The sequence below is a fragment of the Nocardioides gansuensis genome (assembly GCF_003076135.1).
Classification (GTDB): Bacteria; Actinomycetota; Actinomycetes; order Propionibacteriales; family Nocardioidaceae; genus Nocardioides; species Nocardioides gansuensis.
Map to the genome: position 1 here is coordinate 675,328 of NZ_QDGZ01000001.1, position 56,039 is coordinate 731,366.

The 56,039-nt window shown below is 71.3% G+C and carries 59 protein-coding genes and 1 pseudogene (2 of these 60 only partly in view); 49 read left to right on the forward strand and 11 right to left on the reverse strand.

Annotated features, from left to right (window positions below; translation table 11 throughout):
• A protein-coding gene (locus DDE18_RS03205; RefSeq protein WP_245916411.1) for a GntR family transcriptional regulator crosses the window boundary here: on the forward strand, nt 1–430 show its 3' portion. 290 nt of this gene lie to the left of the window's left edge; only the last 430 of its 720 coding nucleotides appear in the window; the start codon falls outside the window, past its left edge; its stop codon occupies nt 428–430.
• A gap of 12 nt (nt 431–442) precedes the next feature.
• Here the strand turns inward: DDE18_RS03205 and DDE18_RS03210 are convergent, their stop codons facing one another.
• The 4 genes from DDE18_RS03210 to DDE18_RS03225 all read right to left on the reverse strand — a co-directional run bounded on the left by DDE18_RS03210 (nt 443) and on the right by DDE18_RS03225 (nt 5,556).
• Nucleotides 443–1,039: an HD domain-containing protein gene (locus DDE18_RS03210; RefSeq protein ID WP_116570756.1), complete on the reverse strand. Its 597-nt coding sequence runs from the start codon at nt 1,037–1,039 to the stop codon at nt 443–445.
• Nucleotides 1,023–2,663: a DNA repair helicase XPB gene (locus DDE18_RS03215; RefSeq protein ID WP_116570757.1), complete on the reverse strand. Its 1,641-nt coding sequence runs from the start codon at nt 2,661–2,663 to the stop codon at nt 1,023–1,025. Before DDE18_RS03215 ends, DDE18_RS03210 begins: the two co-directional genes overlap by 17 nt.
• A 69-nt stretch (nt 2,664–2,732) precedes the next feature.
• The gene (locus DDE18_RS23545; RefSeq protein WP_116570758.1) at nt 2,733–3,254 is read right to left on the reverse strand and encodes a CGNR zinc finger domain-containing protein; all 522 of its coding nucleotides are present in this window, start codon (nt 3,252–3,254) and stop codon (nt 2,733–2,735) included.
• A 25-nt stretch (nt 3,255–3,279) separates the two neighbouring features.
• Nucleotides 3,280–5,556, reverse strand: coding sequence for a helicase-associated domain-containing protein (locus DDE18_RS03225; protein ID WP_116570759.1), 2,277 nt, complete (start codon nt 5,554–5,556; stop codon nt 3,280–3,282).
• A gap of 60 nt (nt 5,557–5,616) precedes the next feature.
• On the opposite strand from DDE18_RS03225, the gene DDE18_RS03230 reads away from it, so the two are divergent.
• The 3 genes from DDE18_RS03230 to DDE18_RS03240 are packed head-to-tail and all read left to right on the forward strand — an operon-like array spanning nt 5,617 to nt 8,800.
• On the forward strand, nt 5,617–6,435 hold the full coding sequence (locus tag DDE18_RS03230; protein WP_116570760.1) for a PP2C family protein-serine/threonine phosphatase: 819 nt from the start codon (nt 5,617–5,619) through the stop codon (nt 6,433–6,435).
• Nucleotides 6,432–7,616 carry an FHA domain-containing protein gene (locus tag DDE18_RS03235; RefSeq protein ID WP_116570761.1) on the forward strand — a complete coding sequence of 395 codons (1,185 nt, stop codon included), beginning with the start codon at nt 6,432–6,434 and terminating at the stop codon, nt 7,614–7,616. The genes DDE18_RS03230 and DDE18_RS03235 overlap by 4 nt, the downstream gene beginning before the upstream one ends.
• Before the next feature lie 8 nt (nt 7,617–7,624).
• Entirely contained in the window at nt 7,625–8,800 is a 1,176-nt protein-coding gene (locus DDE18_RS03240) for an RDD family protein (RefSeq protein WP_116570762.1), read from the forward strand.
• Nucleotides 8,801–8,815: 15 nt separating this feature from the next.
• Here the strand turns inward: DDE18_RS03240 and DDE18_RS03245 are convergent, their stop codons facing one another.
• Entirely contained in the window at nt 8,816–10,951 is a 2,136-nt protein-coding gene (locus DDE18_RS03245; RefSeq protein ID WP_165821000.1) for a S8 family serine peptidase, read from the reverse strand.
• A gap of 119 nt (nt 10,952–11,070) precedes the next feature.
• Between DDE18_RS03245 and larE the strand changes: the two genes are divergently transcribed.
• Nucleotides 11,071–12,525: an ATP-dependent sacrificial sulfur transferase LarE gene (gene larE / locus DDE18_RS03250; RefSeq protein WP_116570764.1), complete on the forward strand. Its 1,455-nt coding sequence runs from the start codon at nt 11,071–11,073 to the stop codon at nt 12,523–12,525.
• Between the two features lie 102 nt (nt 12,526–12,627).
• Nucleotides 12,628–13,023 (forward strand): cold-shock protein, encoded by a 396-nt coding sequence (locus tag DDE18_RS03255; RefSeq protein ID WP_116570765.1) that lies wholly within the window; start codon nt 12,628–12,630, stop codon nt 13,021–13,023.
• A 12-nt stretch (nt 13,024–13,035) separates the two neighbouring features.
• Here DDE18_RS03255 and DDE18_RS03260 read toward each other — a convergent pair whose 3' ends face one another.
• A complete protein-coding gene (locus tag DDE18_RS03260) occupies nt 13,036–14,409 on the reverse strand; it encodes an MFS transporter (protein ID WP_116570766.1) in 1,374 nt (457 codons plus the stop codon).
• A gap of 99 nt (nt 14,410–14,508) precedes the next feature.
• On the opposite strand from DDE18_RS03260, the gene DDE18_RS03265 reads away from it, so the two are divergent.
• On the forward strand, nt 14,509–15,282 hold the full coding sequence (locus tag DDE18_RS03265; RefSeq protein WP_245916412.1) for a DUF3027 domain-containing protein: 774 nt from the start codon (nt 14,509–14,511) through the stop codon (nt 15,280–15,282).
• 12 nt (nt 15,283–15,294) lie between these two features.
• Here DDE18_RS03265 and DDE18_RS23290 read toward each other — a convergent pair whose 3' ends face one another.
• Both DDE18_RS23290 and DDE18_RS23295 read right to left on the reverse strand, forming a co-directional pair.
• Entirely contained in the window at nt 15,295–15,897 is a 603-nt protein-coding gene (locus tag DDE18_RS23290; protein ID WP_116570767.1) for a class I SAM-dependent methyltransferase, read from the reverse strand.
• Nucleotides 15,894–16,181 (reverse strand): DUF2530 domain-containing protein, encoded by a 288-nt coding sequence (locus DDE18_RS23295; protein ID WP_245916413.1) that lies wholly within the window; start codon nt 16,179–16,181, stop codon nt 15,894–15,896. The genes DDE18_RS23290 and DDE18_RS23295 overlap by 4 nt, the downstream gene beginning before the upstream one ends.
• Before the next feature lie 197 nt (nt 16,182–16,378).
• Here DDE18_RS23295 and DDE18_RS03280 point away from each other — a divergent pair, with 197 nt between their 5' ends.
• The 34 genes and pseudogenes from DDE18_RS03280 (at nt 16,379) to DDE18_RS03445 (ending at nt 40,286) form a co-directional block, all read left to right on the forward strand.
• Nucleotides 16,379–17,860 (forward strand): NCS2 family permease, encoded by a 1,482-nt coding sequence (locus tag DDE18_RS03280; RefSeq protein ID WP_116570768.1) that lies wholly within the window; start codon nt 16,379–16,381, stop codon nt 17,858–17,860.
• A gap of 152 nt (nt 17,861–18,012) precedes the next feature.
• Complete coding sequence (locus tag DDE18_RS03285; RefSeq protein WP_245916415.1) at nt 18,013–18,462, forward strand: MarR family winged helix-turn-helix transcriptional regulator; 450 nt, start codon at nt 18,013–18,015, stop codon at nt 18,460–18,462.
• A gap of 40 nt (nt 18,463–18,502) precedes the next feature.
• A pseudogene (locus DDE18_RS03290) lies at nt 18,503–19,741 on the forward strand (MFS transporter); the annotation flags it as partial.
• Between the two features lie 195 nt (nt 19,742–19,936).
• The gene (gene rpsL / locus DDE18_RS03295; protein WP_107771884.1) at nt 19,937–20,308 is read left to right on the forward strand and encodes a 30S ribosomal protein S12; all 372 of its coding nucleotides are present in this window, start codon (nt 19,937–19,939) and stop codon (nt 20,306–20,308) included.
• A complete protein-coding gene (rpsG, locus tag DDE18_RS03300; RefSeq protein WP_116570770.1) occupies nt 20,308–20,778 on the forward strand; it encodes a 30S ribosomal protein S7 in 471 nt (156 codons plus the stop codon). Before rpsL ends, rpsG begins: the two co-directional genes overlap by 1 nt.
• A 77-nt stretch (nt 20,779–20,855) precedes the next feature.
• Nucleotides 20,856–22,967: an elongation factor G gene (gene fusA / locus DDE18_RS03305; protein WP_116570771.1), complete on the forward strand. Its 2,112-nt coding sequence runs from the start codon at nt 20,856–20,858 to the stop codon at nt 22,965–22,967.
• A gap of 83 nt (nt 22,968–23,050) precedes the next feature.
• Nucleotides 23,051–24,244 (forward strand): elongation factor Tu, encoded by a 1,194-nt coding sequence (gene tuf, locus DDE18_RS03310; RefSeq protein WP_116570772.1) that lies wholly within the window; start codon nt 23,051–23,053, stop codon nt 24,242–24,244.
• A 230-nt stretch (nt 24,245–24,474) separates the two neighbouring features.
• Nucleotides 24,475–25,209, forward strand: coding sequence for a tRNA (guanine(46)-N(7))-methyltransferase TrmB (gene trmB, locus DDE18_RS03315; RefSeq protein WP_245916416.1), 735 nt, complete (start codon nt 24,475–24,477; stop codon nt 25,207–25,209).
• A gap of 10 nt (nt 25,210–25,219) precedes the next feature.
• Nucleotides 25,220–26,002 (forward strand): alpha/beta fold hydrolase, encoded by a 783-nt coding sequence (locus DDE18_RS03320; protein WP_133241136.1) that lies wholly within the window; start codon nt 25,220–25,222, stop codon nt 26,000–26,002.
• Nucleotides 26,003–26,384: 382 nt separating this feature from the next.
• Entirely contained in the window at nt 26,385–26,693 is a 309-nt protein-coding gene (gene rpsJ, locus DDE18_RS03325; RefSeq protein ID WP_008360994.1) for a 30S ribosomal protein S10, read from the forward strand.
• A gap of 11 nt (nt 26,694–26,704) precedes the next feature.
• Nucleotides 26,705–27,370, forward strand: a complete 666-nt coding sequence (gene rplC, locus DDE18_RS03330) for a 50S ribosomal protein L3 (protein WP_116570774.1) — start codon at nt 26,705–26,707, stop codon at nt 27,368–27,370.
• Nucleotides 27,371–27,372: 2 nt separating this feature from the next.
• Nucleotides 27,373–28,077, forward strand: a complete 705-nt coding sequence (rplD, locus tag DDE18_RS03335; protein ID WP_116570775.1) for a 50S ribosomal protein L4, sunset domain variant — start codon at nt 27,373–27,375, stop codon at nt 28,075–28,077.
• Nucleotides 28,074–28,376, forward strand: a complete 303-nt coding sequence (gene rplW / locus DDE18_RS03340; RefSeq protein WP_116570776.1) for a 50S ribosomal protein L23 — start codon at nt 28,074–28,076, stop codon at nt 28,374–28,376. Before rplD ends, rplW begins: the two co-directional genes overlap by 4 nt.
• 27 nt (nt 28,377–28,403) lie before the next feature.
• Complete coding sequence (gene rplB, locus DDE18_RS03345; protein ID WP_116570777.1) at nt 28,404–29,240, forward strand: 50S ribosomal protein L2; 837 nt, start codon at nt 28,404–28,406, stop codon at nt 29,238–29,240.
• Between the two features lie 5 nt (nt 29,241–29,245).
• Nucleotides 29,246–29,527, forward strand: coding sequence for a 30S ribosomal protein S19 (rpsS, locus tag DDE18_RS03350; RefSeq protein WP_116570778.1), 282 nt, complete (start codon nt 29,246–29,248; stop codon nt 29,525–29,527).
• 37 nt (nt 29,528–29,564) lie between these two features.
• Nucleotides 29,565–30,005 (forward strand): 50S ribosomal protein L22, encoded by a 441-nt coding sequence (gene rplV / locus DDE18_RS03355; protein ID WP_116570779.1) that lies wholly within the window; start codon nt 29,565–29,567, stop codon nt 30,003–30,005.
• A complete protein-coding gene (gene rpsC, locus DDE18_RS03360; RefSeq protein WP_116570780.1) occupies nt 30,005–30,847 on the forward strand; it encodes a 30S ribosomal protein S3 in 843 nt (280 codons plus the stop codon). Before rplV ends, rpsC begins: the two co-directional genes overlap by 1 nt.
• A 5-nt stretch (nt 30,848–30,852) precedes the next feature.
• Nucleotides 30,853–31,272 carry a 50S ribosomal protein L16 gene (gene rplP / locus DDE18_RS03365; RefSeq protein WP_116570781.1) on the forward strand — a complete coding sequence of 140 codons (420 nt, stop codon included), beginning with the start codon at nt 30,853–30,855 and terminating at the stop codon, nt 31,270–31,272.
• Complete coding sequence (gene rpmC, locus DDE18_RS03370) at nt 31,272–31,526, forward strand: 50S ribosomal protein L29 (protein ID WP_116570782.1); 255 nt, start codon at nt 31,272–31,274, stop codon at nt 31,524–31,526. The genes rplP and rpmC overlap by 1 nt, the downstream gene beginning before the upstream one ends.
• Nucleotides 31,523–31,795: a 30S ribosomal protein S17 gene (rpsQ, locus tag DDE18_RS03375; protein WP_116570783.1), complete on the forward strand. Its 273-nt coding sequence runs from the start codon at nt 31,523–31,525 to the stop codon at nt 31,793–31,795. Before rpmC ends, rpsQ begins: the two co-directional genes overlap by 4 nt.
• 108 nt (nt 31,796–31,903) lie before the next feature.
• On the forward strand, nt 31,904–32,272 hold the full coding sequence (rplN, locus tag DDE18_RS03380) for a 50S ribosomal protein L14 (RefSeq protein ID WP_116570784.1): 369 nt from the start codon (nt 31,904–31,906) through the stop codon (nt 32,270–32,272).
• Nucleotides 32,273–32,275: 3 nt separating this feature from the next.
• Nucleotides 32,276–32,629, forward strand: coding sequence for a 50S ribosomal protein L24 (rplX, locus tag DDE18_RS03385; RefSeq protein WP_116570785.1), 354 nt, complete (start codon nt 32,276–32,278; stop codon nt 32,627–32,629).
• Nucleotide 32,630: 1 nt separating this feature from the next.
• Complete coding sequence (gene rplE / locus DDE18_RS03390; protein WP_116570786.1) at nt 32,631–33,188, forward strand: 50S ribosomal protein L5; 558 nt, start codon at nt 32,631–32,633, stop codon at nt 33,186–33,188.
• Between the two features lies 1 nt (nt 33,189).
• Nucleotides 33,190–33,375 carry a type Z 30S ribosomal protein S14 gene (locus tag DDE18_RS03395; RefSeq protein WP_011757321.1) on the forward strand — a complete coding sequence of 62 codons (186 nt, stop codon included), beginning with the start codon at nt 33,190–33,192 and terminating at the stop codon, nt 33,373–33,375.
• 103 nt (nt 33,376–33,478) lie between these two features.
• Nucleotides 33,479–33,886, forward strand: coding sequence for a 30S ribosomal protein S8 (gene rpsH / locus DDE18_RS03400; RefSeq protein ID WP_116570787.1), 408 nt, complete (start codon nt 33,479–33,481; stop codon nt 33,884–33,886).
• Between the two features lie 36 nt (nt 33,887–33,922).
• Nucleotides 33,923–34,465, forward strand: coding sequence for a 50S ribosomal protein L6 (gene rplF / locus DDE18_RS03405; RefSeq protein ID WP_116570788.1), 543 nt, complete (start codon nt 33,923–33,925; stop codon nt 34,463–34,465).
• A 2-nt stretch (nt 34,466–34,467) separates the two neighbouring features.
• Nucleotides 34,468–34,851, forward strand: a complete 384-nt coding sequence (gene rplR, locus DDE18_RS03410; RefSeq protein ID WP_116570789.1) for a 50S ribosomal protein L18 — start codon at nt 34,468–34,470, stop codon at nt 34,849–34,851.
• 33 nt (nt 34,852–34,884) lie between these two features.
• Nucleotides 34,885–35,490: a 30S ribosomal protein S5 gene (rpsE, locus tag DDE18_RS03415; RefSeq protein ID WP_116570790.1), complete on the forward strand. Its 606-nt coding sequence runs from the start codon at nt 34,885–34,887 to the stop codon at nt 35,488–35,490.
• Nucleotides 35,490–35,672 (forward strand): 50S ribosomal protein L30, encoded by a 183-nt coding sequence (rpmD, locus tag DDE18_RS03420; protein ID WP_116570791.1) that lies wholly within the window; start codon nt 35,490–35,492, stop codon nt 35,670–35,672. The genes rpsE and rpmD overlap by 1 nt, the downstream gene beginning before the upstream one ends.
• 1 nt (nt 35,673) lies before the next feature.
• Complete coding sequence (rplO, locus tag DDE18_RS03425; protein WP_116570792.1) at nt 35,674–36,114, forward strand: 50S ribosomal protein L15; 441 nt, start codon at nt 35,674–35,676, stop codon at nt 36,112–36,114.
• A gap of 189 nt (nt 36,115–36,303) precedes the next feature.
• Entirely contained in the window at nt 36,304–37,599 is a 1,296-nt protein-coding gene (secY, locus tag DDE18_RS03430) for a preprotein translocase subunit SecY (RefSeq protein WP_116570793.1), read from the forward strand.
• On the forward strand, nt 37,600–38,175 hold the full coding sequence (locus tag DDE18_RS03435) for an adenylate kinase (RefSeq protein ID WP_116570794.1): 576 nt from the start codon (nt 37,600–37,602) through the stop codon (nt 38,173–38,175).
• Between the two features lie 17 nt (nt 38,176–38,192).
• Nucleotides 38,193–39,017 carry a type I methionyl aminopeptidase gene (gene map, locus DDE18_RS03440; RefSeq protein ID WP_116570795.1) on the forward strand — a complete coding sequence of 275 codons (825 nt, stop codon included), beginning with the start codon at nt 38,193–38,195 and terminating at the stop codon, nt 39,015–39,017.
• Nucleotides 39,018–39,227: 210 nt separating this feature from the next.
• Nucleotides 39,228–40,286 carry a TerC family protein gene (locus DDE18_RS03445; RefSeq protein ID WP_170313256.1) on the forward strand — a complete coding sequence of 353 codons (1,059 nt, stop codon included), beginning with the start codon at nt 39,228–39,230 and terminating at the stop codon, nt 40,284–40,286.
• 6 nt (nt 40,287–40,292) lie between these two features.
• Here DDE18_RS03445 and DDE18_RS03450 read toward each other — a convergent pair whose 3' ends face one another.
• The 3 genes from DDE18_RS03450 to DDE18_RS03460 form a co-directional block, all read right to left on the reverse strand.
• The gene (locus tag DDE18_RS03450; RefSeq protein WP_211754375.1) at nt 40,293–40,883 is read right to left on the reverse strand and encodes an HNH endonuclease family protein; all 591 of its coding nucleotides are present in this window, start codon (nt 40,881–40,883) and stop codon (nt 40,293–40,295) included.
• Between the two features lie 92 nt (nt 40,884–40,975).
• Nucleotides 40,976–42,379, reverse strand: coding sequence for a serine/threonine-protein kinase (locus DDE18_RS03455; protein ID WP_165821002.1), 1,404 nt, complete (start codon nt 42,377–42,379; stop codon nt 40,976–40,978).
• Nucleotides 42,376–43,737, reverse strand: a complete 1,362-nt coding sequence (locus DDE18_RS03460) for an FHA domain-containing protein (RefSeq protein WP_133241138.1) — start codon at nt 43,735–43,737, stop codon at nt 42,376–42,378. Before DDE18_RS03460 ends, DDE18_RS03455 begins: the two co-directional genes overlap by 4 nt.
• Before the next feature lie 118 nt (nt 43,738–43,855).
• Between DDE18_RS03460 and DDE18_RS03465 the strand changes: the two genes are divergently transcribed.
• From DDE18_RS03465 to rpsK, 8 genes are all read left to right on the forward strand, one after another.
• Nucleotides 43,856–50,071: a fibronectin type III domain-containing protein gene (locus DDE18_RS03465; RefSeq protein ID WP_116570799.1), complete on the forward strand. Its 6,216-nt coding sequence runs from the start codon at nt 43,856–43,858 to the stop codon at nt 50,069–50,071.
• Between the two features lie 40 nt (nt 50,072–50,111).
• Nucleotides 50,112–51,080 carry an AAA family ATPase gene (locus tag DDE18_RS03470; protein WP_116570800.1) on the forward strand — a complete coding sequence of 323 codons (969 nt, stop codon included), beginning with the start codon at nt 50,112–50,114 and terminating at the stop codon, nt 51,078–51,080.
• A gap of 6 nt (nt 51,081–51,086) precedes the next feature.
• The gene (locus DDE18_RS03475) at nt 51,087–52,262 is read left to right on the forward strand and encodes a DUF58 domain-containing protein (RefSeq protein ID WP_116570801.1); all 1,176 of its coding nucleotides are present in this window, start codon (nt 51,087–51,089) and stop codon (nt 52,260–52,262) included.
• A complete protein-coding gene (locus DDE18_RS03480; protein WP_133241139.1) occupies nt 52,259–54,592 on the forward strand; it encodes a transglutaminase-like domain-containing protein in 2,334 nt (777 codons plus the stop codon). The genes DDE18_RS03475 and DDE18_RS03480 overlap by 4 nt, the downstream gene beginning before the upstream one ends.
• Nucleotides 54,593–54,847: 255 nt before the next feature.
• Nucleotides 54,848–55,069, forward strand: a complete 222-nt coding sequence (infA, locus tag DDE18_RS03485) for a translation initiation factor IF-1 (protein WP_011757309.1) — start codon at nt 54,848–54,850, stop codon at nt 55,067–55,069.
• A 30-nt stretch (nt 55,070–55,099) separates the two neighbouring features.
• Nucleotides 55,100–55,213: a 50S ribosomal protein L36 gene (gene rpmJ, locus DDE18_RS03490; protein WP_116570803.1), complete on the forward strand. Its 114-nt coding sequence runs from the start codon at nt 55,100–55,102 to the stop codon at nt 55,211–55,213.
• Between the two features lie 177 nt (nt 55,214–55,390).
• Nucleotides 55,391–55,765 carry a 30S ribosomal protein S13 gene (rpsM, locus tag DDE18_RS03495; protein WP_116570804.1) on the forward strand — a complete coding sequence of 125 codons (375 nt, stop codon included), beginning with the start codon at nt 55,391–55,393 and terminating at the stop codon, nt 55,763–55,765.
• A 71-nt stretch (nt 55,766–55,836) separates the two neighbouring features.
• Nucleotides 55,837–56,039 carry the 5' portion of a 30S ribosomal protein S11 gene (gene rpsK / locus DDE18_RS03500; RefSeq protein ID WP_116570805.1) on the forward strand. Its footprint extends 193 nt past the window's final position, so 203 of the gene's 396 nt are visible here — the first part of the coding sequence; it begins with the start codon at nt 55,837–55,839; the stop codon falls past the right edge of the window.

A 56,039-nucleotide genomic window follows, 5' to 3' on the forward strand; every position in this document is an offset into this window, starting at 1 on the left:
TCTGCCCGAGTCGCAGACGCTGACCGCCCGCCGCGAGCAGGCGGGGACGGGTGTCGCACGCGCCCTCGACATCTCCCCGGGAGACTGCGTCATCCACTGGCGGCGCCTGCGCCGGGCCGACCTGCAGGTGATGTGCCTCGAGGACGCCTACCTCAACGAAGTGCTGCTCCCCGGCTTCCTGGAGAGCGGCATGCCCACCAGCCTGTACGACGCGCTGGCGGCGCGCGGCCTCCGGCCCACCTGGGCCGAGGACGCCGTGAGCGCCGACCATGCGACGCAGGAGGAGGCCGACCATCTCGAGCTGCGCCCGGGAGACGCCGTCATGCGGGTCGCTCGCCGAGCCGTGTGCCGGGACAAGGTCGTCGAGGTCTCCCGCTCGGTGTTCCGCGCGGACCGGTTCACCATGCACGTGCAGCTCGGGGCTGGCTGAGCCCGCTCCCGATCAGGTCGCGCGCAGCCGCCTGATCTCGGCGGCCACGTTCTGCCTGGCCCTGGCCTCCCACAGGTCGGCGGCCTCGGGCGTCTGGAAGAGCCTCGGCTTCGCCGCGAGGTCCTCGAGCACGGCCGCCCGGCCGGCCCGGAAGTCGAGGTCGGGGACATGGGCGTACTCGCGGCGCACGTCCGCGGCGTACTCCTCGTAGCGCGACTCCGCGGCGCCGAGGATCGCCAGGTCGGCGTCGCTGAGCACGCAGCCGTTCGGGTCGTGGTCGTCGGGGCGGTGGTGCTCCGTCATCCGCACCAGCCGCGCGACCTCGGCGGCCGGCGGGTCCGGCAGGACGGTCGCCGCCCACGCGGCCGAGCGCTCCTCGGCACCCGGCTCCCCGTCGTACACCGCGTCGTGGAACCACGCGGCCAGCACCACGGGCACCCGGTCGAAGCGCACGCCCGCCGCGTCGAGCTCGTCGATCCGGTCGAGCACCTCGGCCAGGTGGCGGAGGTCGTGGTAGCCCGGCCGGTCCCAGGCGGCGAGGAGCTCGTCGCGTACGTCGTGGAGCTGGGCGAGGGGCCAGCGAGCGGCGAGGTCAGACGGGGAGGTCATCGCTGTCGATGATCCGGTAGGCGTAGCCCTGCTCCGCCAGGAACCGCTGGCGGTTCTGGGCGAAGTCGGCGTCGACGGTGTCGCGGGCGACCACGGTGTAGAAGTGCGCCGTACGGCCCTCGGTCTTGGGACGGAGCAGCCGGCCGAGCCGCTGGGCCTCCTCCTGGCGCGAGCCGAAGGACCCGCTGACCTGGATCGCGACCTCGGCCGACGGCAGGTCGATCGAGAAGTTGGCGACCTTGGAGACGACCAGCAGGGAGACCTCGCCGGAGCGGAAGGCGTCGAAGAGCCGCTGCCGCTCCTTGACGGGCGTCTCGCCCTTGATCACCGGGGCGTCGAGCAGCTCGGCGAGCTCGTCGAGCTGGTCGATGTACTGGCCGATCACCAGGGTGGGCTGGCTGGAGTGCTGGGCCACGAGCCGGCGGACGACGTCGATCTTGTGGTGCGTGCAGGCGGCGAGCCGGTAGCGCTCCTCGGGCTCCGCCGTGGCGTAGGCGATCCGCTCGCCCTCGGGCAGCGAGACCCGCACCTCGACGCAGTCGGCGGGCGCGATCCAGCCCTGCGCCTCGATGTCCTTCCACGGGGCGTCGTAGCGCTTGGGCCCGATCAATGAGAAGACCTCGCCCTCGCGGCCGTCCTCGCGCACCAGCGTCGCCGTGAGCCCGAGCCGGCGACGGGCCTGCAGGTCGGCCGTCATCCGGAAGATCGGCGCGGGCAGCAGGTGCACCTCGTCGTAGACGATCAGGCCCCAGTCGCGGGCGTCGAGCAGCTCGAGGTGGGAGTAGACGCCCTTCCGCCGCGTGGTCATCACCTGGTAGGTCGCGATGGTCACCGGCCGGATCTCCTTGACCGAGCCGCTGTACTCCCCGATCTCCTCGGGCGTCAGCGACGTGCGCCTCACCAGCTCGTCCTTCCACTGGCGCGCGCTCACGGTGTTGGTCACCAGGATCAGCGTGGTGGCCGCGGCGTGGGCCATCGCCGCGGCCCCGACGATGGTCTTGCCTGCCCCGCAGGGGAGTACGACGACGCCGGAGCCGCCGTGCCAGAACGACTCGGCCGCCTCCGACTGGTAGGGACGCAGCGACCAGCCGTCCTCGGCCAGCGCGATCGGGTGGGCCTCGCCGTCGACGTAGCCGGCGAAGTCCTCGGCCGGCCAGCCCAGCTTGAGCAGCGCCTGCTTGAGGTTGCCCCGCTCGCTGGCGTGCACCACGACGGTGTCGTCGTCGAGGCGGTCGCCGATCATGCCCTGCACGCGCTTGGCGCGCAGCACCTCCTCGAGCACGGGGCGGTCGCTTGAGACGAGCACCAGCCCGTGCACCGGGTGCTTCTCCAGGCGGAGCCGGCCGTAGCGGCCCATCGTCTCGGCGACGTCGACGAGCAGCGCGTGCGGCACGGCGTAGCGTGACCAGGTCAGGAGCGCGTCGACGACCTGCTCGGCGTCGTGGCCCGCGGCCCGGGCATTCCACAGGCCGAGCGGGGTGAGGCGGTAGGTGTGCACGTGCTCGGGCGAGCGCTCGAGCTCGGCGAAGGGTGCGATCGCCTTCCGGCAGTCGGCCGCGGCGGGGTGGTCCACCTCGAGCAGCAGGGTCTTGTCTGACTGCACGATCAGCGGCCCGTCGTTCACAACGGTCAAGACTACGGAGTGGCTGGCTGCACGGACGACGGCATGGGTCCCTCGCCCGCCCTCGCGGCCCTAGACGGCCGCGGCGCGCTGGCGGGCCCTGAAGGCGGCCACGTTGGCGCGGGAGGAGCAGCGCTCCGAGCAGTAGCGCCGGGACCGGTTGGGAGAGGTGTCGACGAAGGCGTTGTCGCACCGGGGCTCGCTGCACACGCCGAGCCGGGTGGGGCCGAGGTCGCACACGAGCGTGGCCAGCCCCAGCAGGGACTCCCCGATGAGCAGCTCCGCGGCCGAGGCGTCCTCGGTGGCGACGTGCAGGTGCAGCCGGGCGTCGTGGTCGCTGATCATCGGCGTCACGGGGTGCGTGGCCAGCAGGTCGTTGAGCCGGGCGACGACGCCCTTCGCGTCGCCGGCGCTGGACGCCTCGAAGACGGGCCGCAGCCGGGTCGTGAAGTCCCGGAGCCGCTCGACGTCCTCGTCCGTCACGCGCTCCTGCAGCCACGGGCGGTCGGCCAGGTGCTCGCGCAGCGCGGCAGCGTCGGCCGGCCGCGCGTTGACGAGCGCCGCCGACCGCTCGGCGTACGCCAGGAAGTCCACGTCCCCAGCCTACGGCCGAGGCGGCTCAGCCGACGGTGCGCACGCTCGTGATCCGGTGGACGGCGAAGGTGCGGGTGTCGTCGCTGCGGTGGTCGTGTGCCGTGAGCTGTCCGCCCTCCACCCGGATCGGGTCGACGACGCGGTCGCCGGAGGAGCCCTGGTTGTCGACGTAGCCGATCACGACGGTGTCGCCCGCCTCGACCGCCTCGCGCAGGGCGGCCAGGGCGCCGGACGGGGTGGTCGTCGTGGCGGGGGCCTGGGGCCGGGAGTCCGCGACCCGGTCGCCGGCGCGGACGGCGCTCACGACGCTCGTGACGGTGGCCTCCTCACGGGCCGCCGCCGCGGCGGGAGTACGGCGCTCGCGCGGCCGCCGCGCCCGCAGCAGGTCGCGCCGGGCCACCCGGACGGTGCCGTCGGCGGCCTCGACGACCGGGGCCGCCCCGAGCTCGCGGAGGCGGGGCAGGAGCAGGTCGACGGGCGTGGTGCTGACCAGCACGGTGGGGGCGATGCGGCGGAGCCCGAGGGAGGCGGCCTTGGGGTGGTGCAGCAGCTCGGTCAGCGCGGCCTCGTCGTCGGCACGCAGGAAGGCCTCGGCGTGCCCGACCCGGACGGTGCCGAAGGTGCGGGAGACGTCGTCGACGAGATAGCTCAGCGGCTGCGGCACGGGGGTGCGGGAGACCGACGTGACGAACTCGTGCACCTCCGCCGCCGACCAGCCCGCGTCGAAGGCGCGCCGGACCGACCCGGGCGTGAACCGGTAGACTGTCGCCCCGCCGCGGGACTCCACGTCGGCGACGAGGTGCAGGCTGCGCGCCACCTCGGTCTCGAGAGGTCCCGGCGCGACGGCGGTGAGGTCGGCCTGCAGCAGCACATGGTCGACGGGGGAGGGCAGGTGCGGCCCGATCGCGGCGGCGGCGGCCCCGACGTCGCCTGCGAGCAGGGCGCGTCCCGCCTCGGACAGGGCACCCGCGCCGGTCAGGCCCAGGGCGGCGGCCTCGTCGACCGCGGCGGCCACCAGGTCGGCGCGGAAGCCCGGCCGCCTCGGCCGCTGCCACACCACGCGCGCGACCAGGGACGGCGTCCCCGTGCCGGTGGCGAGCGCCTCGCCCGGGGAGAGCGTCGCCAGGGCCTCGAGCGCCATCCGTCTGGCCTCGGGTGCCAGCACCCCGGAGAGGTCGGGGGCCAGTGCGTTCCACGCCCGACCCTGGGCGTCGCGGGTGCCGATCAGCGAGGTCAGCCGGGTGCTGTCCAGCCACGCCCGGGCGACCGACGCCCAGCGCTCGGCGGTCGCCTGCCCGGCCCACACGTCGAAGGTGTCGGTGGGCAGCCAGCACGCGTCCCCTTCGGCGTCGACGCCCTCGGCGAGCAGTCCGGCGGCTGAGGCGACCTCCACGATCAGCCCGGCGGCGGGCTCGTCGACGTGCAGCTCGCGGGCGAGGAGGCGGAGGTCACGCACGCCCAGGCCGCCACCCCTCAGGACGGCGGGCGGCGCCAGGCCCCAGTGGTCCAGCACCAGCTCCACGCGCCGTACGAACTCGAAGGCGGCGCCTGCGGCCGTGCGCTCGACCAGCTCCACCGGCCGCGACGTCGTGGCCAGCTCGGGGACGACGTCCTGCGGCTCCCGGGTCGTCCGGCCGCCGCGGAGGGCCAGGCCGACCTCGCCGGGCAGCAAAAGCGTGCCGCTCTCGCGAGGCAGCAGGAGCCGGTGGGCGATCAGCTCCTCGACGGGCGTGGTCGCCTCCGCCGGAGTGACCGTACGCCGGGCGGAGCCGGTGGTGCCCTCGCCCCCGTGGGCGTCCAGGTGCTCGAGCAGGGCGCGGGCGGCCGGGCTCACCGACTCCAGCCGCGCCCGGACAGTCTCGTCGTCGGGCCGGTCGGTGGAGGCCGGGCGCAGGCCGCTCACGCCGGACGCGACGCCGCCGCGCAGGCACTCGGCGACCCCGCTCAGCGCTCGCAGCCCGCCGGGCGCCTCCCAGGCCAGGGCGAGGTCGAGCAGGCGGTCGAGCGCCCTGCGGGTGCGGCCGGCGTCGGCGTGCACGAGCGAGACGATTTCGTCCCGGGAGGTTTGGCCCGCCACCACGAGGGCATCAAGGACGGAAAGCTCCAGACGGTCGAGTCCGTCGAGCGCGCGCTGGATCGAGGAACGCGTGGCGGCCCGCGAGGCCAGCTGGGCCGAGTCATGAGGGGCTGGGGTGGCGAGATCGGGACGTGACCGGAGCAGGCCGAGCAGCCGCTCGTCCGGCCAGCGGCGCAGCTGGTCCGCGAGCGTGCGTGGGGGCGTCGCCTGCTGGGTCCTCGACATCCCTTCTACGCTACCGCCGAGCCCACCTCCGGGCTCCCTGTCTCTCGGAGGGCCTTGTCGATGACGGCCGTAGACCTGCACCACGGTGCCGCCACCGACATCGGCCGGGTGAGGAAGATCAACGAGGACTCCTTCCTCGTCGCGCCCCCGGTCTTCGTCGTCGCCGACGGGATGGGCGGCCACTCAGGCGGCGACGTCGCGAGCCGCATCGTGGTCCAGGAGTTCGCCCGCCTCGCCGAGACCGGCTACGACCCGCGGCGGGGGGAGCACCACGTCTCCGACACCCTCGCCCGCTCCCAGGCCCGGCTGCTCGCCTACGGCGAGGCGCAGCGGGACGTCGACCCCAGGTGGCACGCCGGCACGACGGCCGTCATCGCCATCATCGTCGAGGACGACGAGGGCCCTGGGTGGCTGCTGACCAATCTCGGCGACTCCCGCATCTACGGCCACACCGCGGGTGTGCTGAGGCAGGTCAGCGTCGACCACTCGGTCGTGCAGGAGCTGGTCGACGCCGGGCACATCACCCCCGAGGAGGCGACCACCCACCCCGAGCGCCACGTGATCACGCGCGCCCTCGGCAGCGCCGGGCCGGTCCGTCCGGACTTCTTCCGCCTCCCGATCTCGGCGGTCGACCGGCTGCTGCTGTGCAGCGACGGCGTCTCGGGGATGCTCGAGGACGGGGAGATCAGCAAGATCCTCGGCTCACACGACGACCCCCGCGACGCGGCCGACGCCTTGGTGCGCGCGGCGGTGGAGGCAGGCGGCCGTGACAACGCGACAGCCGTCGTCGTCGATGTGGTGGGATTGGTGCGCGACGATTCCTACGACTCCGAGCAGCAGTTCGCGAGTCTCGAGACGAAGTTGGGGGCACGTCCGTGAGTGCAAGGGACAGCCGGCGCTTCGCCGTCGGCCAGTGGTACGCGATTCTCGGGGAGCAGGCCACGATCCTGTTGCCACCACAGGCGCGGTCCCGGGTCGCCGCGCTCTGGGAGCTGGCCGACGCCGGCGCCGGCTTTGACGAGCTGCTCGACGGCCTGCTGGCGGCCGGCCTGCGAGAGCTCAGCGACTTCGCCCTCGCAGGCCCCTCAGACGGCGACACCAGGGTGCTGGTGCGCGGCTCCGCCCGCGCGGTCGCGACGACGGCTGACGGCGACAGGGTCGTCGAGGCCACGCCCGGCACGACCTGGGCCGAGCAGCTCCTCCCCGGGGTCACCGGCCTCGTGCTCGAGGGCGAGCACGGTGGCGGCGACGCCGACCTGCCGGCCGCGCCGGGGGTCTTCCGGGCCTCGCGGGTCACGTACGCCGCCGCGCAGGCACCGTCCCCGCCCGCCCCCGTCGAGGGGGCCTTGGCCGAGGTCGCCGCCGAGCGTCCCGAGGCACCCGTCGCCGAGCCGGCGCCCGAGCCGGTGCCCGCTGCCCAGGCCGCCCCGGTGGACCAGCCGGAGCCCGTGGCCGTCGCGGATCCGGCCGCGCCCGCGCGCTCGACGCCCTCCGCACCGCCGGTGACGGCGGCGGCCGCCGCCCCGTCCGCCGCTCTCATGGAGTTGGGCGACGGCCAGCAGGACGACGAGGCGCCGACGGGTGAGCAGGAGCCGCTGCCCGCGGCGCCCTCCGGCGACGACACCCGCGTCGGCGGGCCGCACGAGGAGCACGTGCGCCCCCAGGCCGGCATCCCCGGCCAGCAGCAGGCGCCCGCGATCACCTCCAGGCCGGTCGCCCGGCTCGTCCTCTCGACCGGCGACGTGCTCGAGGTGGACCGCGCGATCGTGGTCGGCCGGGCCCCTGAGGCACGCCAGTTCGGCGCCCAGGACCAGCCCCTGCTGCTCACGGTGCCCAGCCCCCACCACGAGATCTCCTCCACCCACCTGGAGATCCGGCCGGGCTCCGGGGCCGACCACGGCATGGCGGTCGTGACCGACCTCGGCTCCACCAACGGCACCGTGCTCGTCCAGCCCGGCCTGCCTCCGGAGGACCTCCAGCCCGGGATCGCGGTGGCGCTGATCCCCGGCGCCATCCTCGACCTCGGTGACGGTGTCACGGTCCAGGTCACCAACCCCTGAGCACGCGCATGACGACCTCATCGAGCACCGCCCGCACCTCGTTCCCGGTCGCCGAGCTGGAGCGCCGCTTCTACGCCTTCGCGATCGACCGGCTGCTGTCCTGGGCGCTCTACGTCGTCGTCGGCGTGGGGGCCCGTGGCGCTCTCGGGCCAGACCGGCTGTGGACGGTGCTCGGCGTCGTGGCGGGCACGGCGGGCCTCGTCTGGCTGGTGCTGGCGGTGCTCCTCGGGGCGACCGGCACGTCTCCCGGCAAGTCGGCGGTGGGACTGCGGGTGGTGCGGGAGGGCACCGGCGAGCCACCCGGCGTGGGCCCGGCCCTGCTGCGCTCGCTCGTGCTCGCCGTCGCCGGACTGCCGACCTTCGGGATGGGCCTCGCCTCGCTCGCCTGGACAGCCGTGGAGGACGCGGGTGGCCGGCGCCGCGGCTGGCACGACCACCTCGCCCACTCCGTGGTCGTCGACGTCCGGCCGGTGGAGGTGGTCCAGGAGCAGGTCCAGGAGGCACCCCGCCAGATCGTCAACCTGACCGCCCTGCGCCTGGTGCCGGCGCCGCCCGTCGAGGTGCCCTCGACTCCGGCGCGTGCGCCGAGCTCCGAGCTCTCGCAGCGCCGCCAGCCCGACGACGTCGCGCGCGCTGCCGCGAGCGTGCCGGTCCCGCCACCGGCGCAGCGGGCGCCCGTCACCCCGCCGGCGCCCCATCACCAACCGGCGTTCCAGCCGCCTGCGCCTCCGCAGCAGCCGCCCGCGTTCCGGCCGCCCGCCGCACCCTCGGCGGCCCGGCCGCCCTTCCTCGCCGACTCGCCGGCCGGTCGCACGGTCGTGCGCGGCGCCGTGCCCGAGGCGCAGGGCCCGGCCCGCTGGCGGGTCACGTTCGACACGGGTGAGTCGTTCGTCGTCGAGGGGCTGACTCTGGTCGGCCGCCGGCCGGAGCCCCGTCCGGGGGAGGCCGTGCGCCACGTCGTACCCCTCCAGTCGGCGGACATGTCGGTGTCCAAGACCCACGCCCAGTTCGGGCCGGCGCCGGACGGCGTGATCGTGGTGATGGACCGTGGCTCCACCAACGGGTCGGTGCTGGTCCGGCAGGGAGTGGCACGGCAGCTCGCCGCCGGCAAGCCGGCCACCCTGCTGCCCGGCGACAAGGTCGTGTTCGGCGACCGCCACATGGTGCTGAGCAGGGACTACTGAGCGCCGTCGGCCGGCTCAGCGCCGGGTGAGCGCGACCGGGATCCGCAGCACGGAGCCGCGGGCACCGCGCCAGACCACCCAGCCGCTGTCGGTGGCGAGCGGGCCGGCGCCCGCGGCGTGCACGCGGAACGTGCCGGTCTGACCCGGCCGCAGCCGCAGCGCCAGCGGGGTCACGCGGACACTCGTGCGGGGGAACCCCTGGGCGGAGACCGAGAAGTATTCGGCGCGGGAGCCCAGGTTGGTCACGCGGCGGGTCAGCGTGCGTCCGGTGCCCCGGAAGACCAGGGACGGGGTGTTGAGGTCGCGCCACGAGCCGGCCTCGAGGGCCCGGCGCCACGAGGAGGGTCGGACGTCCAGGGCCAGGCGAGGACGCGGGACCGAGCGCAGCTCGCCCCCGCCCTGGCGCAGCGTCGACTCGCCCCGCAGCGGGACCGCGCCAGTGACCAGGGCCGAGCGCACGACGGACGCCGGCCAACGGTGCTGCCCCCGGAGCACGGCTGCCAGACCAGCGACGCGCGCCGTGGCGGCTGAGGTGCCGGAGAACAGGGACCAGCCGACGCCGGCGGGCCCGGTGGTCGCGGCAAGGACGCCCTGGCCACGCGCCACCACGTCGGGCTTGAGCACGCCCGCGCGCGGGTCGCCGGCAGCCGAGGTGGCCACGGTGCGCCGCGCTGCGTGGTCGGGCCGGGCGGCGGCCAGCCGCACCCGCCCCCTCGGGTGGGTGCGCATCCAGCGCAGCAACTGCCGGGCCGCCGTCGCGGACACGTGCACGGTGGGAATGCTGTGGAAGTCGTCGTGCACGGCGCCGCGGCGCACGTTGGCCAGCACCATGCCGACGCCGTCGGCCTGCTCCACCGCGGTGGACTTGTCGACGCGGCCGATGCCGCCGCGCCGGCAGACGACCACGGCGCCGGCCGCCCGCTGGGCGTCGAGGCTGCCGGGGCGGCACTGCGCGGCATCCGCGAGGCGGGCGCCCCGGGCCGCGACATCCGTCGCCCTCAGGACGCGGACGGGGCCGACGTCGTGGCGGATCCGGCTGGCGCCCAGGAGCCGGGGGCCCCCGGCCGCGCTGACCACGCCCCGCCGGGTGGGTCCCTGCGCCGAGCCGACGGTGGTCACCCACGGCGAGCCGTGGGCGGCGTACGCCGTGTCGGCGGCGTTGCCGGCCGCAGCGACCACCACGACATCGGACTCGGCGGCGCCGAGCAGGGCGAGCTCGACGGTGTCCAGACGGTCCGGCCCGGCGATCGCGAGGCTGAGCACGTCCACGCCGTCGGCGGTGGCCCTGTCGATGGCGGAGACGACGTCGGCGGTGGCACAGCCGTCGTCGGCCGGGTCGGGCGCGGCCCAGCAGGACTTGTAGGTCGCGATGCGGGCCTGCGGGGCGAGTCCGCTGTAGACCCCGGCGTCCCGACCTGCGACGCGCACCGAGACGCCCGAGTTGCCGGCAGCGATGGACGCGACGGCCGTGCCGTGGCCGACCTGGTCACGCGGTGACAGGGACTCGGTGGCGCGCACGCGGTCGGCGCCGAATCCGTGCACCCACCAGCCGGAGCCGACCAGCTTGCGGTCGCACGTCTCCGGTCCCCAGTCGTCACCGCCGACGCACTCGCCGGCGAAGTCGCGGGGCGCGCGGCCGAGTCGGGGCACCTCCGCGAAGAGGGGGGAGTCGGGGTCGAGGCCGGAGTCGACGAAGCCGATCACGGTGCCCGCGCCGCCGCGGTGCGGTCCGGTGCCCACGGCTCCCAGAGGGGCCCGGCTGGTCGACCCGGCCATCGTCACGACGCTGTTGGGCTCGACGAGGGCGACCGACGGGTCGGCCTCGAGCCGGTCGACCTGCTCGGGCGTCAGGTGTGCGGCGAACCCGTTCAGGGCGGTGGTCCAGCGGTAGGTCACCTCGCCGATCCCGGCCGCGGCCAACACCGCGTCCTGCCGCGCCAGCAGCGCGGCCTCGTCGGCTGCGCCGGCCCGGTCATCGTCTGCGGAGGTGCCGGGACCGGTGAGGGTGACCAGGTGCAGGTCCGGGAGCGGGCGCGGATCCGCGGCGGCGGCCGGGGTCCCGGCGACGCCGGGCGAGGCGGTCAGGGCGAGCAGCAGCGCGATGCCGGGCACGCCGGTGTGACGTCCGCCCGCCCGCCTGCGACCTCGCACGGCTTCCCCTTCTGCTGCGACTGCTGTCCGCCGTCCCATTCTGGCGCCGAGTGACCCATGGTGACAGGGGGACCGGAGTGAGGCCAAAGCCGAGTGCACAGGGGCCGTACGCTGGCGGCATGCCGACGCCGTCCTCCCCCCAGCTGGTGGTGGCCTTCGACCTCGACATGACCCTCATCGCCACGGTGCCCGGCTTCATCGCGACTCTCGAGGTGCTGGCGCTCGAGCTCGGGGTCGAGCTGCCTGCGGCGGCCCTCTCCTCGCGCCTCGGGCCACCCCTCCACCAGCTGCTCGCCGACCACCTCGAGGAGGCTGCGGTCGCCCCAGCGGTCGACCGGTTCCGTGCGCTCTACCCCGACCTCGCGGTCGCGCCCGTCCCGGTGCTGCCGGGTGCCGTGGAGGCGCTCGCCGCCGTACGCCGCCACGGCGGGCGCGTCCTGGTCGTGACCGGGAAGTTCACCCCCAACGCCCGGCTGCACCTCGACCACCTCGGCCTGGAGGTCGACCACCTCGAGGGCAAGGTCTGGGGCGTCGGCAAGGCCGAGCCGCTGCAGGCCCACGGAGCCGCCGTGCTCGTCGGCGACCACGTCCACGACGTGGAGGGGGCGCTGGCCGCCGGGGTCACCAGCGTCTCGGTGCTCACGGGCGGCTCGACGCGGGAGGAGCTCGTCGCGGCCGGCACCCATGTCGTGCTGGACGACCTGCGCGACTTCCCGGCGTGGCTCGACGAGCACGTCCTCGACGTGCGCCTCGCCGCCCTGGAGGAGCGCCTGCGCGAGCTGGGGTCGGTCGTCGTGGCCTTCAGCGGTGGCGCCGACAGCGCCCTGCTGCTGGCGGCCGCCGTCCGGGTGCTGGGCCCCGAGCACGTGGTCGCCGCCACGGGCTACTCCGACTCGCTGCCCTCGGTCGAGCGCGACCCGGCGCGTGCCTTCGCCGAGTCACTCGGGGTGCGGCTGCGGACGCCGCGCACACACGAGATGGAGCGCGAGGGCTACCGCGCCAACGACGGCCAGCGCTGCTACTTCTGCAAGGCCGAGCTCATCGAGACCCTGCTGCCGCTGGCGGCGGAGCACGGCATCGCGCACGTCGCGACGGGGACGAACGCCGACGACGCGGTGGCGGGCTTCCGGCCCGGCATACGGGCCGCGGCCGAGCGCGGGGCGGTGACCCCGCTCCTGGATGCCGGGCTCACCAAGGAGCAGGTGCGCGCAGCGTCCCGGCGCTGGGGCCTGCCGACCTGGGACAAGCCCGCGGCGGCCTGCCTGTCCTCCCGGGTCGCCTACGGCCTCGAGGTGACGCCACGCCGGCTCGCCCGCGTGGAGCGGGCCGAGGCGGCGCTGCGAGCCGTGCTCGCCGACAAGGGGCTGGAGTCACGCGACCTGCGAGTGCGCGACCTGGGGGAGCGGGCGTCCGTGGAGGTCGATCGCGACCTGCTCGCCGGTCCGCTCGCGCCCGGGGCGGCTGCGGAGGCGGCGGTGCTGCGCGCCGTACGGGAAGCCGGCTTCGGCGACGCCGTGCTCGACCCGCGGGGCTTCCGGTCGGGTTCGCTCAACGAGGCGCTCGTCCGGGAATGACCAGACAGCAGAACTGGTTGGCAGGCTGTCGGCGCACCGGCCTACAGTGTGCGCCGCATGGCCGCGGGACGTCCCGCGGTGAGACAGAGGAAGGCGAGTGCCGTGCCCACAGGCAAGGTCAAGTGGTTCGACGCTGACAAGGGGTTCGGGTTCCTGTCGCAGAGCGACGGCCCCGACGTCTACGTGCACGCCGACGCGCTGCCCGAGGGCGTGACGACACTCAAGGCCGGCACTCGTGTCGAGTTCGGCATCGCCCAGGGCCGCCGGGGCGACCAGGCGCTGCAGGTGCGAGTCCTCGACGCGCCCCCGTCCGTCACGCGCAGCCAGCGCAACGCCCAGCGCAAGAAGCCCGAGGACATGGTCACCATCGTCGAGGACCTCATGCAGCTCCTCGACGGCGTCGGCGAGACCTACCGTCGCGGCCGTCACCCCGAGCCCCGCACGGCCCGGCCGGTGGCCAAGCTGCTCCGCGCGCTGGCCGACGAGCTCGAGCTCTGAGGCGACCGCAGGTCAGGCGCCGCCCGGCGCCGTGCCGACGTGGCGCGGCCGGGTGGTGAAGACGAAGACGGCCCACGCGGCGAGCACGCCGCACGCGACGCCGAGTCCGAGACGTGGCATCAACGGCATCGCGATGCCGACGAAGCCGCCGATCACCCAGGCCAGCTGGAGCGTCGTGTCCGAGCGGGCGAACGCGCTCGCCTGGATCCGCTCCGGCACGTCGCGCTGGATCGTGGAGTCGAGCGAGAGCTTGGCGAGAGACTGCGCCAGCCCCGCGGTGAGGCCGAGCAGCACCAGCGGCACGAGGCTGTAGAACAGCGCCCCGAGCAGGGCCACCGCGGCGTCGGCCAGCAGCGCGAGGACGACCGTGAGGGCCGGGTCGATGCGCCGCAGCAGCGAGCCGAGGGCGATCCCCAGGGTGTTGCCGAGCCCGGCCGCGCCGATGACGAGGCCCAGCAGCACCTCGGGCCTCCACTCCCCGATCGGGTTGTCGCGCAGGAGGAAGGCCATGAACATCGTCAGGAAACCCGACAGCCAGCGCGGGCCGCAGTTGGCCCGCAGCGCGAAGGCGACGGCGGGGGGCACGCGGGTGCGCGGTCGGCGGCCCACGACCGCTCCGATCGAGGAGCCCCGCATCAGCACCAGGGTGCCCTCGCCGAGGCTGGAGTCGACCCGCTCGGGCAGCCGGATCGCCCAGACCGTCGCGATCACGAACAGCGCGAACCCGTAGCGCAGCGACCACTCCGACCCGGCGGTGGCGGCGAGCACCGCGATCGGGGCCGAGAGCCCCGCGCCGACCACGCCGGCGAGGGAGACCCGCGCATTGGCCTTGACCAGGGTGAGCCGGTGGGGGAGCAGGCGCGGGACCGCGGCCGCCCGGGTCACGGCGTAGGCCTTGGACGCGACGAGGCAGCCCAGCGCCGCGGGGAACAGCCACCGGGAGTCGGTGGCGACCGCCGTGGCCAGCACCCAGCAGAGGAAGCCCCGGATCGCCATCGTGGAGCCGATGGCCCAGCGCCGGCCGTGGGTGAACCGGTCGAGGAACGGGCCGATGAGCGGGGCGACGATGGCGAAGGGCAGCATCGTGAGGCCGAGGAACAGCGCCACCTGGCCGCGCGCCTCGCCGGTCGGCACCTGGAAGAACAGGGTGCCCGCGAGCGAGATCGCGACCGCGGCGTCGCCTGCCGCCGAGAGCGCGTGCAGGCCGATCAGCCGGGACAGGCCGGTGTCGCCCGCGCCCTCGGCGCGGGCCGCGCGGCGGGCCTGCTGGACCGTGAACCGCCCGGCGCGCCCGGTGGCGCGCGTGGCGCCGCTGACCCCGCGTCGTACGGCCCCGGCTGCCCGGCCAGCGCCCACACTCGTGCGTCGCGTCCGGTCCGTGGTCATGGCCCAATCCTGCCGTGGGGGTGGCCGTCCGGTGCCGTCGGGGGCGGACGTGGCGGCCCCGGACGCGACAGCGGCCCGCGGATTTGTCATGATGCGCCGGTGATCGCCCTTCAGACTGCGCCCGACGCCACCCTGGCCAAGGCCGTCGACCTCGCACGCTCCGTCGTGCTCGAGCTAGCGGATCCCGGCGACGTCGGCGAGCACCTCGGCGCCGTCGCCGAAGACGACCTGGTCGTCACCCACCAGTTCGCGTGCACGCGGTCCGGCTACGTCGGCTGGGTGTGGTCGGTGACGCTTTCGCGCGCCAAGCGCCACAAGCAGCCCACCGTCAACGAGGTCGTGCTGCTCCCCGGTGCCGACGCGATCGTCGCGCCGCCGTGGGTGCCCTACAGGGAGCGCATCCAGCCGGGTGACCTCTCCCCCGGCGACCTGCTGCCGGTGGAGGACGAGGACCCGCGCCTGGTCCCGACCTACTCCTACGGCGACGACCCGCTCGACCCGGACGCCAAGGCGCAGGTGCGCCAGGTCGCCACGGAGCTCTACCTCGGGCGCGTGCGCACGCTGTCCCCCGAGGGCCGCGACCTGGCGGCGGAGCGGTGGTACTCCGGTCCCGGAGGCCCCGAGTCCGCGCTCGCGAAGAACGCACCCGAGACGTGCGCGACCTGCGGCTTCCTGGCCCGGCTCGCCGGCCCGCTGTCGGAGCTGTTCGGCGTCTGCGCCAACGGCAACGCCAACGACGACGGCCGCGTGGTCTCCTTCGACCACGGCTGCGGTGCCCACTCCGAGGTCAAGCTGGCGCGCAAGCAGCAGCCGATCCCGATCCCGGACCACGTCTACGACAGCCTCACCGACGACGAGTTCGAGACCCTCTGAGCTGGTGGCGGCTCAGTCCGCCGCTGACAGCACCCACACGGCGTACTCGTCGTTCGGCTGGTGCAGCTCGTAGCTGCCGAACCGGTGCTCGACACGCAGGCCCGCTGCCGCGCAGTCGGCCACGAACTCCTCGGCGGGGTAGGACCGGCTGCCGTTCTTCACCGCGGTGAGGTGGAAACCCGCCAGGATCCGTCCACCCGGGGCGAGCAGCTCCCGCAGCCGGGCCAGCACGGTCCGCTCGGTGCCCTCACCGAGGTAGATCATCACGTTGCCCACCACGACCACCAGGTCGAAGCGGCCGACCTCGCCGGGGTCGAGGGCCAGCGCCTCGTGCGGCAGCACCTCCAGGTCGGGATAGGTACGGCCCGACTGCGCCCTCAGCTCCAGGTCGGGCTCGGTCGCCACCACCTCGTGCCCGCGGCGGCGCAACGAGGCCGCGATGCGCCCCATGCCGGAGCCCACGTCGAGGATCCGTGCGCCACGCGGAACCAGGGCGTCGGCCAGCCGGGCCTCGCCGTCGACGTCCGCGCCCTGGGCCACGAGCGCGGCGAAGTGCTCCCCGTAGCCGCGGTTGCCCTCGCCCGCCAGCTCCCAGCGGGTCGGGGGAGTGGTCACTGCTGGGCCGCCATCTCGGCGCGCACCTTGCGGCGCCGGCGGCAGTACTCGAGACCGAAGAGACCGAGCCCGAAGCCGGCGAGGCAGGTCCACAGCCACCACAGGCGGCCCGACTCCTCGAGCGTGCCGTAGAAGGGGAGCAGGGCGATGAACGCGACCAGCCACACCGCCGTACCGACCTCGACCGTGCGCACGCCGTCGACGTCCAGCGGCTCGACGTCGGCCACGATGTAGGTGCGGTTGCCGATCTCGTGCGCGGTGGTGTTGTCGTCGCGGAGCTCCACGCCACCAACCTACGCCGAGTCGGCGCGTCTGCACACGGCGCGGGCGTCGAGTCGGCGCGTCTGCACACGGCGCGGGCGTCGAGTCGGCGCGTCTGCACACGGCGCGGGCGCCGAGTCGGCGCGTCTGCACACGGCGCGGGCGCCGAGTCGGCGCGTCTGCACGCAGTGGAGCGCGAGCGCCTCGCAGATCTGCCACGATGCATTTCGTGAGCAAGCAGACTCCAGCCCCCGGGCGGTCCACGCAGCGCAGCGGCATCGACGGCTACTTCAAGATCACCGAGCGCGGGTCGACCGTCGCCCGCGAGATCCGCGGCGGCGTGGTCACGTTCTTCACGATGGCCTACATCATCGTGCTCAACCCCCTGATCCTGGGCTTCGCCCAGGACGCGAACGGCGAGTTCCTCGGCGGCGGCAGCGAGCCGAACCTGCCTGCGATCGCGGCCGGCACTGCGCTGGTGGCCGGTGTGCTCACCATCCTCATGGGCATCGTCGCCAACTATCCCCTCGCCCTGGCCACCGGGCTCGGACTGAACGCGTTCGTCGCGTTCGCGGTCGCGTCCCAGATGAGCTGGGCCGAGGCGATGGGCCTCGTCGTCCTCGAGGGCGTGGTCATCCTGGTCCTGGTCCTCACCGGCTTCCGCACGGCCGTGTTCCACGCCGTGCCCGCCCAGCTCAAGGTGGCGATCTCGGTCGGCATCGGCCTCTTCATCGCCCTGATCGGCTTCGTCGACGCCGGCTGGGTGCGCCGCATCCCCGACGCCGCCAACACCACCGTGCCCGTGCAGCTCGGCCCGACCGGTCAGCTGGCCGGGTGGCCGGCACTCGTCTTCGCGCTCGGCCTGCTCCTCGTCGTCGCGCTCTGGGTGAGGAAGGTCAAGGGCGCGATCCTCATCTCGATCGTGGTCACCACGATCGTCGCGATCATCGTCGAGGCGGTCGGCGACCTGGGCTCCGCCGCGGACAACGTCACCGGCTGGATGCTGACGATCCCGGCTGTGCCGGAGGACTTCCTCCAGAGGCCGGACTTCGCGACCCTGGGCGAGGTCGACCCGTTCGGCTCGTTCGCCACCGTGGGCGTCGTGACCGCGGTGCTGCTGCTCTTCACGCTGCTGCTCGCCGACTTCTTCGACACCATGGGCACGATGACGGCGATCGGGGCCGAGGCCGGCCTGCTCGACGAGAAGGGCACGCCGCCGAACACCACGAGGATCCTCGTCGTGGACTCGATCGGGGCGGCCGCGGGCGGCGCTGCCGGCGTCTCCAGCAACACGTCGTACATCGAGAGCGCCTCGGGGGTCGGCGAGGGTGCGCGCACCGGCCTCGCCAGCGTCGTGACGGGCGTCCTCTTCCTGTTCTCGATCCTCTTCGCCCCGATCGTGTCCGTGATCCCGTCGGAGGCCGCGGTCCCCGCGCTCGTCCTCGTCGGCTTCCTGATGATGCAGCAGGTCAGAGGCATCGAGTGGGACGACCTCGAGATCGCGATCCCGGCGTTCCTCACCATCGTGCTGATGCCGTTCACCTACTCGATCTCGGTGGGCATCGGCGCCGGCTTCGTGTCCTACGTGTTCATCAAGCTGGTCCGCGGCAAGGTCGGCTCGGTCCACCCGCTCATGTGGGTGGTCGCCACGCTGTTCGTCGTCTACTTCGCGATCAACCCGATCAGCGCCTGGCTCTCCTGAGCCGAGTCGGCTGGTTTGCACAGTCCCACCCCGCCGAGTCGGCGCGTCTGCACACCTCCCATGCGCAGATGCGCCGACTCGGTGCCGTTCGCGTGCGCAGACCAGCCGACTGGCGGAATGGTTAGCACAGGTAATGAGTTATGCTAAGCATCATGCCGACAGTCGAAGCAGTCGCCGCCACCGATGCCGGGCTCGCCTCCGAGCTCCGCGTGGGAGTGATGCGACTGCGCCGCCGCCTCGCGCTCGAGCGACACCCCGACAACGAGCTGAGCATCGGCGCGATGGCCGTCCTCGGCCTCCTCATGCGCTACGGCGACCAGTCGATCGGCGAGCTGGCCCGCGCCGAGCGCGTGCAGCCGCCGTCGATGACCCGCACCGTCACCTGCCTGGAGGAGGGCGGCTACGTCGTACGGCGCCCGCACGAGACCGACGGCCGGCAGGTCGTGGTCTCGCTCAGCGACAAGGGCCGCAAGGTCGTGCTCGCCGACCGGCGGCGCCGCGACGCCTGGCTGACGCGCCGGCTGGCGGCACTCACCCCCGACGAGCGGGAGGTCCTCCGGGCCGCCGCCCCCATCCTCGACCGCCTCGCGCAGGCCGACTGACCCAGAAGGAGCCACCACGAGTCCCACGTTCCGCTCACTCGCCAACACCAACTACCGCCGCTACGCCGTCGGGGGAGTCGTCTCCAACACGGGCACCTGGATGCAGCGGGTCGCCCAGGACTGGCTGGTCCTCACCCTCACCGGGTCGGGCACCGCCCTGGGTGTGACCACCGGGCTGCAGTTCCTCCCGTTCCTGCTGGTGTCGCCCATCGCCGGCCTGGTCGCCGACCGCATCCCCAAGCAGCGCCTGCTCCAGCTCACCAACCTCGGCATGGCCGGCCCCGCGCTGCTCCTCGGCCTCCTGGCCGTCACCGGCACCGTCGAGACCTGGCACGTCTACGTCCTCGCGCTCACCCTCGGCGTGGCCAACGCCTTCGACGCGCCCGCGCGCCAGAGCTTCGTGTCCGAGATCGTGCAGCCCGACGACCTCACCAACGCCGTCAGCCTCAACTCCGCGAGCTTCAACGCCGCCCGCCTCGTCGGTCCCGCACTGGCCGGCCTCCTGATCGCCGGCCTCGGCGGAGGCGTCGTCGCGACGGGCTGGGTCATCCTGCTCAACGGCCTCAGCTACGCCGCCCCGGTGCTCGCGCTGCGGAGCATGGACGCCCGGCTGCTCGACTCGCCGGCTCCGACGACGCGCGGCCGGGGACAGCTCCGCGAGGGCGTCCGCTACGTCCGCAGCCGTCCGGACCTGATGCTGGTGCTCGCCGTCGTCTTCTTCCTGGGCACCTTCGGGCTCAACTTCCAGCTCACCTCCGCCCTGATGGCCACCGAGGTCTTCGGCAAGGGCCCCACCGAGTACGGCCTGCTCGGCACCTTCGTCGCGGTCGGGTCGCTCACCGGCGCCCTGGTGGCCGCCCGGCGCGAGCGGGTCCGGCACCGGGTGGTGGTGGGCGCCGCGATCGGGTTCGCCGTGGTGGAGGTGGCGGCCGGGCTGATGCCCACCTATGCGACGTACGCCGCCATCGTGCCCCTCCTCGGCCTGAGCGCCCTGACCGTGATCACGAGCGCCAACGCCTACATGCAGCTGCACACCGATCCCGGGGTGCGCGGCCGGGTGATGTCGCTCTACCTGATGATCTTCATGGGGGGCACCCCGCTCGGCGCGCCGCTGGTCGGCTGGGTGGGGGAGACGTACGGCGCCCGCTGGACGCTCGTGGGCGGTGGAGTCGCCACCCTGCTTGGCGTGGCAGCATCGACCGCGGTGTTCCTGCTCCTCGCCAGGCGGCGCCGGACGCGGGTGGAGGACCCCGTCCGGGAGTCCGCGCTGTCGTTTTGACCCCCCTCGCGGGGGCCGAGTAGTCTCATTCCTTGTGTCTGGCCTGCCCAGACCATTGTGCGTGCCCGCAACCCGCTGCCCTCCACAGGGGAGTCCCGGACTGCTGCACATCCGCCGCACTCGCACCACCGCAACACCACCCGAGCCCGACACGGTGTCGGGCCGTGACTAGAGGAAACGAAGGGGAACCACCCGGTGCCCACCATTCAGCAGCTGGTCCGCAAGGGCCGCCAGGACAAGGTGTCGAAGAACAAGACGCCTGCCCTGAAGGGATCTCCGCAGCGCCGTGGCGTCTGCACCCGCGTCTACACCACCACCCCGAAGAAGCCGAACTCCGCCCTTCGCAAGGTCGCCCGCGTGCGCCTGTCGAGCGGCGTCGAGGTCACCGCCTACATCCCGGGTGTCGGTCACAACCTGCAGGAGCACTCGATCGTGCTCGTCCGCGGCGGCCGCGTGAAGGACCTTCCGGGTGTCCGCTACAAGATCATCCGCGGCTCTCTCGACACCCAGGGTGTGAAGAACCGCAAGCAGGCCCGCAGCCGCTACGGCGCGAAGAAGGAGAAGTAATGCCTCGCAAGGGTCCCGCGCCCAAGCGCCCCGTCGTCGTCGACCCTGTCTACGGCTCGCAGGTCGTCACCCAGCTCGTCAGCAAGGTCCTCCAGGACGGCAAGAAGCAGGTCGCGCAGCGCATCGTCTACACCGCGCTCGAGGGGTGCCGTGAGAAGACCGGCACCGACCCCGTCGTGACCCTCAAGCGCGCGCTCGACAACGTCAAGCCCGCCATCGAGGTCAAGTCCCGCCGCGTCGGCGGTGCGACCTACCAGGTCCCCATCGAGGTCAAGGCCAACCGCGGCACCACGCTGGCGCTGCGCTGGCTCGTCGGCTACGCGGCCGACCGTCGCGAGAAGACGATGGCCGAGCGCCTCATGAACGAGATCCTCGACGCGAGCAACGGCCTCGGCGCCGCTGTGAAGAAGCGCGAGGACACCCACAAGATGGCCGAGTCCAACAAGGCCTTCGCCCACTACCGCTGGTGACCCGCGTGGCGCGCGCCGCCTCGGCGGCGCGCGCCACCCACCGCCCCATCTACTTTCGTTAGGGACTGAGACTCCTCGTGGCTGTCGACATCACCACCGACCTCAACAAGGTCCGCAACATCGGCATCATGGCGCACATCGACGCCGGCAAGACCACCACCACCGAGCGCATCCTCTTCTACACCGGCATCACCTACAAGATCGGTGAGGTCCACGAGGGTGCAGCCACGATGGACTGGATGGAGCAGGAGCAGGAGCGCGGCATCACCATCACGTCAGCCGCGACGACCTGCTGGTGGAAGAACCACCAGATCAACATCATCGACACCCCCGGCCACGTCGACTTCACCGCCGAGGTCGAGCGCTCGCTGCGCGTGCTCGACGGCGCCGTCGCGGTCTTCGACGGTGTCGCCGGCGTCGAGCCGCAGACCATGACCGTGTGGCGCCAGGCCAACAAGTACGCCGTGCCCCGCATGTGCTTCGTCAACAAGCTCGACCGCACGGGTGCCGACTTCTTCCGCTGCGTCGACATGATGGTCGAGCGCCTCAACTCCACCCCGCTGGTCCTCCAGCTCCCGATCGGCGCCGAGCAGGACTTCCTCGGCGTCGTCGACCTGGTCGGCATGCGTGCCCTGACCTGGCGCGGCGAGACCAAGATGGGTGAGGACTACGAGGTCGAGGAGATCCCGGCCGAGCTCGCCGAGCAGGCCGCGGAATACCGCGAGAAGCTCCTCGAGACGCTCGCCGAGGCCGACGACGCGGTCATGGAGAAGTACCTCGAGGGCGAGTCCTTCACCGTCGAGGAGCTCGAGGCCGCGATCCGTCGCGCCACCCTGGCCGACAAGCTCAACCCGGTCCTCTGCGGCACCGCGTTCAAGAACAAGGGCGTCCAGCCCCTGCTCGACGCGGTCGTGAAGTACCTCCCCTCCCCGCTGGACATCGACGCCATCGTCGGCCACGCGGTGAACGACGAGGAGAAGGAGATCACGCGCAAGCCGTCCGACGACGAGCCGTTCTCCGGCCTCGCCTACAAGATCGCCTCCGACCCGCACCTCGGCAAGCTGATCTACGTCCGCGTCTACTCCGGCAAGCTCGAGGCCGGCTCTTCCGTGGTCAACTCCGTGAACGGCAAGAAGGAGCGGATCGGCAAGGTCTACCAGATGCACGCCAACAAGCGTGAGGAGATCGCGTCGGTCGGCGCCGGCCAGATCGTGGCCGTCATGGGCCTCAAGGACACCAAGACCGGTCACACCCTGTGCGACCCGGCCAACCCGGTGGTCCTTGAGTCGATGACCTTCCCCGCCCCGGTGATCGAGGTCGCCATCGAGCCCAAGACCAAGGGCGACCAGGAGAAGCTCGGCACCGCGATCCAGCGCCTCTCCGACGAGGACCCGACCTTCACGGTCAAGTCCGACGAGGAGACCGGCCAGACGATCATCGCCGGCATGGGCGAGCTCCACCTGGAGATCCTCGTCGACCGCATGAAGCGCGAGTTCCGCGTCGAGGCGACCGTCGGCAAGCCGCAGGTGGCCTACCGCGAGACGATCCGCCAGAAGGTCGAGAACCACAGCTACACCCACAAGAAGCAGACGGGTGGGTCCGGCCAGTTCGCGAAGGTCGTCATCTCGCTCGAGCCGAACATCGACCCCGAGACCGGCACCGGTGCGGGCTACGAGTTCGTCAACAACGTCTCCGGTGGCCGCGTGCCCAAGGAGTACATCCCCTCGGTCGACCACGGCGGCCAGGAGGCCATGGAGTTCGGCGTCCTCGCCGGCTACCCGATGGTCGACGTGAAGTTCACGCTCGAGGACGGCGCCTACCACGACGTCGACTCGTCGGAGCTCGCGTTCAAGATCGCCGGCAACCAGGCCTTCAAGGAGGCCGCGCGCAAGGCCAGGCCGGTCCTGCTCGAGCCGATGTTCGCCGTCGAGGTCACGACCCCCGAGAGCTTCCTCGGCACCGTGATCGGCGACATCAACTCGCGCCGGGGTCAGATCCAGGCACAGGAGGAGCGTCACGGCGACATGGTCGTCAGCGCCCTCGTGCCCCTGTCCGAGATGTTCGGGTACGTTGGCGACCTGAGGTCCAAGACCTCCGGCCAGGCGTCGTACTCGATGGAGTTCGACTCGTACGCCGAGGTTCCCACGAACATCGCCGACGAGATCATCAAGAAGGTCCGCGGCGAGTAGTTCGCTGATCCACCAGCCGGACCCTCGGCACCGCACCACACCCACCACACGAGTCAAGTAACAACAACCAGGAGGAGCCCACAGTGGCTAAGGCGAAGTTCGAGCGGACCAAGCCGCACGTGAACATCGGCACGATCGGTCACATCGACCACGGCAAGACGACGCTGACCGCGGCGATCTCGAAGGTCCTGCACGACAAGTACCCGGACCTGAACGAGGAGTCGCCGTTCGACTCGATCGACAAGGCTCCCGAGGAGCGCCAGCGCGGTATCACGATCTCCATCGCGCACATCGAGTACCAGACCGAGAAGCGTCACTACGCCCACGTCGACTGCCCCGGTCACGCCGACTACATCAAGAACATGATCACCGGCGCGGCCCAGATGGACGGCGCGATCCTCGTGGTTGCTGCGACCGACGGCCCGATGCCGCAGACCCGTGAGCACGTGCTGCTCGCGCGCCAGGTCGGCGTGCCCGCCCTGGTCGTCGCGCTCAACAAGTGCGACATGGTCGACGACGAGGAGCTCATCGAGCTCGTCGAGATGGAGGTGCGCGAGCTCCTCTCCGAGTACGAGTTCCCGGGCGACGACATCCCCGTCGTGCGCGTGGCTGCCTTCCCGGCCCTCAACGGCGACGCCAAGTGGGGCGAGTCGGTGGCCGAGCTCATGGACGCGGTCGACGAGTACATCCCGACCCCGGCGCGCGACACCGACAAGCCGTTCCTGATGCCCGTCGAGGACGTCTTCACGATCACCGGTCGTGGCACCGTCATCACCGGCCGCATCGAGCGTGGCATCGTCAAGGTCAACGAGGAGGTCGAGATCATCGGCATCCGCGAGGGCTCGCAGAAGACCACCGTCACCGGTGTCGAGATGTTCCGCAAGCTCCTCGACGAGGGCCAGGCCGGTGAGAACGTCGGTCTGCTGCTCCGTGGCACCAAGCGCGAGGACGTCGAGCGCGGCATGGTCGTCGTGAAGCCGGGCACCACCACCCCGCACACCAACTTCGAGGCGAGCGTCTACATCCTCTCGAAGGAGGAGGGTGGCCGTCACACCCCGTTCTTCAACAACTACCGTCCGCAGTTCTACTTCCGCACCACGGACGTCACGGGTGTCGTGACCCTGCCCGAGGGCACCGAGATGGTCATGCCCGGCGACAACACCGAGATGTCGGTCGAGCTGATCCAGCCCATCGCGATGGACGAGGGCCTGCGCTTCGCCATCCGCGAGGGTGGTCGCACGGTCGGCGCCGGTCGCGTCACCAAGATCACCAAGTGATCGACTGATTCAATCCCTGCGGCCCCGGACTCCCCGAGTCCGGGGCCGCAGTGCATTTCGGGACGGGGACACGTCGCGGCTCCGTACGCTGGCGGGGACGGCGTGTCGCGGACTGCCCCGCGTGTGGGCGGGATCCCGGCGCGGAAGCCGGCCCTCCTCAACCCGAACCGCCACTCCGCGCCTGTCGGCCCGGATGCGGTCTGCGCCGCGGTGACCGGGACAATGGGGGAGTGACCGAGCCCGTCCGACCCGCCCGCCCGCACCACAAGCTGACCGAGGAGGGCCGGCGGATGCGGGAGGTGCTGACCTACTCGCGGCGGGGCAGCCGATTCACGCCGCGCCAGGCCGAGGCCTGGGAGACGCACCACGAGAGCTGGGTCATCCCGGACACCGCCGTGGACGAGCCGGGCTTCGACCTCGCCGAGTGGTTCGGCCGCGAGGCGCCACTGGTGGTCGAGATCGGCTCCGGAGTCGGCGAGGCGACGGCCGTGCTGGCCGCTGCCCGGCAGGAGGTCAACGTGCTCGCCTTCGAGGTCTGGCGTCCGGGCATCGCCGACGGCCTGTGGCGCGTCGCGGAGGCGGGGGCCGACAACGTCCGCTTCTGCTCGGTCGACGCGGTGTGGTCGCTGGAGCACCTCCTCGGCCCGGGGAGCATCACCGAGCTGTGGACCTTCTTCCCCGACCCCTGGCACAAGAAGAAGCACCACAAGCGCCGCCTCGTGACCCGCCCGAACGCCGAGCTCGCCGCCTCCCGCCTCGTCGAGGGCGGCCGGTGGCGGCTGGCCACCGACTGGGCCGACTACGCACAGCAGATGGTCGAGGTGCTCGACGCGGTCCCGAGCCTGGAGGGCGGCGTCGTCGAGCGCTGGGCGGAGCGCCCGGTCACCAGGTTCGAGCGCAAGGGCCTCGCCGCCGGCCGGGAGATCACCGACCTTCTCTACCGCCGTGTCCCCGGGCGCCCCTAGGTTGTCCGCCGTGAGGGGGACGCTCGTGGTCGTGACCGCACTCCTCCTGGGCGCCTGTTCCGGGCCGGACGCAGGCAGCACGCCCGACGCAGTGCCCTCGAGTGCGCCTGCGGCTGGCCCCGAGCCGTTCCTCGAGCGCTGCGGCACCGGGATCGGCGCGCTCCCGAAGGACGCGCCCGTCCGCGACGACGTGGTCCTCGGCGACGGCGGCGTCCGGCTCGCCGCGGGCGTCCTCGGCCCGCAGGAGGCCGGCCGGGTGGGCGTCGTGCACCTGCACCAGCTCGGCAACTCGGGGTGCGGGTGGGGCATGCTCGCGACCGCCACGGCCGAGGCGGGTGTGACCAGCGTGCTGATGGACGTCTGCGGCTACGGCGCCTCCGAGTGCGGCCCCGAGCCTCCGATCGCCGACCAGGTGGACCTCGCTGCGGCGTACCTCCGCCACCTGGGCGTACGCCGCGTGGTCGTCGTGGGTGCGTCGATGGGCGGCTCGCTGGCGGTCCAGGCTGTCGCAGGAGGCGCCGACGTGGACGTCTGGGTGGACCTGTCCGGGCCGCCGGCGTGGGGCGAGACGCGGCTCCTGGACGTCGCCGGGGACGTCGACGAGCCCGGCCTGGTGGTCTTCGCGCCCACCGACGGGGCGCAGGCGTTCGAAGCGGCCCGTCGGCTCGCGGACCGGACCGGGGCCCGGTTCCACCGGGCGCGGGCCGGGCACGGCTGGGGCCTGGTGACCACGCTGCGTGGCAGACTGACCCCGGTGGGGGAGCGGGTGCTGGACTTCGTCCTCCGCTCGTGAGCAGCCCGGAACCGTTCCGATTTGGTGTGCCCCGCACATGTCTGCCAAGATGTTCCGGTTGCTCCGGCGGGCCGCCGGGGTGCGACCACATTGACTACTGAATCGCGTCTCCTGATCGCTTTCGGTAGTTGGCGTGCGGCCGCACCGTCCAGGAGACCCGATCAGCTCGACGAACCGTCGGGCGCCACCGAAGAAACACCATCGAGATCCACGCGTCTCGTGTTGTGCGAAAACTGCGCGACACGCCCGACCGCGGGGGTCGGAGGGTGGGTGGTGGAGAGACAGGCGGGACGGCACCACCCGGAGCCGGATCGAGAACAGACCAGCACACGCGGTACACCCCACGCGGGGCGTACGAGATCGATAAGGACGAGAGAGACCTATGGCGGGACAGAAGATCCGCATCAGGCTCAAGGCCTATGACCACGAGGTGATCGACACCTCGGCGCGCAAGATCGTGGACACCGTCACCCGCACGGGTGCCAAGGTCGCCGGCCCCGTGCCGCTGCCGACCGAGAAGAACGTGTACTGCGTCATCCGCTCGCCCCACAAGTACAAGGACTCTCGCGAGCACTTCGAGATGCGCACCCACAAGCGCCTCATCGACATCATCGACCCCACGCCGAAGACCGTCGACTCGCTCATGCGCCTCGACCTGCCTGCCGGCGTCGACATCGAGATCAAGCTCTGAGGTCGGACAACATGACTGCCACTTTCGAACGCAACGTGAAGGGCCTGCTGGGCACCAAGCTCGGCATGACCCAGCTCTGGGATGAGAACAACAAGGTCGTCCCCGTCACCGTGATCGCTGCCGCGACCAACGTCGTGACCCAGGTCCGCCAGCCCCAGACCGACGGCTACAACGCCATCCAGGTCGGCTACGGCGAGATCGAGGCGCGCAAGGTCAACAAGCCCGAGTCGGGCCACTTTGCCAAGGCCGGCGTGACGCCCCGTCGTCACGTGGTCGAGATCCGCACGGCGGACGCCGCCTCCTACACCGTCGGCCAGGAGCTCAGCCCCGAGCTGTTCGCCGCCGGCGAGGAGATCGACGTGACCGGCACCAGCAAGGGCAAGGGCTTCGCCGGCACGATGAAGCGCCACGGCTTCTCCGGTGTCTCCGCCTCGCACGGCGCCCACCGCAACCACCGCAAGCCGGGCTCCATCGGCGCCTGCGCCACGCCGGGTCGCGTCTTCAAGGGCACCCGGATGTCGGGTCGGATGGGTAACGACACGGTCACCACCCAGAACGTGACGGTGCACGCCGTCGACGCCGAGAAGGGCCTGATCCTGCTCAAGGGTGCCGTTCCCGGCCCCCGCGGCGGCCTCGTGGTCCTCCGCTCGGCCGCCAAGAAGACCCAGGAGGCCTGAGCATGGCTAGCAAGAACGTCAAGGTCGTCTCCGTCGACCTGCCGGCCGAGATCTTCGACGCCGAGGTCAACGTCCCCCTGATCCACCAGGTGGTCGTGGCCCAGCAGGCCGCTGCGCGCCAGGGCACGCACGCCACCAAGACCCGCGGCGAGGTCCGCGGCGGTGGCAAGAAGCCCTACAAGCAGAAGGGCACCGGCCGCGCCCGCCAGGGCTCGACCCGCGCTCCGCAGTTCGCCGGCGGTGGCGTCGTCCACGGCCCGCAGCCGCGCAGCTACGACCAGCGCACCCCCAAGAAGATGAAGGCCGCCGCCCTGCGCGGTGCCCTCTCCGACCGGGCCCGCAACGGTCGTGTCCACGTGGTCGACGGCCTGGTGTCGGGCGAGACGCCTTCCACCAAGGCCGCGCTCGCCGCGCTGGGGTCGCTGACCGACCGCGCCCGCTACCTCGTGGTGCTCGAACGTTCCGACGCCGTGACCTGGCTCTCGCTGCGCAACGCGCAGCAGGTGCACATCGTCGCGGTCGACCAGCTCAACACCTACGACGTGCTGGCCTCGGACGACGTGGTCTTCACCAAGGGCGCGTACGAAGCGTTCGTGACCGGCGCCGCTGCCGCGGTCTCGAGCCGCAAGGCTGCCGCCCCGGCCGGCGAGGTGGCGGCTCCCGCCGCTGGCAAGAAGGCCAAGGCCGATGAGGAGGACGACAAGTGAGCACCCTGCACAAGGACCCCCGCGACATCCTGATCGCGCCGGTCGTGTCGGAGAAGAGCTACTCGCTGCTCGACGCGAACAAGTACACCTTCATCGTCCGTCCGGACGCCAACAAGACCGAGATCAAGATCGCGGTCGAGAAGGTGTTCAACGTCAAGGTCACCTCGGTCAACACGATCAACCGCCAGGGCAAGACGCGTCGCACCCGCTACGGGATCGGCAAGCGTGCCAACACCAAGCGCGCCATCGTCTCGCTCGCCGAGGGCCACCGCATCGACATCTTCGGCCAGGTCGGCTGACCGGCGACTGATTAGGACTGATTGAACATGGCTATCCGCAAGTACAAGCCGACTACCCCGGGCCGTCGTGGCTCGTCGGTGGCCGACTTCGTCGAGATCACCCGGACCACGCCGGAGAAGTCGCTGACGCGCCCGCTGCCCAAGAAGGGCGGTCGCAACAACCAGGGCCGCATCACCACCCGTCACCAGGGTGGTGGCCACAAGCGGGCCTACCGCATCATCGACTTCCGCCGCTACGACAAGGACGGCGTGCCGGCCAAGGTCGCTCACATCGAGTACGACCCCAACCGCACCGCCCGCATCGCGCTGCTGCACTTCGCGGACGGCGAGAAGCGCTACATCGTCGCGCCCAAGGACCTGGTCCAGGGCACGGTGGTGGAGTCGGGCCCCAACGCCGACATCAAGCCGGGCAACAACCTCCCGCTGCGCAACATCCCGGTCGGCACCACGATCCACTGCGTGGAGCTGCGTCCGGGCGGCGGCGCCAAGATCGCCCGCTCGGCGGGCAACTCCGCCCAGCTCGTCGCCCGCGAGGGCAGCCGCGCCACGCTGCGCATGCCCTCGGGCGAGATGCGCTTCGTCGACGTGCGCTGCCGCGCGACGGTGGGCGAGGTCGGCAACGCCGAGCAGTCCAACATCAACTGGGGCAAGGCCGGCCGCATGCGCTGGAAGGGCAAGCGCCCGACCGTCCGCGGTGTCGTCATGAACCCGGTCGACCACCCGCACGGCGGTGGTGAGGGCAAGACCTCGGGTGGCCGCCACCCGGTCTCCCCCTGGGGCAAGCCCGAGGGCCGCACGCGCAAGCGCAAGGCCTCTGACTCGCAGATCATCCGTCGCCGCAAGACCGGCAAGGGTAGGAAGTAACTGACATGCCTCGCAGCCTGAAGAAGGGCCCCTTCGTCGACGACCACCTGATGAAGAAGGTGGACGCGGAGAACGACAAGGGCAGCCACAACGTCATCAAGACGTGGTCCCGCCGCTCGATGATCGTGCCGGCCATGATCGGCCACACGATCGCCGTGCACGACGGGCGCAAGCACGTCCCCGTGTTCGTGACCGACGCGATGGTCGGCCACAAGCTCGGTGAGTTCGCCCCGACCCGTACGTACAAGGGTCACGTGAAGGAAGACCGGAAGGGTCGTCGTCGCTGAGGCGGCGTCGATTCGAGGAACTGGAGAGAACGAGCACATGAGCGTTACTGAGCGCAGGCGCACGAGCGCCCGCCGCGAGTCGCTGCTCGGCGACCAGCCGGGTGCCTTCGCGAGCGCACGCTACGTACGGATTTCCCCCATGAAGGCTCGCCGTGTCGTCGACATGGTGCGCGGCCTTCCTGTCAACGACGCCCTGGCAGCGCTGCAGTTCGCGCCGCAGGCCGCGTCGGAGACGGTCTACAAGGTGCTGGAGAGCGCCGTCGCGAACGCCGCGACCACCGAGGGCCTGGCCACCGACGACCTCGTCGTCTCGGTCGCCATGGTCGACGAGGGTCCGACGATGAAGCGCTGGCGCCCTCGTGCGCAGGGCCGGGCCACCCGGATCAACAAGCGCACGAGCCACATCACCCTCGCCGTGCAGCCGGCCTCCGCAGTCGCTGCGAAGGCCACCAAGACGGCGAAGAAGGAAGGTGCCTGATGGGCCAGAAGATCAACCCGAACGGCTTCCGCCTCGGCATCTCGACCGACCACAAGAGCCGTTGGTACGCCGACAAGCTCTACAAGTCCTACGTCGGTGAAGACGTCGCGATCCGCAAGCTGCTGTCCAAGGGCATGGAGCGCGCCGGCATCTCCAAGGTCGAGATCGAGCGCACCCGTGACCGCGTCCGCGTGGACATCCACACGGCCCGCCCGGGCATCGTCATCGGTCGCCGTGGCGCCGAGGCCGACCGCATCCGTGGCGAGCTGGAGAAGCTCACGGGCAAGCAGGTGCAGCTGAACATCCTCGAGGTGAAGAACCCCGAGATCGACGCGCAGCTGGTCGCCCAGGGCGTCGCCGAGCAGCTGTCCGGCCGTGTGCAGTTCCGTCGCGCCATGCGCAAGGCGATGCAGACCTCCATGCGCTCCGGCGCCAAGGGCATCCGCATCCAGTGCTCGGGCCGCCTCAACGGCGCCGAGATGTCGCGCACCGAGTTCTACCGCGAGGGTCGCGTGCCGCTGCACACCCTGCGCGCGGACATCGACTACGGCTTCTACGAGGCCCGCACGACCTTCGGCCGCATCGGCGTCAAGGTCTGGATCTACAAGGGCGAGGTCGCCGGCACCCGTGCCGAGCGCCAGGCGCAGGCTGCTGCCCGCGCCGGTGCGCCGGGCCGCGGTGGCGCCGGCCGTCCCTCGCGTGGCGGTGACCGCCCGAGCCGTGGCTCGCGTGGCGACCGTCCGACCCGTAGCGACCGCACCGACGGCGCGACCTCTGCCCCGGCCGAGGCTGCTGCTCCCACCGGTGAGGCCGCGACTGCTACCACCGGACAGGAGGGCTGACCACCATGCTGATGCCCCGTCGTGTCAAGCACCGCAAGCAGCACCACCCCAAGCGGAGCGGTGCGGCCAAGGGTGGCACCACGCTCGCGTTCGGCGACTTCGGCATCCAGGCGATCGAGGGTCACTACGTGACCAACCGCCAGATCGAGTCGGCCCGTATCGCCATGACCCGTCACATCAAGCGTGGCGGCAAGGTGTGGATCAACATCTACCCCGACCGCCCGCTGACCAAGAAGCCCGCCGAGACCCGCATGGGTTCCGGTAAGGGCTCGCCCGAGTGGTGGGTCGCCAACGTCAAGCCCGGCCGCGTCATGTTCGAGCTCTCCGGTGTCTCCGAGGACGTCGCCCGCGAGGCGATGCGTCGTGCGATGCACAAGCTGCCCATGAAGTGCCGCTTCATCTCCCGAGAGGCTGGTGAGTTCTGATGGCCGACAAGCTGAGTGCCCACGAACTCGACTCCATGAACGCTGCGGACCTCGAGGCCAAGCTGCGCGAGGCCAAGGAGGAGCTGTTCAACCTGCGCTTCCAGGCGGCCACGGGCCAGCTGGAGAGCCACGGCCGGCTCCGCACGGTCAAGAAGGACATCGCCCGGATCTACACCGTGGTGCGCGAGCGCGAGCTCGGCATCCGCACCGCCCCGGGCGCGAGCAACACGAAGACTGAAGAGGCAACCGCATGAGCGAGAACGAGACCGTCGACCGCAACGCGCGCAAGGTCCGTGAGGGCCTTGTCGTGAGCGACAAGATGGACAAGACGATCGTCGTCGCCGTCGAGGACCGCGTGAAGCACGCCCTCTACGGCAAGGTCATGCGCAAGACCTCGCGCCTCAAGGCCCACGACGAGCAGAACGAGTGCGGCATCGGCGACCGGGTCCTGATCATGGAGACCCGTCCGCTGTCCGCCACGAAGCGCTGGCGCCTCGTGCAGGTCGTCGAAAAGGCCAAGTGACCCCCTCACTGGCATCGCCGTAGCAGGCGCGTCAGTCAACACATCAGTTCGGCCAGGCTCCAGGTCCGCGGGACCTGAGAGAACCAGCTCGACAACCAGGAGAAATCAATGATCCAGCAGGAGTCGCGACTCAAGGTCGCCGACAACACCGGTGCGAAGGAGATCCTCTGCATCCGGGTGCTCGGTGGCTCTGGGCGTCGCTACGCCGGCATCGGTGACGTCATCGTCGCCACCGTCAAGGACGCGATCCCCGGTGGCAACGTCAAGAAGGGTGACGTCGTCAAGGCCGTGGTCGTGCGCACCGTCAAGGAGCGTCGCCGCGCCGACGGTTCCTACATCCGCTTCGACGAGAACGCCGCCGTGATCCTCAAGAACGACGGCGAGCCGCGAGGCACCCGCATCTTCGGCCCCGTCGGCCGCGAGCTGCGCGAGAAGAAGTTCATGAAGATCATCTCGCTCGCGCCGGAGGTGCTGTGAGTCATGGGTAGGAAGAGCATGAACATCAAGAAGGGCGACACCGTCAAGGTGATCGCCGGCAAGGACAAGGGCGCCGAGGGCAAGGTGATCTCGGTCCTCCGTGAGGAGGAGCGCGTCATCGTCGAGGGTGTCAACCGCATCAAGAAGCACACCAAGCCCGTCCAGGGCGGCGGCACCGGCGGCATCATCACCGCCGAGGCCCCCATCCACGTGTCCAACGTGATGCTGGTCGAGGGTGACGGCGTCACGCGCATCGGTTTCCGCCGTGACGAGGTCACGAAGCGTCGGCCCGACGGCTCGACGTACTCCGCGGAGCGCTCGGTGCGCATCTCGCGCAAGACCGGGAAGGAGATCTGAGATGACGGAGACCCAGATTCCTCGTCTCAAGGCCCGCTACCGCGAGGAGATCGTCCCCGCGCTGCAGTCCGAGTTCGACATCAAGAACATCATGCAGGTCCCCGGCCTGACCAAGATCGTGGTCAACATGGGCGTCGGCGAGGCTGCCCGCGACTCCAAGCTGATCGAGGGCGCCATCAAGGACCTCACCGCGATCACCGGCCAGAAGCCGTCGGTCACCAAGGCCCGCAAGTCCATCGCGCAGTTCAAGCTGCGCGAGGGCATGCCGATCGGTGCCCACGTCACCCTGCGTGGCGACCGCATGTGGGAGTTCCTCGACCGGCTGCTCAGCCTGGCGCTGCCCCGCATCCGTGACTTCCGCGGCCTCTCGCCGAAGCAGTTCGACGGTCGCGGCAACTACACGTTCGGCCTCACGGAGCAGGTGATGTTCCACGAGATCGACCAGGACCGGATCGACCGCTCGCGCGGCATGGACATCACGGTCGTCACCACCGCCACCAACGACGACGAGGGTCGCGCCCTGCTCAAGCAGCTCGGCTTCCCGTTCAAGGAGAACTGACATGGCGAAGACTGCTCTGAAGGTCAAGGCCGCCCGCAAGCCCAAGTTCGCGGTCCGCGGCTACACCCGCTGCCAGCGCTGCGGCCGTCCCAAGGCCGTCTACCGCAAGTTCGGCCTGTGCCGGATCTGCCTCCGGGAGATGGCGCACCGCGGCGAGCTGCCCGGCGTGACCAAATCCTCCTGGTGACCCGACCGGGATCACCCCACACCAACTCGTTCCCACAACGATCGCTGCAGGTCGCACCTGAGATGCAGGTGCGAAACCACGGTGGAGAAAGGGCCTCACGGCCATGACGATGACTGACCCGATCGCAGACATGCTCACGCGTCTGCGCAACGCCAACCAGGCGTACCACGACGCGGTGTCGATGCCTTACAGCAAGATGAAGGCCGGCCTCGCGGAGATCCTCCAGCAGGAGGGCTACATCACCTCGTACGAGGTGAAGGAGCCGGCCGAGGGCGAGGTCGGCAAGACCCTCGTGATCACCCTCAAGTACGGCCGCAACCGCGAGCGCTCCATCGCCGGCGTCCGCCGCATCAGCAAGCCCGGCCTGCGGGTCTACGCCAAGCACACGGGCCTGCCCAAGGTGCTCGGCGGCCTCGGCGTCGCGATCATCTCGACGAGCCAGGGACTGCTCACCGACCGCCAGGCCAACCAGAAGGGCGTGGGCGGCGAAGTCCTCGCCTACGTCTGGTGACCCCGGACTACTGAGACCAAGAAGGAGAAGAGAAGCATGTCGCGCATTGGCAAGCTCCCCATCGCGGTCCCGTCCGGCGTCGACGTCGCGATCGAGGACTCGCTGGTGACGGTGAAGGGCCCCAAGGGCACCCTGAGCCACACCGTGGCGAGCCCGATCATCGTCGAGAAGGGCGAGGACGGCATCATCGAGGTCAAGCGGCCCGACGACGAGCGCAACAGCCGCTCGCTGCACGGCCTGACCCGCACCCTGATCAACAACATGGTGGTCGGTGTGACCGAGGGCTACGAGAAGAAGCTCGAGATCGTGGGGGTGGGCTACCGCGTGCTGCCCAAGGGCCCCACGCAGCTGGAGTTCCAGCTCGGCTACTCGCACCCGATCATCTTCGACGCCCCCGAGGGCATCACGTTCACCACCGAGGGCCCGACCAAGCTCGGTGTCGTCGGCATCGACAAGCAGCTCGTCGGAGAGGTTGCGGCCAACATCCGCAAGCTGCGCAAGCCCGAGCCCTACAAGGGCAAGGGCGTGCGTTACGCCGGCGAGCAGATCCGCCGCAAGGTCGGAAAGGCTGGTAAGTGACCATGGCGATCTCGCTGTCCAACAACAAGCACACCGCTGCCCGCGTCCGCTCGCGCCTGCGCCGTCAGGTCCGTGGCCGCAAGCGCATCTCGGGCACGGCGGAGCGTCCGCGCCTGGTCGTCACCCGGTCCTCGAAGCACATCACCGTGCAGGTCGTGGACGACCTGCAGGGCAAGACGCTGGCCTACGCCTCCACCATGGAGGCCGACGTCCGCGCGACCGAGGGCGACAAGACCGCCAAGGCCAAGAAGGTCGGTGAGCTCGTCGCCGAGCGCGCCAAGGCCGCTGGCATCGACGGCGTCGTCTTCGACCGCGCCGGCAACAAGTACCACGGCCGCATCGCGGCCCTTGCTGATGCTGCCCGTGAGGGCGGCCTGTCCTTCTGATCGCATCAGAATTTCTATAGAGGAGTAAGTCTCATGAGCGGAGCCCAGCGCGGACAGCGCGGTGGCGAGCGCCAGGGCGGGGATCGTCGCGGACGCGACGACCGCCGCAACGCCGGCGCGGACAAGACCGCCTACATCGAGCGCGTCGTTGCGATCAACCGTGTCGCCAAGGTCGTGAAGGGTGGTCGTCGTTTCAGCTTCACCGCCCTCGTGATCGTCGGTGACGGTGAGGGTCTGGTCGGCGTCGGCTACGGCAAGGCGAAGGAAGTTCCCGCGGCGATCGCCAAGGGTGTCGAGGAGGCCAAGAAGCACTTCTTCAAGGTCCCCCGCATCCAGGGCACCATCCCGCACCCGGTCCAGGGCGAGAAGGCCGCGGGCGTCGTCCTGCTGCGCCCCGCTGCCCCCGGTACCGGTGTGATCGCCGGTGGCCCGGTGCGTGCCGTCCTGGAGTGCGCCGGCATCCACGACGTGCTGAGCAAGTCGCTCGGTTCGTCCAACCAGATCAACATCGTCCACGCCACCGTCGAGGCGCTGAAGATGCTGGAGGAGCCCGAGGCCGTGGCCGCGCGTCGTGGGATGTCCGTCGAGGACGTCACCCCGGCCGCGCTGCTCAGGGCCCGCGCGGAGGTGGCCGGCTGATGGCACAGCTCAAGGTCCAGCAGAAGAAGTCCACGATCGGCGTGAAGGCCAACCAGCGCGAGACCCTGCGCTCGCTCGGCCTCAAGCGCATCGGTGACGTGGTCGTCAAGGAGGACCGCCCGGAGATCCGCGGCATGGTCCACACCGTCCGTCACCTGGTGACGGTCGAGGAGGTCGACTGACATGACGCTCAAGCTGCACCACCTGCGTCCCGCCCCCGGCGCCAAGACCGCGAAGACCCGTGTGGGTCGTGGTGAGGGCTCGAAGGGCAAGACGGCCGGCCGCGGTACCAAGGGAACCAAGGCCCGCTACCAGGTCCCGGCCGCCTTCGAGGGTGGCCAGATGCCGATCCACATGCGGCTCCCGAAGCTCAAGGGCTTCAAGAACCCGTTCAAGGTCGAGTTCCAGGTCGTCAACCTCGACCGCCTGGGCGAGCTCTTCCCCGAGGGCGGCGCGGTCACGGTCGAGGACCTGGTCGCCAAGGGCGCGGTCCGCAAGGGCCAGCCGGTCAAGGTCCTGGGCGCCGGCGACATCAGCGTCGCTGTCCAGGTGACCGCCGACGCCTTCTCCGGCTCCGCCAAGGAGAAGATCGAGGCTGCCGGCGGCACCGTCACCGTCGCCTGAGGCCGCCACCGAGCCAGGCGTGGGCCCGGTCGAACAGTGGGAACTGTCCGACCGGGCCTTCCCGTTCCTAAAGGTAGGGGCCTGACGGGTGACTGTTAGGCTGCACCGGTCCCTCGCAGCTGGCTGCGGGGGCGTCGTACGCCGTGTCCGGGCCGCTCGGTCCGGCACACCCCCAGAGAAGAGGATGCAGTGCTAGGCGCGTTCGCCAACGCTTTCCGCACGCCGGACCTGCGGCGCAAGCTGCTGTTCGTCCTGTTGATCGTCACCATCTTCCGGCTGGGCTCCCAGGTCCCCACCCCGGGCGTCCACGTGGCGAACGTGCAGTCGTGCATCGCCGACATCGAGAACTCCGGCCTCTACAGCCTGATCAACCTCTTCTCGGGCGGCGCGCTGCTCCAGCTGACGATCTTCGCGTTGGGGATCATGCCCTACATCACCGCCAGCATCATCCTGCAGCTGCTCGTCGTGGTCATCCCACGGCTCGAGGCGCTGAAGAAGGAGGGCCAGGCGGGGCAGTCCAAGATCACCCAGTACACGCGCTACCTCACCCTGGGCCTGGCGGTCCTGCAGGCCACCGGCATCGTCGCGCTCGCCCGGTCCGGCAACCTGCTCCAGGGCTGCACGCTCGACCTGCTGCACAGCGACACCACCTCGACCTTCCTGGTCATGGTCATCACCATGACCGCCGGCACCGCTGTGATCATGTGGCTCGGCGAGCTCATCACCGACCGCGGCATCGGCAACGGCATGTCGATCCTGATCTTCTGCCAGGTGGTCGCCACCTTCCCGGGCTCCCTGTGGGCGGTGCAGCAGTCGCAGGGCTGGTGGATCTTCGGCATCGTGATGGTGATCGGCCTCGTCCTCGTGGCGGGCGTCATCTTCATCGAGCAGGCGCAGCGCCGGATCCCTGTGCAGTACGCCCGGCGGATGGTGGGCCGCAAGATGTTCGGCGGCTCCTCGACATACATCCCGCTCAAGGTCAACCAGGCCGGCATCATCCCGGTCATCTTCGCCTCGTCGCTGCTCTACCTGCCTGCGATGGCGGTGCAGTTCAACCAGGCGAGCACCTCCCCGGTGATCCGCTTCATCAACGACTACCTCGTCGGCGGAGACCACCCCCTCTACATGGCGATCTACTTCGCCCTGATCATCTTCTTCACGTACTTCTACGTCTCGATCACCTTCAACCCCACGGAGGTCGCGGACAACATGAAGAAGTACGGCGGCTTCATCCCCGGGATCCGGGCGGGCAAGCCGACCGAGGACTACCTGTCCTACGTCCTGTCCCGCATCACGTTCCCTGGAGCTCTCTACCTCGGCCTGATCTCCCTGGTCCCCCTGATCGCCTTCGCGCTGATCAACGCCAACCAGAACTTCCCCTTCGGCGGCACCTCGATCCTGATCATGGTGGGCGTCGCACTCGACACGGTGAAGCAGATCGAGAGCCAGCTCCAGCAGCGCAACTACGAAGGGTTCCTCCGCTAAATGAGACTCATCATCATGGGGCCGCCCGGTGCCGGCAAGGGCACGCAGGCCAAGTTCATCGCTGAGCACTTCGGCATCCCCGCCATCTCGACCGGCGACATCTTCCGGGCCAACGTCTCGCAGGGGACACCGCTGGGCGTCGAGGCCAAGCGCTTCATGGACGCGGGGGAGTACGTCCCCGACCAGATCACCAACGAGATGGTGCGCAACCGCATCGCCGAGCCCGACGCGGACCCCGGCTTCCTCCTGGACGGCTACCCGCGGACCCTCGCCCAGGTCGAGGAGCTCGACGACATGATCGCGGACACCGGCCACAAGCTCGATGCCGTGCTGGCCCTGACCGTCGACCGGGACGAGATCGTGCAGCGCCTGCTGGCGCGCGCGGAGATCGAGGGCCGCGCGGATGACACGGAGGAGGTCATCCGCCGTCGTCAGGAGCTCTACCTCGAGGAGACCAAGCCGCTCATCGAGATCTACCGCGACCGGGGCCTGCTCATCGAGGTCGACGGCATGGGCGAGGTCGACGACGTGACCGAGCGCTGCTTCGCGGCGCTCGACGTCGTCCCGCAGAGCTGAGCGAGCAGGCCTGAGTCGTGTTCAGCCGTGAGCGTGGCCTGGAGATCAAGACCCCGGGGCAGATCGACCAGATGCGGGTCGCCGGCCTGCTGGTCGGCGAGACGCTCGACCTGCTCCGGCAGGCGGTCGAGCCCGGCATGACGACGGGTGACCTCGACCGCTTGGCCGAGAGCAACATCCGCGACCACGGCGGCATCCCGTCGTTCAAGGGCTATGGGGTGCCGCCGTTCCCGGCGACCATCTGCGCCTCGGTCAACGACGAGGTCGTGCACGGCATCCCGGGCGACCGCGTGCTCGAGGACGGCGACGTGGTCTCGATCGACTGCGGGGCGATCGTCGACGGCTGGCACGGCGACGCCGCGATCACCGTGGCGGTGGGCGAGGTGAAGCCCGAGGTCCTCGAGCTGATGCGGGTGACCGAGGAGGCCCTGTGGCGCGGCATGGCCGCGGCGCACCTGGGCGGCCGGGTGAGCGACATCGGCCACGCCATCGAGCGCTACGTCCGCTCGCAGGGTGCCTACGGCATCCTCGAGGACTACACCGGCCACGGGATCGGCACCGAGATGCACATGCCGCCCAACGTCCCCAACTACGGCAAGCGCGGCAAGGGGCCGACGCTCGTCGAGGGCCTGGCCCTGGCCGTGGAGCCGATGGTGACCCTCGGCAGCAAGCACACCGACGTGCTCGAGGACGAGTGGACCGTCGCCACCGTCGACGGCTCCTACGCCGCCCACTTCGAGCACACGTTCACGCTCACGCCGCAGGGCGCCTGGGTGCTCACCGCCGTGGACGGCGGCGCGGCCAGGCTCGCCGAGCTCGGCGTCCCATACGGTGGTCGCTGAGCACGCCGGTTTCCCCCCGGCCTGCCCGTCGTGGGATGATCGGGGCACCAGGAGGGGAGTATTCCCCCGTGGTGGTGTCGTCAGTACGGCGGGGCTTCAGGCCCTGCCCGGTGCCACCGGTCCGCGCGCGCGGGCGGAAGAGACCTCCGGAGCACGCATCCGCGCGCGCCCGCGCCCGGACACCCGTCCACTCCGGAGGAGAACCCCGCTGTGAATTCGTTGATCGGTGACTCCGTCGCCTCGCCCGCGGTCTGGGCCATCACGGTCGCCGTGACCCTGACCGTCCTGCTGGTCGACCTGCTCGTGATCGGCCGCAAGTCGCACGAGCCGTCGATGCGGGAGGTCAGCACCCACCTGGCGTTCTACGTCGGCCTCGCCGTGCTCTTCGGCATCGGCCTGTGGGTCTTCGCCGAGCCGCACGAGCTGTCCCCGGCCCCCGGGCCCGAGTTCTTCGCCGGCTGGCTGACCGAATACTCGCTGTCTGTCGACAACCTGTTCATCTTCATCATCATCATGGCCAAGTTCGGCGTGCCACGCGCCTACCAGCAGACGGCCCTGATGATCGGCATCGTGCTGGCCCTCATCATGCGCGCGATCTTCATCGTGGTCGGCGCCGCGGCGATCGAGAACTTCAGCTGGGTCTTCTACCTCTTCGGCCTCTTCCTCATCTACACGGCGGTCAAGCTCGCCAAGGAGGGCGGCGAGGACGAGGACGAGTACGAGGAGAACAAGCTGGTCAAGTACGCCGAGACGCACCTGCCGGCGACCAGCCAGTGGCACGGCACCAGGATCTGGGCCAGGGTCGAGGGCAAGCGGCTGGTGACCCCGATGTTCTTCGTGATCCTCACGCTCGGCACGACCGACCTGCTCTTCGCGCTCGACTCCATCCCGGCGATCTACGGCCTGACGCAGGACCCCTACCTCGTGTTCACCGCCAACATCTTCGCCCTGATGGGCCTGCGCCAGCTCTACTTCCTCATCGGCGGGCTGCTGCAGCGCCTGATCTACCTCTCCTACGGCCTGGCGTTCCTGCTCGGCTTCATCGGCGTCAAGCTGATGCTCCACGCGATGCACGTGAACGAGCTGTCGTTCATCAACGGCGGCCACCACATCGAGTGGGCGCCGGAGATCCCGATCTGGCTGTCGCTGTCGGTCATCGTCGGCACCCTCGCCATCACCGCGGTCGCCTCGCTGTGGGCGTCCAGCAGGATGGCGGCCGCCGAGCAGGACGCCGTCACCGGGCCGCGGCGCGACTGGGACAACGACTGACCGTCGTCAGCACGCCCGTCGGACCGCCGCGACGTCCTCGTCGGTGAGCGGCAGGTCCCACTGGGCCGCGACGGCGACGTAACGGCGCCCGTAGGCGCACCGTGAGGCCCGGCGGGGTGGCAGCCACTCCGCCGGGCCTGCGGCTCCCTTGGCGTCGTTGACGGCGGCCGACACCGCCAGGAGCTCACGGCGTACGTCGTTGGCGAAGGCGACGCGGCGCCGCTGGCTCCAGGCCCAGGCGCCGCCGTGCCAGGCGCGCGCCAGCGGGTAGACGTGGTCGACGGCGATCCAGTAGCCGTCGTCGCGCCAGGTGAGCTCCTCGCCGGTGTAGGGGTCGGTGAGCCGAGCCTCGTAGATGCGGCACTCCGACCCCCAGCGCAGCTCGATGTCGCGCATCTGCCGCAGCAGCACGTCCTGGCGCGTGTCGCACCCGTTGTGGCCGCCCACGCCGTCGTGGTCGTCCGTCCAGGCGGGGCCGAAGACGCAGGCCCCGGGGTCGCAGGCGCGGTCGTAGCCCGGCTGCCAGTCGATCTCGTCGACGACCTCGACTTCGCGCAGCAGGCGCTCGAGGACCGGCATCGCGGGCCGAGGCGTCACTGAGGAGGCCCCGGGGCCCGGGGGAGTCGTCGGGGAGACCACTGCGCACCCCGCCAGGGCCACGAGCAGGCAGGCCGCGAAGCTTCCCCGGCTCAGGGCACGCACTCCTGGCCCGCGGGGGAGTCGTCGCCGCCGCGCAGCAGCCGGACCTCCAGGCACACCTGGCCCGGCGACCTCACCACGACGCGCTTCCTCTTGGTGCGCTCCGGAGCGGGGGAGTCGGAGGTCTGCCACACCCAGGTGTCGCCCGGCTGGAGCGGCTCGCTGTACTCCCAGGAGAAGACGACTCCCTGCGGGGTGCGTACACCGGTGAGGCTGGGCGCCTCGGTGAGCACGTCCGGGATGAGGTCGGAGGGCGTCGTCGCCGGCGCCGTGGGGTCGTCGGCCCCCGGATCGTCCTGGGGATCGCCATCGCGCAGCATCAGGCCGGCCACTAGGGCAGCGGCCACGATCACGCCCAGCGCGGCCCACACCGCGGACGACACCCGGCCGCGGTCCGGCTCGGCCTCGGACGCGGCGGTCGGCACCGTCGAGGGACGCGGGCCCGACGCCGAGATGACGGTGACCGACCGCATCACCGTGCGGCCCTCGTCCGCGACCTGGGCCTCCGGCCGCTTCACCGAGGTGTCGGGTCGGTCTCCCTCCACCGCGACGGTCGTGCGCGGCCAGCCCGCGGCGGCCTCGATGCGCTGCAGCGCACGCGCCAGCTCGAGGGCACTCTGCGGCCGGTGGGCGGGCACCTTGGCCATGCACTGCTGGAGCAGCCGGTCGAGCGCCGGTGGCACGTCCTGGCGCTGGGTGGCGGGTGGGGGAGCGTGCAGGATGCGGGCGCTGAGGGCGCGCGTGGAGTTGTCGCCGCCGGGGATCGAGAAGGGCGACCGGCCGACCAGGAGGTGCCAGATGGTGGCGCCGAGGGAGTAGACGTCGGACGCGACGCTGCCGTTGGAGCGGCCGTCGAGCATCTCGGGAGACGACCAGGGGTAGGAGATCCGGACGTCGTGGTCGCCCTCGACGTCGGCCATCTGGCCGGCGATGCCGAAGTCGGTGAGCGCCGGCTCGTGGTAGGTCGTGATGAGCACGTTGCTCGGCTTGATGTCGCGGTGGAGGATCCCGGACCTGTGGGCCGTCTCGATGGCGCTGGCCAGCTTGATGCCGGTGCTGACGGCGTCGACGACCGCCAGGGGGCTGGTGCGCACGCGGACGCCCAGGTCGGGGGGCGGGCAGTAGCGCATGACGAGGTAGGGGCGGCCGCCGTCGAGGGTCATGCCGGCCGTGATCACCGAGACGATGAACGGATGGTCCGCCAGGCGGGCCATCGCGTTGGCCTCGGCCGTGAAGAGCTGCTTCTCCCTGTCCGTCAGGGGTACGTCGGGGCGCACGACCTTGACGGCGACCCGCTGGCGCGGCCACTGCTGCTCGTAGAGGAACACGTCGGCGAAGCCGCCGGTGCCCAGGTGCTCGACGAAGGTGAACCCTGGGATGGTCGGTGCGGTCACCGGCCCACCACCGCGGGGCCGACCTCGAACCGCACCTCGTAGACGTCCGCGAGGTCGAGGGTCGATCCGGGCTCCAGCACGTAGGCCTCACCGGCAGCCAACCGCTGGGGAGGCCTGCCGGGTGGGGTGAGCATGGTGCCGCCGCGCGATCCCAGGTCGCGGGCCAGCACGTCCCATCCCGCCAGCTCGATCTGCAGGTGCATCCGGGAGACGAACGTGTGGTCGCGGGGGAGATGCACGAGGTGTGGCCAGTCGTGGCTGCCGTCGACGGGAGCCGGCTTGCGTCCCAGCACCACGCCCCGGTCCAGGGGGACGACCTCGCCCGTGGGGAGCCGCAGGCCGCCCAGCATGGGACGCGGGATCCACCGGGGCTCCTGGGGAGCGACGGGCTGGTGGCACACGCGGCAGGCCGGCCGGGCCGGGGTGGTGGGGTGACCCTGGGGGCAGTGGACGGCCAGCACCGTGACCGGGCCGCCCTGGGGGGGCGGGACGCCCGGCTGGGCGGGCCGGTTGACGGTCGACCCGTCGTGGTCGTCGACGTCCCCGGCTGCGTGGGGCGCCGGGGCGGACGGACGGATCGTGGTGTGGCCGCCCTCCTCGATGCGCGGCAGGTGCTGCCCGGGGTCGGTGGTGTCGAGCAGCGGCCCGGTGTCCTGGCGTGGGTCCGTGTCGTGGCCCGGCACGGCCGCCGGCGACGCGGCGTACGGCGCCGCTGGCTGCTCTGCTGCAGGTGTCGCCCGCACCCGGCGTGGGCGTGGCGGGGGAGGGCCCTCGGGCCCCTTGGCGGCGAGGATCTCGTCGGGGATGCCGTCGATGAGACCCTCCGCCGGGGGTGGCAGGGCGGTGCTGATGCTTGCGGGTGGGGGCGCCACCCGGGAGGTCACCGGGCGCACCTCGGCGCGGGAGGCCGCGACGACGCCGCCGACGAGCCGGCGCACCGGAGCGAGCTCGGCGGCGTCCGCCCCGCCGTCGAGGGACAGGATGCGGCTGGGGCCGACGACGCGGACGTGCCCGCGGCCGCGGGAGACGGCGGTCGAGGAGCCGCCGGACATGTCGACGAGGGCGAGGCCCGGAGGGTCGCCGTCGAAGGCCTTCTCCAGCAGCGCGAGCACCTGCTCCACCACGCTCGCGCTTGCCGGCGCGGTGGTGAGGGTCTCCCAGAGCGCCGAGACGACGTCCTCGTCGCCCGGGTCGGTCATCAGGATCCAGTGGTCACCCGTGCCGAGGAGCAGGTCGTGACCCGGGACGTACGTCGTCTCCACGACCACCGCTGCCTCCTCGTGCTCACCCGTCCACACCTGCAGACCGACCCCGTGCGCAGGCCTTCCTACCCCGTCACCGGCGGCCCGAACCGACATTGTCCCCATCTTCGCCGATAACCGTCCGGGGGTGGCCCGACTTGTCCATTGCGGGCGCGGCTACTTACGCTCCGTCGTGCGCCGATCGGGTGGCGCATTCCGGACAACAGGGGGAACTGTGGCGCGGAAGCAATTCCTGCGACGGCACCGCGCCTCCGTCGCGTCCGGACTCGCGCTGGCCGTCATGGTCGGCGCCGTGGTCGTGCAGGCGGTCACCGACGACGGCTACCGCAAGCACCAGGCCGAGCTGAACGACGGCGGCATCTGGGTCGTCAACGACGAGCACGCCGTCTACGGTCGCCTCAACAAGCCCATCAACCAGCTGGACTCGCGGGTGGTCACCGACGAGCTCGAGGGCCGGTTCGACGTGGTCCAGGACGGTGCCGCGGTCGTGGCCCTCGACGAGCAGGCCAACACCGCCCGCGTCGTCGACCCCGCGACGTCGACGTTCCGCACCAACGCGCAGATCTCGGTGCCCGGCAACGGCGACGTCCGGCTGGCGGGCGGCACGTTCGCTGCCGTGGACGCGAGGACCGGCGAGCTGTGGGCCGTGCCGGTGGACCCTCAGGTCGGACAGGCGTTCATCACGCCGGCCGACCGGCAGGCCGAGGAGCTCGCCAAGGTCGGCACGTCCGCGGCCCTCACCGTCACCCAGGGCGGCACCGTGGTCGCCACGTCCGCCGGCCAGGGCACGGTCACCTGGATCGCGCGCGACGGCGCCGACTTCGAGAAGCCCCGCGAGGAGCAGCTCCCCGAGGCCGCCGGGGCGCCGACGGCGGTCACCGCCGTGGGGGAGCGGGCCGTCACCTACGACGCGGAGTCCGGCCAGCTGCAGGTCGTCGACGGCCCCGGCTCCCAGCTGCCCGCGGACGGCGTGCTGCAGCAGGCCGGTCCGGACGCCGGGACCGTCCTCGTCGCCACGCGGGGCGCGCTGCTGAGCGTCGACCTCGAGAGCGGTGTCTCGACCGTGGTGCGGGAGGGCCTCGACGGCGCTCCCGCGGAGCCGGTGCGCCTCGGTGCCTGTGTCTACGGCGCGTGGTGGGGTGGCAGCGGCGCTGTCGTGATCCAGTGCGGCGACGCGCCGGCTGAGCTCCGCACGCTCGGCGGCAACGCCAGCCGCCTCGCCTTCCGGGTCAACCGCGGCCAGATCGTCCTCAACGACGACGCGACCGGTGCGGTGTGGGACCTCGAGCAGGACAAGCCGCTGCGCATCGACAACTGGAACGCCTTCACCTCGTCGAAGAAGGTCCAGGACGACAAGAAGCAGCAGCAGGAGACCGCGTTCGGCGAGCGCAAGCCGCCGAAGGCCAAGCCGGACCAGTACGGCGCGCGCCCCGGCCGCACGACCGTCCTGCACCCGCTCGACAACGACTCGGCCCAGGACGGTCACCTGCTGAGCATCTCCCGAGTGGACAAGCCGACCGGTGGCGCCTCGGCCGAGATCAGCCCCGACGGACAGACGGTCGTCCTCTCGATGCCGTCACGGGCGAGTCGCACCAGCTTCGAGTACTTCATCAACGACGGCCGGGACGGCCAGGCGCACGCGACGATCAGCGTCACGCCCCGCGAGCCCGGACAGAACGAGTCGCCCGACCTGCGCGAGGGCTTCGAACCCCGCACCTGGCGGGTGCCGGCCGGCAGCGCGCTCTCGGTGCCCGTGCTGGCCGACTGGCGCGACGACGCGGACGGCGACACCCTGATCCTCGACACCGCGGAGGCGGTCGGCGGCCGCGAGTCCGGGGCCCAGGCCCGCACCACGTCCGACGGACGCATCCGCTTCACGGCCCCGCAGTCCGGTGACGGGCCGGTCCGGGTGCAGTACACCGTCACGGACGGCCAGTCCGCCCCCGTGGAGAAGTCGGTCACCTTCCTGGTGCAGGACAAGCTGGACCAGAAGTCTCACGCCGCGGTCGCCGAGCCCGACGTGGTCCGGGGCGAGGTGGGCAAGCCGATCAAGATCCGGCCGCTGCTCAACGACCTCCCGGGCTCGGATCCGTCCACCCCCCACGCCGAGCTCGCACTGGGCGGCCGGGTACAGGACCAGTCGCGGGCCAGCGTCAAGACCGACGTGGAGAACGGCGTCGTCACCTTCCAGGCCACGCAGGCCGGCACCTACTTCCTCAAGTACGAGGCCGCCTTCGGCAACGCGCCACTGGCCACCGCCCAGATCCGCGTCGACGTCAGCCCGCCCCGGGACGCCGACCCCGTGGCGATGCCGGACGCGACGACGCTCTACGGCCAGGCGCCGGGCGTCATCGACGTGCTGGCCAACGACCTCGACCCCGCCGGGGGACTGCTCGTGGTCCAGCGCGCGACCGCCGACGACCCGCGGCAGCTGGACGTCGCGATCATCGACGGACGCTGGCTGCGCATCTCGGCCCGGCAGGGGGAGCTGCAGCCACGCACCCAGCTGGTCCACTACCAGGTCAGCAACGGCGCCAAGTCCGGGATCGAGGGCGAGGTCGTCGTCACCCAGCGTCCCAGACCCCAGGACGACTCGCCGGTGACCGTCACCGACCGGGTGCGCGTGCGGGCCGGCACGTCTGTCACCGCGGCCGTGCTGGACAACGACATCTCACCGTCCGGCGACCGGCTCTCGCTGGTCACCGACACCGCCGAGGGCACGCCGGGCGAGCTCAAGGTCGTGCCCCCGGGCGACGTGAAGACCGATCCGGGGCGCGCCTTCGTGTGGCGGCGCACGGTCCGCTACGTCGCCCCGGCCGGCCTCCAGGAGCGCGACACCTACGAGATCACCTACATCGCCACCAACTCCAGCGGTGTGACGTCCCCCGGCCGGCTGCTGGTCACGATCATCCCGGCCGGTGCGCCCAACACAGCCCCTGAGCCGCCCACCCTCGAGGCGCGGACCGTCTCCGGCGACCGGGTCAAGGTCCGGCTGCCGGGCAGCGGGATCGACCAGGATGGCGACCCGGTGACGGTCACCGGCATCACCTCGGCGCCGCGGCTCGGCCGCATCCTGGCCTACGGTGCCAACTTCCTGGAGTACGAGGCCTACCCGCGCACGGCAGGCACCGACGAGTTCACCTACTCGGTCGTCGACTCCGAGGGAGCCGTCGCCGAAGGAACCGCCCGCGTGGCCGTCGTTCCTCCCGGACCGGTGCAGCCCCCGCTCGCCGTCGACGATCGCCTGGTGGTCGAGCCCGGCCGCACCGGGATCTTCGACCCCTACGCCAACGACTTCGTCGACCCCGGTGACGAGGTGCAGCTCGACCTCGTCGACCCACCCGAGGGGGTGACGCTCGACGACGAGACGGGCCTGGTGTCCGTGCCGGCCCCCGGCAGCAAGAGGGACCCCGCCGTCACCGTCGTCTATTCGCTGTCGAACGGCATCGACGAGTCGCGCGCCACCATGACCCTGGACGTCGCCGAGGACTACAACAACCCGCCGGTCGTGTACGACGCCTACGGTCGGGCCGACGACAGCGGCAGCGTCGCCGTCGACGTCCTCGAGGGCGCGTACGACCCGGACGGCTCGGCCGACGACCTGACGGTCGAGGTCTTCGAGGGACGCCAGGACACCTCGGTCACGGGCAGCCGGATGAAGGTGACGCGCGGCGAGAGCCCCAAGGTCGTCCCGTTCCGGGTGACCGACGCCGACGGCGCCGCGGCTTCAGCCGTCGTCTACGTGCCGCCCACCGGCACCGCCATCCCCTATGTCGAGCCGGACGCCCTGATCCGGCTCGAGCCCGGCGGGACCGCGAAGGGCGAGCTGGGCGACTACATCGTCAACCCCTCGGGCGGCAGCCTGCGGCTCACGCAGAGCCGTGCGGCCGTCTCGACGTCCCCGAGCGACCTCGACGCGGCCCGCGACGGCAACGGCGCCTTCGAGGTGTCTGCCCCCGCCGGGTTCCGCGGCTACGGCGCCGTGCTGCTCGAGGTCACCACCGCAATCGACCCCGCCGGCAACGAGGACGTCGAGGACCCGAAGGACGGCTATACCGCCCTCTTGTCGATCCCCGTGCAGGTCGGCGACGACGTCCCGGTGCTGACCTGCCCCGACGCGCCCATCCCGATCTCCGCCGGCGAGAGCCACGACATCGACATCGCCACCCTGTGCCACGTCTGGTCCCTCGACCCGCGCGACGCGGACGACCTCGCCTACCAGTCGTCCTGGTCGCAGGAGCTCGACGGACTGTCGCTCTCCGGGTCCGGCTCGGCGGTCCGTGTCTCCGCGGATGCAGCCGCCAGCACCGGCGGTGAGGCAGTCCTCTCCGTCCGGGCTGGAGAGAGCAACACCGAGGAGATCCGCTTCCGCCTCGCCGCCGCGCCGCCGCCCTCGCTCCTCCCGCTGCCGCGGCAGGAGCTCGACGCCGGGGAGAGCCGCACGCTCGACCTGGCCCGGTTCCTCCAGGCCGGCGTCGCCGACCCCCAGCCGACGGTCGTCTCCGCCACCCTGGTCAGCGGGTCGGGCGTCAGCGCCTCGACGCAGGGCAGCTCGGTGACCCTGCGGGCCGGCGGGGAGGCACGGGGACGCGCCGTCTACCGCGTCGTGATGAGCGACGTCGCCGACTCGGGTCCCGGTTCCAACCGCCGAGCCGAGGGCACCCTCGAGCTCATCATCGGCGGTACGCCGTCGGCGCCGGGCGCGCCGTTCGTGAACCCGAGCGACGAGGACAACGCGCTGCACCTGAGCTGGGCGCCGCCCCGGGACGACGGCGGCTCCCCGATCACCCACTACATCGTGCAGGAGAACCACACCGACAAGAGGCGGATCTGTCGCACCAACGCCTGCGCGTTCACCGGGCTCAAGGCCAACACCCGCTACCGGTTCCGGGTGGCGGCGGTGAACAAGGTCGGCACGGGGGAGTGGAGCGCCGACTCGCTCGAGGCGGTCGCCAGCTCCAAGCCCGACCGGGTCCGCAACATCCGGATGATCGGCCGCGGCGACCACACCGTCACCATCGGCTGGACCAAGCCCGAGGGCAAGATCCTCGAATACCTGATCACCTACGAGGGCGGCCAGCTGCTCGTGCCGGGCGACAGGACGAGCTGGCAGATCACCGGGCTGGACAACAACAAGAAGTACGTCTTCTCGATCAAGGCCCGCAACGAGGTCGACTACTCCCTGGCCCAGGAGTCGCCGCCCATGCAGTCCCTGGGCACTCCCGCCGCCCCGGGCACCCCCACGGTCAGCGACCAGCAGTCGGGCAACAACCAGACCTCGGTCGCGGTGTCGTGGCCGTCCACGCTGCCCGAGGGTCCGGGCCCGGTGACGTACACGCTGATGGTCAGTGAGGAGGGCGGGGCGGCCACGCCGGTGCCAGGCTGCTCGAAGATCCAGGCGACCTCCTGCACGCACGGAGGCGTCGTCTATGACGGCGATCTCCTGGCCTACTCCGTGACGGCGAGCAACATCGAGAAGACGGGTCCCGCCAGCGCGCCGGCCATCTTCGATGCGGTCGGCAAGCCCGCGTCGTTCGGCGCCTGGTCGGTCGAGCCCACAGGTGCCGACCAGCAGCTGCGGGTGACGGGCGCGACCCCCGAGCCCCGCGGCAAGCAGGCGCGGGTCGCGATCATCATCGGCGGCCAGGTGGTCAGAGAGCTCCCGATGAGCGCGGGGCAGGTGATCAACGAGGTCGTCAGCACGCCCAGCAACGAGTCGCCCTACACGGCCCAGCTGCGGATCTGCAACGAGTGGGCGAGCCGGGGCGCCTGCACCCTGAGCGACGTCAGGACCGCCCAGAGCTACGGGCCCCTCAACGGCCACCTCCGGCAACCCACGCCTACAGTCGACGGGCGCACCGTCGTGTGGACCCTCAGTGGAACGTCCAACGGCAACGCAGCCGTCCTTGGGGTCAGCATCGACGGGGGCGCAGAGGAGACGGTGAGGCTTGACGGGGCTGGCGCCTTCAGCCTCACGCGCTCGGTCACGGTCGCCGACTACAACACCCAGACGAACGTCCGGGTCCGCCTCTACGACGATGCGCCCGCCGGTCGCGGTGAGGCCCAGGTGTATGCCACGGTCGAGTCTGGCGATCCGCCCGCACCGAACGTCTCCTTCCGTGAGTACATCGAGTGCGGCGACCTGGATGTCTCCGCGCGTCCCTGCAAGCAGGCGCCGTTCCAGCCGGAGTGCACCGACAACTCCTGTGGTCGGCTGCTCATCGTCACCGAGGGATTCATACACAACTACAGCTGCACGGTGTCCACGCCGGACGATCCGCTCTGGACGGCCACCTTCGGACGCGTCGACCTAGACGGGGGGCAGGCGAGCTACGAGACGACGTGGTACTTCAAGCACCCACAGACGGTGACGCTCTCGTGCGGCAACGGGAGACAGTCCAACAGCTTCACCCAGACCTGGCCGGGCTGAGTCCCGGCAACGTTATGGCCACACGACAAGAAGGCAACGGATGACGATCTCGCACGAGCAGGCCGAATGGTTCCGCAAGACCTTCGACCAGCTGACCGACAACATGGAGAAGGCCGTGCTGGGCAAGCGCCACGTCGTGCGCCTGGCCCTGACCTGCCTGCTCTCCGAGGGGCACATCCTGCTCGAGGACTTCCCGGGCACCGGCAAGACGATGCTCGCCCGCGCCCTCGCCAACACGGTGCAGGGCAGCCACGCCCGCATCCAGTTCACCCCTGACCTGCTGCCCTCCGACGTCACCGGCGTGACGGTCTACGACCAGCACAAGGGCACCTTCGAGTTCCACCCCGGCCCGATCTTCCACACGATCGTGCTCGCCGACGAGATCAACCGGGCCTCGCCCAAGACCCAGTCCGCGCTGCTCGAGGTGATGGAGGAGGGCCGCGTCACCGTCGACGGCGTCCCCCACTCCGTCGGGCGGCCGTTCCTCGTGATCGCCACCCAGAACCCGATCGAGCAGGCGGGCACCTACCGGCTGCCAGAGGCCCAGCTCGACCGCTTCCTGATGAAGACCTCGATGGGCTACCCCGACCGCGCCGCCACCATCGAGCTGCTCAACAACGCGGCCGTGCGCGACCGCGCCGCCCTGGTCACCCCCGTGATCACCGCGCAGACCATCTCGCAGATGAGCGGCCTGGCCGACCAGGTCTACGTCGACCCCGCCGTCGTGGGGTACGTCGCGGAGCTGGCCGAGGAGTCGCGCCGCCAGCCCCACGTCAAGCTCGGCCTGTCGGCACGCGGCTGCCTCGCGTTCATCCGCGTGGCCAAGACCTGGGCCGCGGCCGACGGCCGCGACCACGTGGTGCCCGACGACATCAAGGAGCTCGCCGAGCCGGTGCTCGCGCACCGCGTGCTGCTCGACGCCGAGGCACAGTTCAGCGGCGTCAGCGTGCAGACGGTCATCGGCCGGCTGCTCGACTCCGTGGCCCCGCCCACCGACCGGGTGGCCTGAGCACGCATGGAGCGGATCAGGGAGCTGCTCGGGATCGTCAAGCCTGCGGGCTGGACGGTCCTCGGCCTGGCGCTGGGCGCGACGTACCTCGTGGCGATCGCGCACTGGCGCGAGCTCGCGGTGCTCGCGGCCGCGTGCTTCCTGCTCCTCCTGGTCGCCACCCCGTTCCTCTTCGGGCGCACGTCCGTCGACGTCGACCTGCGGCTCGAGCCGGAGCGCGTGCAGGCAGGCGCCTCGGTGATCGCCGGCGTGGTCGTGACCAACAGGGGTGGGCGCCTGCTGCCGACCTCGCTCGAGGTGCCGGTGGGCCAGTCGGTCCACCGCTACGGCATCGGCGCGCTGGCGCTGGGGGAGCGCCATGAGGAGTCGTTCGCCGTGCGCACGGAGCGCCGCGGCGTCATCCCGGTCGGTCCGGCCACCACGCGCAGGGGCGACCCGCTCGGCCTCTTCTCGCGGGACACGGTGTGGACCCCCGTGCGCGAGGTGCTCGTGCGGCCGCCGCTGGTGCCGCTCGACTCCCTCGGCGCGGGCCTGCTGCGCGACCTCGAGGGCGTGTCCACGGATGCGGTATCGCAGAGCGACCTGGCCTTCCACGCCCTGCGCGCGTACGTCCCCGGCGACGACCTGCGCCACATCCACTGGCGCTCCTCGGCCAAGGTGCTCGCCTCGACGGGCGAGAACAGCCTGCTCGTGCGGCAGTACCTCGACACCCGGCGCAGCCACGCCGTGATCGTGGTCGACGACGCCGAGGCCGCCTGGCCGGATCCGGACGACTTCGAGACCGCGATGTCGGTGGCCGCCTCCATCGCCGTACAGGCGGTCCTCGACGAGTCCGACGTGTCCTTCGTCTGTGGCCACACCGCCTCGTCCGGTGGTGACGGCCACCTCGCGCTGGACGCCGTCTGCCGCGCCGAGGTCGGCGACGCCGGCCTGGTGGTCTCGGGCCGCCGGGCGACCAACGTCGCCTCCGACTGCAGCCTCCTCTTCCTCGTGGGCGGACCGGGCACGGCGTTCACCGACGTGCTCCGCGCCTCGGCGGCCTTCCCGCCGGAGGTACGCCGGTTCGCCCTGCTCGTGCAGCCGGGTGGCGCCAGCCGCGTCACAGAGACGGGCGGCCTGCCGGTGCTGCACCTGGCGGCCAAGGAGGACCTCGGGGGCCTGCTGCGATGGAGCGTCCGATGAGTCACGCCGACACCGCGACCCGCAGCCGCCCGCACCACCTGCTCCCCGACGTCCACTCCTGGGTCGACCTCGGGGCGGTGGTGCTGCTGGGCGGCATCGCGCTGAGCGGCTTCGCCACCTCGTTCACCGGCTGGCAGTTCCTGGTCGTGGGCCTGACCGGTCTCGTGATCGGTGCCGGGGTGACCCACGTGACCCGCGCGCTCGGCTGGCCGCTGATCGCGCCGCTGACCATCCTCGGCCTCGTCTACTTCCTCCTGGGTGGCCCGCTGTGCCTGCGCTCGATGGGCGACACCGCGTTCCTGCCGGGCGGTGCGACCCTGAGCACGCTGGCCGACCAGGCCGTCTTCGGCTGGAAGGACCTGCTCACCACCCTGCCGCCGGTCGACGGTGACGGGCGCCTGCTGGCGCTGCCGTGGCTGATCGGCCTGCTCACCGGGCTCGTCGGGGCGGCACTGTCCCACGCGCTGACCCGCCGGGCCTGGCTGACCGCCCTGCTTCCGGTGGCCGGCCTCACACTTGTGCTGGTCGCCGTCATCCTCCTGGGCGTGCGCCATCCCCACTCGGTCGCGCTGCAGGGCGCCTGCTTCGCCGGCGTGGCCCTCGGCTGGCTCGCCGTCCGCGCGCGCCGCCTGAGCGCTGCCGTGCACGGCGGCACTCCGGGAGTCGGGCGGGTCGCCGCCGGCGCCGGGCTCGTGGCCCTCGCCTCGGCCCTAGCCCTCCCCGCGAGCGCCCTGGTGGCCGGCTCGGACGACCAGGGCCGGACCGTCGCGCGGTCATGGGTGGAGCCGCCGTTCGACATCGGTCGCTACCCCTCCCCGCTGGCAGGCTTCCGCAAGTACATCGACCTGCAGGGCGACGATGACCCGGCCAACGTCTTCGAGAAGACCCTCTTCACGGTCGACGGCGCCCCCGCGGGGACGCTGGTGCGCATCGCCGCGATGGACCGTTACGACGGGCTCGTCTGGGGAGCCTCCGACGACGCCCTGCCGGGCGCTGCAGACGACTCCTTCCAGCGTGTCTCCTCCACGATCGACAACCCGCTGCAGGGCGAGCCGGTGGAGGCGACGGTCACCATCGGCGAGGGCTACTCGGGCGTGTGGCTGCCGACCATCGGCGGCCTGACCTCGATGGAGTTCCGCGCGGGTGACGCCGAGGTGAAGCAGGAGACCTTCCGCTACAACCTCGCCACCTCGACGGCCGTGGCGCCGACCGGGATCCACGAGGGCGACACCTACGAGTTCAGCGCCGTGCTGCCCGACGACACGCTCGACAAGTCCACCGTCGGCTCCACCGCCGTCACCCCCATGCCCGACGGGCTGGGCTTCCTCGACGGACCGGCGACCGACTGGACGGAGAAGGCAGCCACCCCGATGGAGCGGGTGCTCGCCGTGGCGAAGCGCCTCAAGACCGACGGGAAGTACTCCGACGGCGTCATCAAGAGCGAGCGCTGGTACTTCCCCGGCCACAACATCCAGCGCCTGTCCGACGGGTTCCTCTCCGCGCCCCAGATGGTCGGCAACGACGAGCAGTACGCCGCGGTGATGGCGCTGCTCGCCAACGAGATCGGTGTCCCGACGCGGGTCGTCCTCGGCGCCGTGCTGCCCGAGGACGGGGTCGTCCGGGGCAAGGACGTCCAGGCCTGGGTCGAGCTGCGTGCGGCGGACGGCTCGTGGCGCACGCTCCCGACCGAGGAGTTCATGTCGCAGGAGCCGCCGGCCGAGCAGCTGCCCCAGACCGACGAGCCGATGACCGGCACCGTGGTGCCGCCCCCCAACCCGATCCCACCGCCATCCGACGCCGGTGACCAGAGCGACGCCGACCTCAAGGAGCGCAAGACGGACAAGTCCGACGACGAGGACGAGGAGGGCTCGCTGGTCAACCGGCTGCCGCGCTGGGTCGTCGAGGTCGCGACGTACGGCGGGGGGCCGCTGCTGCTGCTCGCCCTGCTCCTCGGTGCCATCGTCGGTGCCAAGGCGCTACGCCGCCGCCGGCGGCGGAACGCCCCGACGATCTCCACCCGCTTCGTCGGTGCCTGGCGTGAGCTCGTCGACCACGCGCGCGACCTCGGCCAGCCGATCCCCCTGGGCCCGACGGTGACGCGGCGGGAACAGTCGGGGGCGATCGCCTCCGACGAGGCATCGTCGCTCGCGCGCCGGGCCGATGCCTGCGTGTTCGGGCCGCAGCTGCCCGAGGAGGCCGCCGCGGCGTCGTACTGGGGGAGCGTCGAGGCGGCCCGCCGGGCGATGTCGGGCGCAGTCGGACGCCGCAGGCGGCTGCTGGCGGCGATCAGCCTCACCACCTTCGCCCCGCGCTGGCGCCGTGGGCGCTGATTGGCCTTCCGCCACCAGGTCCGACTAGACTGGCTCGTCGGCCCAACGTGGGCTTGCTTCGTGGTGCCTCGCGGCTGCCCGGATCACACCAGACTCGCTCGCTCGGGCGGCTCAGGCGTGTGCGCGGGATGAGACACCACAGGCGGCTGCACGAGGTCCACCGGTCCATCCGGACCGGAGGTTCCCGGGCCACCCGCGCCGGATCCCCGGCGTGGTGCAGCACCGTAGACGACCGACCAACAGATTGCGGAGGACATGCCGAAGAAAGAAGGCGTGATCGAGATCGAGGGCACCGTCGTGGAGGCCCTCCCGAATGCCATGTTCCGTGTCGAGCTGAGCAACGGACACAAGGTTCTCGCCCACATCAGCGGCAAGATGCGCCAGCACTACATCCGGATCCTCCCCGAGGACCGCGTGGTGGTGGAGCTGTCCCCCTACGACCTGACCCGCGGTCGGATCGTCTACCGCTACAAGTAAGCAGCCGATCCCACCTGAGAGGACCTCCTCGTGAAGGTCAAGCCGAGCGTCAAGCCGATGTGCGACAAGTGCAAGGTCATCCGTCGTCACGGCAACGTCATGGTCATCTGCGAGAACCCGCGCCACAAGCAGCGCCAGGGCTGAGCAGGTAGCAGCACCCCACAACTCAATACCTCACATCGTGAACGCTAGGCCGGGTCTTCCGGCTGAAACCACCCCCGGAGCAGTGGCCGGGGCCTGGGTCCCGACACAGAGTCAGCACGGCAACCAGGGCGCGTCACGACCGACACCGCTGTGAACCACCGAAAGAGAGACCGCCACATGGCACGCCTCGTTGGTGTGGACCTTCCGCGCGACAAGCGCATCGAGGTCGCACTCACCTACATCTACGGCATTGGCCGTACCCGCGCCCAGCAGCTGCTCGCCGCCACCGGGGTCGACCCGAACGCGCGCGTGCACACGCTCGGTGACGAGGAGCTGGTCAAGCTCCGCGACGAGATCGAAGCCAACTTCAAGATCGAGGGTGACCTCCGTCGCGAGGTCCAGGCCGACATCCGCCGCAAGATCGAGATCGGCAGCTACCAGGGTCGCCGCCACCGCATGGGCCTTCCGGTCCGCGGCCAGCGCACCAAGACCAACGCGCGCACCCGCAAGGGTCCCAAGCGCACTGTCGCCGGCAAGAAGAAGGCCAAGTGACCGAGCGCAGAGCGCTCGTCCTGCCTCTTCATTCGAAGCTTCCAGACCAGAACCTCATCAGGAGTTAATGCATGCCTCCCAAGAGCCGCGCGACCAAGGTCCGCCGCAAGGAGAAGAAGAACATTGCTCAGGGCGAAGCCCACATCAAGAGCACGTTCAACAACACGATCGTCACGATCACGGACCCCACGGGCGCTGTGATCTCCTGGGCCTCCGCCGGCACCGTCGGCTTCAAGGGCTCGCGCAAGTCCACCCCGTTCGCTGCTCAGATGGC

Bases quoted from the DNA above. Each gene is read 5' to 3' on its own strand.
- DDE18_RS03210 (WP_116570756.1), bottom strand. From the start codon at position 1,039: ATGACCTCCCCGTCTGACCTCGCCGCTCGCTGGCCCCTCGCCCAGCTC.
- DDE18_RS03225 (WP_116570759.1), bottom strand. From the start codon at position 5,556: ATGTCGAGGACCCAGCAGGCGACGCCCCCACGCACGCTCGCGGACCAG.
- DDE18_RS03230 (WP_116570760.1), top strand. From the start codon at position 5,617: ATGACGGCCGTAGACCTGCACCACGGTGCCGCCACCGACATCGGCCGG.
- DDE18_RS03240 (WP_116570762.1), top strand. From the start codon at position 7,625: ATGACGACCTCATCGAGCACCGCCCGCACCTCGTTCCCGGTCGCCGAG.
- larE (WP_116570764.1), top strand. From the start codon at position 11,071: ATGCCGACGCCGTCCTCCCCCCAGCTGGTGGTGGCCTTCGACCTCGAC.
- DDE18_RS03260 (WP_116570766.1), bottom strand. From the start codon at position 14,409: ATGACCACGGACCGGACGCGACGCACGAGTGTGGGCGCTGGCCGGGCA.
- DDE18_RS03280 (WP_116570768.1), top strand. From the start codon at position 16,379: ATGCATTTCGTGAGCAAGCAGACTCCAGCCCCCGGGCGGTCCACGCAG.
- DDE18_RS03285 (WP_245916415.1), top strand. From the start codon at position 18,013: ATGCCGACAGTCGAAGCAGTCGCCGCCACCGATGCCGGGCTCGCCTCC.
- rpsG (WP_116570770.1), top strand. From the start codon at position 20,308: ATGCCTCGCAAGGGTCCCGCGCCCAAGCGCCCCGTCGTCGTCGACCCT.
- rpsJ (WP_008360994.1), top strand. From the start codon at position 26,385: ATGGCGGGACAGAAGATCCGCATCAGGCTCAAGGCCTATGACCACGAG.
- rplC (WP_116570774.1), top strand. From the start codon at position 26,705: ATGACTGCCACTTTCGAACGCAACGTGAAGGGCCTGCTGGGCACCAAG.
- rplD (WP_116570775.1), top strand. From the start codon at position 27,373: ATGGCTAGCAAGAACGTCAAGGTCGTCTCCGTCGACCTGCCGGCCGAG.
- rplB (WP_116570777.1), top strand. From the start codon at position 28,404: ATGGCTATCCGCAAGTACAAGCCGACTACCCCGGGCCGTCGTGGCTCG.
- rpsS (WP_116570778.1), top strand. From the start codon at position 29,246: ATGCCTCGCAGCCTGAAGAAGGGCCCCTTCGTCGACGACCACCTGATG.
- rplV (WP_116570779.1), top strand. From the start codon at position 29,565: ATGAGCGTTACTGAGCGCAGGCGCACGAGCGCCCGCCGCGAGTCGCTG.
- rpsC (WP_116570780.1), top strand. From the start codon at position 30,005: ATGGGCCAGAAGATCAACCCGAACGGCTTCCGCCTCGGCATCTCGACC.
- rplP (WP_116570781.1), top strand. From the start codon at position 30,853: ATGCTGATGCCCCGTCGTGTCAAGCACCGCAAGCAGCACCACCCCAAG.
- rpmC (WP_116570782.1), top strand. From the start codon at position 31,272: ATGGCCGACAAGCTGAGTGCCCACGAACTCGACTCCATGAACGCTGCG.
- rpsQ (WP_116570783.1), top strand. From the start codon at position 31,523: ATGAGCGAGAACGAGACCGTCGACCGCAACGCGCGCAAGGTCCGTGAG.
- rplN (WP_116570784.1), top strand. From the start codon at position 31,904: ATGATCCAGCAGGAGTCGCGACTCAAGGTCGCCGACAACACCGGTGCG.
- rplX (WP_116570785.1), top strand. From the start codon at position 32,276: ATGGGTAGGAAGAGCATGAACATCAAGAAGGGCGACACCGTCAAGGTG.
- rplE (WP_116570786.1), top strand. From the start codon at position 32,631: ATGACGGAGACCCAGATTCCTCGTCTCAAGGCCCGCTACCGCGAGGAG.
- DDE18_RS03395 (WP_011757321.1), top strand. From the start codon at position 33,190: ATGGCGAAGACTGCTCTGAAGGTCAAGGCCGCCCGCAAGCCCAAGTTC.
- rpsH (WP_116570787.1), top strand. From the start codon at position 33,479: ATGACGATGACTGACCCGATCGCAGACATGCTCACGCGTCTGCGCAAC.
- rplF (WP_116570788.1), top strand. From the start codon at position 33,923: ATGTCGCGCATTGGCAAGCTCCCCATCGCGGTCCCGTCCGGCGTCGAC.
- rplR (WP_116570789.1), top strand. From the start codon at position 34,468: ATGGCGATCTCGCTGTCCAACAACAAGCACACCGCTGCCCGCGTCCGC.
- rpsE (WP_116570790.1), top strand. From the start codon at position 34,885: ATGAGCGGAGCCCAGCGCGGACAGCGCGGTGGCGAGCGCCAGGGCGGG.
- rpmD (WP_116570791.1), top strand. From the start codon at position 35,490: ATGGCACAGCTCAAGGTCCAGCAGAAGAAGTCCACGATCGGCGTGAAG.
- rplO (WP_116570792.1), top strand. From the start codon at position 35,674: ATGACGCTCAAGCTGCACCACCTGCGTCCCGCCCCCGGCGCCAAGACC.
- DDE18_RS03435 (WP_116570794.1), top strand. From the start codon at position 37,600: ATGAGACTCATCATCATGGGGCCGCCCGGTGCCGGCAAGGGCACGCAG.
- DDE18_RS03460 (WP_133241138.1), bottom strand. From the start codon at position 43,737: ATGTCGGTTCGGGCCGCCGGTGACGGGGTAGGAAGGCCTGCGCACGGG.
- DDE18_RS03470 (WP_116570800.1), top strand. From the start codon at position 50,112: ATGACGATCTCGCACGAGCAGGCCGAATGGTTCCGCAAGACCTTCGAC.
- DDE18_RS03475 (WP_116570801.1), top strand. From the start codon at position 51,087: ATGGAGCGGATCAGGGAGCTGCTCGGGATCGTCAAGCCTGCGGGCTGG.
- DDE18_RS03480 (WP_133241139.1), top strand. From the start codon at position 52,259: ATGAGTCACGCCGACACCGCGACCCGCAGCCGCCCGCACCACCTGCTC.
- infA (WP_011757309.1), top strand. From the start codon at position 54,848: ATGCCGAAGAAAGAAGGCGTGATCGAGATCGAGGGCACCGTCGTGGAG.
- rpsM (WP_116570804.1), top strand. From the start codon at position 55,391: ATGGCACGCCTCGTTGGTGTGGACCTTCCGCGCGACAAGCGCATCGAG.